Annotated in this window: 57 protein-coding genes and 1 riboswitch; of the genes, 23 read left to right on the forward strand and 34 right to left on the reverse strand. The window is 60.5% G+C overall.

The features are described from left to right. Window positions 1-541 (reverse strand): TetR family transcriptional regulator C-terminal domain-containing protein (locus ACPYOJ_RS18000; protein WP_481417463.1); only part of this gene is annotated, 541 nt, incomplete at its 3' end. 292 nt (window positions 542-833) lie between these two features. Between ACPYOJ_RS18000 and ACPYOJ_RS18005 the strand changes: the two genes are divergently transcribed. The 3 genes from ACPYOJ_RS18005 to hydA are packed head-to-tail and all read left to right on the forward strand — an operon-like array spanning window position 834 to window position 4,023. Then, window positions 834-2,087, forward strand: coding sequence for a Zn-dependent hydrolase (locus tag ACPYOJ_RS18005; protein WP_481417464.1), 1,254 nt, complete (start codon window positions 834-836; stop codon window positions 2,085-2,087). Next, a complete protein-coding gene (locus tag ACPYOJ_RS18010) occupies window positions 2,084-2,548 on the forward strand; it encodes a hypothetical protein (protein ID WP_481417465.1) in 465 nt (154 codons plus the stop codon). Before ACPYOJ_RS18005 ends, ACPYOJ_RS18010 begins: the two co-directional genes overlap by 4 nt. Window positions 2,549-2,568: 20 nt before the next feature. Beyond that, the gene (gene hydA / locus ACPYOJ_RS18015) at window positions 2,569-4,023 is read left to right on the forward strand and encodes a dihydropyrimidinase (protein WP_481417466.1); all 1,455 of its coding nucleotides are present in this window, start codon (window positions 2,569-2,571) and stop codon (window positions 4,021-4,023) included. A 9-nt stretch (window positions 4,024-4,032) separates the two neighbouring features. Here the strand turns inward: hydA and ACPYOJ_RS18020 are convergent, their stop codons facing one another. Next, window positions 4,033-4,449 carry a cupin domain-containing protein gene (locus ACPYOJ_RS18020; RefSeq protein WP_481417467.1) on the reverse strand — a complete coding sequence of 139 codons (417 nt, stop codon included), beginning with the start codon at window positions 4,447-4,449 and terminating at the stop codon, window positions 4,033-4,035. Window positions 4,450-4,547: 98 nt separating this feature from the next. Here ACPYOJ_RS18020 and ACPYOJ_RS18025 point away from each other — a divergent pair, with 98 nt between their 5' ends. From ACPYOJ_RS18025 to ACPYOJ_RS18050, 6 genes are all read left to right on the forward strand, one after another. Then, entirely contained in the window at window positions 4,548-5,333 is a 786-nt protein-coding gene (locus tag ACPYOJ_RS18025) for an ABC transporter ATP-binding protein (RefSeq protein WP_481417468.1), read from the forward strand. Window positions 5,334-5,513: 180 nt separating this feature from the next. Next, window positions 5,514-6,398, forward strand: a complete 885-nt coding sequence (locus ACPYOJ_RS18030) for an ABC transporter permease (RefSeq protein WP_481417469.1) — start codon at window positions 5,514-5,516, stop codon at window positions 6,396-6,398. Next, window positions 6,395-7,522: an ABC transporter permease gene (locus ACPYOJ_RS18035; RefSeq protein WP_481417470.1), complete on the forward strand. Its 1,128-nt coding sequence runs from the start codon at window positions 6,395-6,397 to the stop codon at window positions 7,520-7,522. Before ACPYOJ_RS18030 ends, ACPYOJ_RS18035 begins: the two co-directional genes overlap by 4 nt. A 56-nt stretch (window positions 7,523-7,578) precedes the next feature. Further along, window positions 7,579-8,550, forward strand: coding sequence for an ABC transporter substrate-binding protein (locus ACPYOJ_RS18040; RefSeq protein WP_481417471.1), 972 nt, complete (start codon window positions 7,579-7,581; stop codon window positions 8,548-8,550). 406 nt (window positions 8,551-8,956) lie between these two features. Continuing rightward, window positions 8,957-10,147: an efflux RND transporter periplasmic adaptor subunit gene (locus ACPYOJ_RS18045; protein WP_481417472.1), complete on the forward strand. Its 1,191-nt coding sequence runs from the start codon at window positions 8,957-8,959 to the stop codon at window positions 10,145-10,147. A gap of 11 nt (window positions 10,148-10,158) precedes the next feature. After that, a complete protein-coding gene (locus ACPYOJ_RS18050; RefSeq protein ID WP_481417473.1) occupies window positions 10,159-13,464 on the forward strand; it encodes an efflux RND transporter permease subunit in 3,306 nt (1,101 codons plus the stop codon). Between the two features lie 66 nt (window positions 13,465-13,530). Here ACPYOJ_RS18050 and crcB read toward each other — a convergent pair whose 3' ends face one another. The 20 genes from crcB to ACPYOJ_RS18150 form a co-directional block, all read right to left on the reverse strand. Then, entirely contained in the window at window positions 13,531-13,962 is a 432-nt protein-coding gene (crcB, locus tag ACPYOJ_RS18055; protein ID WP_481417474.1) for a fluoride efflux transporter CrcB, read from the reverse strand. A 74-nt stretch (window positions 13,963-14,036) separates the two neighbouring features. Beyond that, window positions 14,037-14,098: riboswitch (Fluoride riboswitch) on the reverse strand. A 67-nt stretch (window positions 14,099-14,165) separates the two neighbouring features. Beyond that, complete coding sequence (gene ureG, locus ACPYOJ_RS18060) at window positions 14,166-14,777, reverse strand: urease accessory protein UreG (protein ID WP_481417475.1); 612 nt, start codon at window positions 14,775-14,777, stop codon at window positions 14,166-14,168. A 73-nt stretch (window positions 14,778-14,850) separates the two neighbouring features. Further along, window positions 14,851-15,522: an urease accessory protein UreF gene (locus ACPYOJ_RS18065; RefSeq protein WP_481417476.1), complete on the reverse strand. Its 672-nt coding sequence runs from the start codon at window positions 15,520-15,522 to the stop codon at window positions 14,851-14,853. Window positions 15,523-15,528: 6 nt separating this feature from the next. Then, entirely contained in the window at window positions 15,529-16,008 is a 480-nt protein-coding gene (gene ureE / locus ACPYOJ_RS18070; protein WP_168832508.1) for an urease accessory protein UreE, read from the reverse strand. A gap of 79 nt (window positions 16,009-16,087) precedes the next feature. Beyond that, window positions 16,088-16,972 carry a GGDEF domain-containing protein gene (locus ACPYOJ_RS18075; RefSeq protein WP_481417477.1) on the reverse strand — a complete coding sequence of 295 codons (885 nt, stop codon included), beginning with the start codon at window positions 16,970-16,972 and terminating at the stop codon, window positions 16,088-16,090. A gap of 215 nt (window positions 16,973-17,187) precedes the next feature. Beyond that, the gene (locus ACPYOJ_RS18080; RefSeq protein ID WP_481417478.1) at window positions 17,188-17,727 is read right to left on the reverse strand and encodes a redoxin family protein; all 540 of its coding nucleotides are present in this window, start codon (window positions 17,725-17,727) and stop codon (window positions 17,188-17,190) included. Window positions 17,728-17,921: 194 nt separating this feature from the next. Further along, on the reverse strand, window positions 17,922-19,634 hold the full coding sequence (gene ureC / locus ACPYOJ_RS18085; protein WP_481417479.1) for an urease subunit alpha: 1,713 nt from the start codon (window positions 19,632-19,634) through the stop codon (window positions 17,922-17,924). 3 nt (window positions 19,635-19,637) lie between these two features. Then, entirely contained in the window at window positions 19,638-20,279 is a 642-nt protein-coding gene (locus ACPYOJ_RS18090) for a Urease operon accessory protein (RefSeq protein WP_481417480.1), read from the reverse strand. A 2-nt stretch (window positions 20,280-20,281) separates the two neighbouring features. Beyond that, window positions 20,282-20,689: a lysozyme inhibitor LprI family protein gene (locus ACPYOJ_RS18095; protein ID WP_481417481.1), complete on the reverse strand. Its 408-nt coding sequence runs from the start codon at window positions 20,687-20,689 to the stop codon at window positions 20,282-20,284. Window positions 20,690-20,712: 23 nt separating this feature from the next. After that, window positions 20,713-21,018: an urease subunit beta gene (locus tag ACPYOJ_RS18100; RefSeq protein ID WP_481417482.1), complete on the reverse strand. Its 306-nt coding sequence runs from the start codon at window positions 21,016-21,018 to the stop codon at window positions 20,713-20,715. Between the two features lie 10 nt (window positions 21,019-21,028). Beyond that, a complete protein-coding gene (locus ACPYOJ_RS18105; RefSeq protein WP_481417483.1) occupies window positions 21,029-21,283 on the reverse strand; it encodes a DUF1272 domain-containing protein in 255 nt (84 codons plus the stop codon). 9 nt (window positions 21,284-21,292) lie between these two features. Further along, window positions 21,293-21,595 carry an urease subunit gamma gene (locus ACPYOJ_RS18110; protein ID WP_168832500.1) on the reverse strand — a complete coding sequence of 101 codons (303 nt, stop codon included), beginning with the start codon at window positions 21,593-21,595 and terminating at the stop codon, window positions 21,293-21,295. A gap of 16 nt (window positions 21,596-21,611) precedes the next feature. Beyond that, window positions 21,612-22,433, reverse strand: coding sequence for an urease accessory protein UreD (locus ACPYOJ_RS18115; protein WP_481417484.1), 822 nt, complete (start codon window positions 22,431-22,433; stop codon window positions 21,612-21,614). A gap of 371 nt (window positions 22,434-22,804) precedes the next feature. Continuing rightward, a complete protein-coding gene (locus ACPYOJ_RS18120) occupies window positions 22,805-23,773 on the reverse strand; it encodes a 2-hydroxyacid dehydrogenase (protein ID WP_481417485.1) in 969 nt (322 codons plus the stop codon). Window positions 23,774-23,925: 152 nt separating this feature from the next. After that, window positions 23,926-25,053: a branched-chain amino acid ABC transporter substrate-binding protein gene (locus tag ACPYOJ_RS18125; protein WP_481417486.1), complete on the reverse strand. Its 1,128-nt coding sequence runs from the start codon at window positions 25,051-25,053 to the stop codon at window positions 23,926-23,928. A 119-nt stretch (window positions 25,054-25,172) separates the two neighbouring features. Next, window positions 25,173-25,526, reverse strand: a complete 354-nt coding sequence (locus ACPYOJ_RS18130; RefSeq protein WP_481417487.1) for a DUF6867 family protein — start codon at window positions 25,524-25,526, stop codon at window positions 25,173-25,175. Window positions 25,527-25,550: 24 nt separating this feature from the next. After that, on the reverse strand, window positions 25,551-26,279 hold the full coding sequence (locus ACPYOJ_RS18135) for an ABC transporter ATP-binding protein (RefSeq protein ID WP_481417488.1): 729 nt from the start codon (window positions 26,277-26,279) through the stop codon (window positions 25,551-25,553). Next, the gene (locus ACPYOJ_RS18140; protein ID WP_481417489.1) at window positions 26,279-27,160 is read right to left on the reverse strand and encodes an ABC transporter ATP-binding protein; all 882 of its coding nucleotides are present in this window, start codon (window positions 27,158-27,160) and stop codon (window positions 26,279-26,281) included. The genes ACPYOJ_RS18135 and ACPYOJ_RS18140 overlap by 1 nt, the downstream gene beginning before the upstream one ends. Beyond that, window positions 27,160-28,551, reverse strand: a complete 1,392-nt coding sequence (livM, locus tag ACPYOJ_RS18145; protein ID WP_481417490.1) for a high-affinity branched-chain amino acid ABC transporter permease LivM — start codon at window positions 28,549-28,551, stop codon at window positions 27,160-27,162. Before livM ends, ACPYOJ_RS18140 begins: the two co-directional genes overlap by 1 nt. Before the next feature lie 4 nt (window positions 28,552-28,555). After that, window positions 28,556-29,458 carry a branched-chain amino acid ABC transporter permease gene (locus tag ACPYOJ_RS18150; RefSeq protein ID WP_481417491.1) on the reverse strand — a complete coding sequence of 301 codons (903 nt, stop codon included), beginning with the start codon at window positions 29,456-29,458 and terminating at the stop codon, window positions 28,556-28,558. Between the two features lie 476 nt (window positions 29,459-29,934). Between ACPYOJ_RS18150 and cysQ the strand changes: the two genes are divergently transcribed. The 3 genes from cysQ (at window position 29,935) to sciP (ending at window position 32,340) form a co-directional block, all read left to right on the forward strand. Then, window positions 29,935-30,744 (forward strand): 3'(2'),5'-bisphosphate nucleotidase CysQ, encoded by an 810-nt coding sequence (gene cysQ / locus ACPYOJ_RS18155; protein WP_481417513.1) that lies wholly within the window; start codon window positions 29,935-29,937, stop codon window positions 30,742-30,744. Window positions 30,745-30,849: 105 nt separating this feature from the next. Beyond that, window positions 30,850-31,887 carry a DUF2793 domain-containing protein gene (locus tag ACPYOJ_RS18160; RefSeq protein ID WP_481417492.1) on the forward strand — a complete coding sequence of 346 codons (1,038 nt, stop codon included), beginning with the start codon at window positions 30,850-30,852 and terminating at the stop codon, window positions 31,885-31,887. Window positions 31,888-32,064: 177 nt separating this feature from the next. Then, window positions 32,065-32,340, forward strand: coding sequence for a CtrA inhibitor SciP (gene sciP / locus ACPYOJ_RS18165; protein ID WP_168832490.1), 276 nt, complete (start codon window positions 32,065-32,067; stop codon window positions 32,338-32,340). A gap of 23 nt (window positions 32,341-32,363) precedes the next feature. Here sciP and ACPYOJ_RS18170 read toward each other — a convergent pair whose 3' ends face one another. Next, entirely contained in the window at window positions 32,364-32,831 is a 468-nt protein-coding gene (locus ACPYOJ_RS18170; protein WP_481417493.1) for a paraquat-inducible protein A, read from the reverse strand. 106 nt (window positions 32,832-32,937) lie between these two features. Between ACPYOJ_RS18170 and ACPYOJ_RS18175 the strand changes: the two genes are divergently transcribed. Then, window positions 32,938-33,216: a GNAT family N-acetyltransferase gene (locus ACPYOJ_RS18175; RefSeq protein ID WP_481417494.1), complete on the forward strand. Its 279-nt coding sequence runs from the start codon at window positions 32,938-32,940 to the stop codon at window positions 33,214-33,216. A 111-nt stretch (window positions 33,217-33,327) separates the two neighbouring features. On the opposite strand, the gene ACPYOJ_RS18180 is transcribed toward ACPYOJ_RS18175, so the two are convergent. Next, the gene (locus tag ACPYOJ_RS18180) at window positions 33,328-33,678 is read right to left on the reverse strand and encodes a flagellar export protein FliJ (protein ID WP_168832487.1); all 351 of its coding nucleotides are present in this window, start codon (window positions 33,676-33,678) and stop codon (window positions 33,328-33,330) included. Window positions 33,679-34,120: 442 nt separating this feature from the next. Here ACPYOJ_RS18180 and ctrA point away from each other — a divergent pair, with 442 nt between their 5' ends. Next, window positions 34,121-34,822, forward strand: a complete 702-nt coding sequence (ctrA, locus tag ACPYOJ_RS18185) for a response regulator transcription factor CtrA (RefSeq protein ID WP_003542362.1) — start codon at window positions 34,121-34,123, stop codon at window positions 34,820-34,822. A 206-nt stretch (window positions 34,823-35,028) separates the two neighbouring features. On the opposite strand, the gene ACPYOJ_RS18190 is transcribed toward ctrA, so the two are convergent. After that, a complete protein-coding gene (locus ACPYOJ_RS18190) occupies window positions 35,029-35,391 on the reverse strand; it encodes a response regulator (RefSeq protein WP_481417495.1) in 363 nt (120 codons plus the stop codon). 119 nt (window positions 35,392-35,510) lie between these two features. Beyond that, the gene (gene chpT, locus ACPYOJ_RS18195) at window positions 35,511-36,161 is read right to left on the reverse strand and encodes a histidine phosphotransferase ChpT (RefSeq protein WP_481417496.1); all 651 of its coding nucleotides are present in this window, start codon (window positions 36,159-36,161) and stop codon (window positions 35,511-35,513) included. Window positions 36,162-36,346: 185 nt separating this feature from the next. On the opposite strand from chpT, the gene ACPYOJ_RS18200 reads away from it, so the two are divergent. Further along, window positions 36,347-36,943, forward strand: a complete 597-nt coding sequence (locus ACPYOJ_RS18200) for a DUF1134 domain-containing protein (protein ID WP_481417497.1) — start codon at window positions 36,347-36,349, stop codon at window positions 36,941-36,943. A gap of 118 nt (window positions 36,944-37,061) precedes the next feature. After that, window positions 37,062-38,222: a hypothetical protein gene (locus tag ACPYOJ_RS18205; protein WP_481417498.1), complete on the forward strand. Its 1,161-nt coding sequence runs from the start codon at window positions 37,062-37,064 to the stop codon at window positions 38,220-38,222. A gap of 1 nt (window position 38,223) precedes the next feature. Here ACPYOJ_RS18205 and ACPYOJ_RS18210 read toward each other — a convergent pair whose 3' ends face one another. Beyond that, the gene (locus ACPYOJ_RS18210; RefSeq protein WP_481417499.1) at window positions 38,224-39,045 is read right to left on the reverse strand and encodes a TrmH family RNA methyltransferase; all 822 of its coding nucleotides are present in this window, start codon (window positions 39,043-39,045) and stop codon (window positions 38,224-38,226) included. A 5-nt stretch (window positions 39,046-39,050) separates the two neighbouring features. Next, the gene (locus ACPYOJ_RS18215) at window positions 39,051-39,434 is read right to left on the reverse strand and encodes a hypothetical protein (RefSeq protein WP_481417500.1); all 384 of its coding nucleotides are present in this window, start codon (window positions 39,432-39,434) and stop codon (window positions 39,051-39,053) included. A 39-nt stretch (window positions 39,435-39,473) separates the two neighbouring features. Between ACPYOJ_RS18215 and ACPYOJ_RS18220 the strand changes: the two genes are divergently transcribed. Next, window positions 39,474-40,499 (forward strand): RluA family pseudouridine synthase, encoded by a 1,026-nt coding sequence (locus ACPYOJ_RS18220; RefSeq protein WP_481417501.1) that lies wholly within the window; start codon window positions 39,474-39,476, stop codon window positions 40,497-40,499. Between the two features lie 171 nt (window positions 40,500-40,670). After that, window positions 40,671-41,579, forward strand: coding sequence for an RNA polymerase sigma factor RpoH (rpoH, locus tag ACPYOJ_RS18225; RefSeq protein ID WP_481417502.1), 909 nt, complete (start codon window positions 40,671-40,673; stop codon window positions 41,577-41,579). A 73-nt stretch (window positions 41,580-41,652) separates the two neighbouring features. Here rpoH and ACPYOJ_RS18230 read toward each other — a convergent pair whose 3' ends face one another. Both ACPYOJ_RS18230 and ACPYOJ_RS18235 read right to left on the reverse strand, forming a co-directional pair. Further along, window positions 41,653-44,049: a hypothetical protein gene (locus ACPYOJ_RS18230; RefSeq protein WP_481417503.1), complete on the reverse strand. Its 2,397-nt coding sequence runs from the start codon at window positions 44,047-44,049 to the stop codon at window positions 41,653-41,655. Window positions 44,050-44,112: 63 nt separating this feature from the next. Further along, window positions 44,113-45,411 (reverse strand): adenylosuccinate synthase, encoded by a 1,299-nt coding sequence (locus tag ACPYOJ_RS18235; RefSeq protein WP_168832477.1) that lies wholly within the window; start codon window positions 45,409-45,411, stop codon window positions 44,113-44,115. A 194-nt stretch (window positions 45,412-45,605) separates the two neighbouring features. On the opposite strand from ACPYOJ_RS18235, the gene ACPYOJ_RS18240 reads away from it, so the two are divergent. Then, complete coding sequence (locus ACPYOJ_RS18240; protein WP_481417504.1) at window positions 45,606-46,523, forward strand: DMT family transporter; 918 nt, start codon at window positions 45,606-45,608, stop codon at window positions 46,521-46,523. An 8-nt stretch (window positions 46,524-46,531) separates the two neighbouring features. Here the strand turns inward: ACPYOJ_RS18240 and ACPYOJ_RS18245 are convergent, their stop codons facing one another. Beyond that, the gene (locus ACPYOJ_RS18245; protein ID WP_481417505.1) at window positions 46,532-47,377 is read right to left on the reverse strand and encodes a GNAT family N-acetyltransferase; all 846 of its coding nucleotides are present in this window, start codon (window positions 47,375-47,377) and stop codon (window positions 46,532-46,534) included. 407 nt (window positions 47,378-47,784) lie between these two features. Between ACPYOJ_RS18245 and ACPYOJ_RS18250 the strand changes: the two genes are divergently transcribed. Continuing rightward, window positions 47,785-48,654, forward strand: a complete 870-nt coding sequence (locus ACPYOJ_RS18250) for a DUF6030 family protein (RefSeq protein WP_481417506.1) — start codon at window positions 47,785-47,787, stop codon at window positions 48,652-48,654. Here ACPYOJ_RS18250 and ACPYOJ_RS18255 read toward each other — a convergent pair. The 3 genes from ACPYOJ_RS18255 to ung all read right to left on the reverse strand — a co-directional run bounded on the left by ACPYOJ_RS18255 (window position 48,645) and on the right by ung (window position 51,038). Continuing rightward, on the reverse strand, window positions 48,645-49,253 hold the full coding sequence (locus tag ACPYOJ_RS18255) for an alpha/beta hydrolase (RefSeq protein WP_481417507.1): 609 nt from the start codon (window positions 49,251-49,253) through the stop codon (window positions 48,645-48,647). The two genes, ACPYOJ_RS18250 and ACPYOJ_RS18255, sit on opposite strands and share 10 nt — an antisense overlap. Before the next feature lie 10 nt (window positions 49,254-49,263). Further along, the gene (locus tag ACPYOJ_RS18260; RefSeq protein WP_481417508.1) at window positions 49,264-50,196 is read right to left on the reverse strand and encodes a VOC family protein; all 933 of its coding nucleotides are present in this window, start codon (window positions 50,194-50,196) and stop codon (window positions 49,264-49,266) included. A 131-nt stretch (window positions 50,197-50,327) separates the two neighbouring features. Further along, window positions 50,328-51,038 (reverse strand): uracil-DNA glycosylase, encoded by a 711-nt coding sequence (gene ung / locus ACPYOJ_RS18265; protein WP_481417509.1) that lies wholly within the window; start codon window positions 51,036-51,038, stop codon window positions 50,328-50,330. A 159-nt stretch (window positions 51,039-51,197) separates the two neighbouring features. Here ung and ACPYOJ_RS18270 point away from each other — a divergent pair, with 159 nt between their 5' ends. The 3 genes from ACPYOJ_RS18270 to ACPYOJ_RS18280 form a co-directional block, all read left to right on the forward strand. Continuing rightward, window positions 51,198-52,625 (forward strand): phosphomannomutase, encoded by a 1,428-nt coding sequence (locus ACPYOJ_RS18270; RefSeq protein ID WP_481417510.1) that lies wholly within the window; start codon window positions 51,198-51,200, stop codon window positions 52,623-52,625. A 33-nt stretch (window positions 52,626-52,658) separates the two neighbouring features. Continuing rightward, window positions 52,659-54,086: a mannose-1-phosphate guanylyltransferase/mannose-6-phosphate isomerase gene (locus tag ACPYOJ_RS18275; RefSeq protein WP_481417511.1), complete on the forward strand. Its 1,428-nt coding sequence runs from the start codon at window positions 52,659-52,661 to the stop codon at window positions 54,084-54,086. Window positions 54,087-54,183: 97 nt separating this feature from the next. Continuing rightward, window positions 54,184-54,894 (forward strand): UDP-glucose dehydrogenase family protein (locus ACPYOJ_RS18280; protein ID WP_481417512.1); only part of this gene is annotated, 711 nt, incomplete at its 3' end.

Here is a 54,894-nt window from a genome sequence, read left to right on the forward strand (position 1 = left end):
GGACCTGGACATCGAAGTCGGCATAGTGCTGGGTCGTCGACCAGATGGAAAAGATAAGATGGTACGGATCGCACTCGGCGATCTTTCCCGCTTTTGCCCAGGCCCGGATAACCTCGGCTTTCTCGTCGACGAGTTCCTTCAGCGGCCCCTTCAATTCGTCTTCGATATGCGGGGCGCCCTGCAGCACTTCGTTGGCAAACAGCCTGCTTTCGCGGGGAAAGTCGCGGGCCATTTCCAGCTTGCGGCGGATATAGTTGCAGATTTCCGATTCCGGATCGCCATCGGCATCGAAGGCGCGCAACGGCTCCAGCCACGTATAAAGCACCCGGTCGATGAGAGCCCGGTGCATCGCCTCCTTGGTGCGGAAGTAATAAAGCAAATTCGGCTTCGACATCCCGGCCACTTCGGCGATCTGGTCGATGGTCGAGCCGCGGAAACCTCTGGCGGAAAACACATCGAGAGCCGCCTCCAGAATTTGCTCTTCCTTTTCTTCCTGAATACGTGTGCGCCGCTGGGTCTTCGCTGCTCTCGGAATTGCCATCTGGCTCTCATTTCCCCTTGGAATTCAGTTGCTTCGCCCAGACGGCTCACCCTGCCGTCATTTTGAGCAACTGCCTGCAATTTTGGCTGTATTTTTCCTGATTTTCGTCTTGAGCCCGGCGCGGGAAGCTGTAATGTTTACCAATCGGTCAAATTATCTGTCAGGTGCAAAACAAAGGCAACTGCGGATTTTCCGGCGTAACAAAACAAACAAGCGCACCGGGAATTGGCGATGGGAACAGACGGCGCATGCTCCTGGCATGACGGCGGAAAACAGGTGAGGATTTTCAGACATGGTGGCAGCGCCAGGTGAGAATATGCGCGTCAATGGGGACCGTCTCTGGGACAGTCTCATGGACATGGCGAAGATCGGCCCCGGTATTGCCGGCGGCAACAACCGCCAGACGCTGACCGACTCCGATGCCGAGGGCCGCGGCCTCTTCCGCAAATGGTGCGAAGACGCCGGCTTGACCGTCGGCGTCGACAAGATGGGGACGATGTTTGCGACGCGCCCCGGCACCGATCCCGATGCGCTGCCCGTCCATGTCGGCTCGCATCTCGATACCCAGCCGACCGGCGGCAAATTTGACGGCGTCCTCGGCGTGCTCAGTGCGCTTGAGGTCGTTCGCACGATGAACGATCTCGGCATCAGGACCAAGCATCCGATCGTCGTCACCAACTGGACCAACGAAGAAGGCGCCCGCTTCGCCCCGGCCATGCTGGCGTCCGGCGTCTTTGCCGGAGTGCATACGCTCGAATACGCCTATGGTCGCAAGGACCCGGAAGGCAAGAGCTTTGGCGACGAGCTGAAGCGCATCGGCTGGCTCGGCGACGAAGAAGTCGGCGCCCGCAAGATGCACGCCTATTTCGAATACCATATCGAGCAGGGCCCGATCCTCGAAGCGGAAGACAAGCAGATCGGCGTCGTCACGCACTGTCAGGGCCTCTGGTGGCTGGAATTCACGTTGACCGGCAGGGAGGCTCATACGGGATCGACGCCGATGAACATGCGCGTCAATGCCGGGCTTGCCATGGCGCGGATCATGGAGATGGTTCAGGCGGTTGCCATGGAGAACCAGCCAGGCGCCGTCGGCGGCGTCGGCCAGGTCTTCTTCACGCCGAACTCGCGCAACGTGCTGCCCGGTAAGGTCGTCTTCACCGTCGACATCCGCTCGCCGGACAAGGAAAAGCTCGACCGCATGCGGGCCAAGATCGAGGCCGAAGCGCCGAAGATCACCGATGCGCTGGGTGTTGGATGCTCGATCGAGGCGATCGGCCATTTCGCGCCAGTGACCTTCGACCCGAAGCTGGTCACCGCGGTGCGCAACGCGGCCGAAAGGCTCGGCTACAGCCACATGAACCTCATCTCCGGCGCCGGCCACGACGCCTGCTGGGCCGCGAAGGTCGCTCCCACGACCATGGTCATGTGCCCCTGCGTCGGCGGCCTGTCGCACAACGAGGCGGAAGACATATCGAAGGAATGGGCGAGCGCCGGTGCGGACGTGCTGTTCCATGCGGTGGTCGAGACGGCGGAGATCGTCGGGTGAGCAAAAGCTTGGCCAAGTTCGCGGTAATCGGACTAACTGGGTCAATGTCACTCATGCCAACGGCTTCGGCTGCAACGGTTGACAACATCGTCGGCTCATACGGCTCGTTGTCAAAAGGCGCTAGCGCTTGGGCCGCCCGCAGCGACTTTTGTACGTTCGAAGGTACGTATCACCTGAAATCAGATCAAAAGATTCGCAGCGAGACGATTTCAGAGAAAATAGTTAAGATCATCAGAAAAGAAGCAGGCGTTATTGTCGTTGTCAACGTCGATAAGAATATATCGGATACACGCGGCGCGGTTTTGAAAGTATCCATGTTTCTGAGCAAGGGTTTCCCGGCCTGCGAAAGCCCTTTCAATTTGATACCAGTTACTTACTTCACGGCAAAAGGGCTCAGCGTGGTCACGGGAGACGAGGGAACTCCGGTCGACTTCAAATATACGCCGCCACAGGACGAATAGCATGAACAAGGGGAACAACAATGAGCACAGTCATCAAGGGTGGCGCCATCGTCACCGCCGATCTGACCTATAAGGCGGATGTGAAGATCGACGGCGGCAAGATCGTCGAGATCGGCCCGAACCTTTCCGGCGACGAGGTGCTGGATGCCTCCGGCTGCTACGTCATGCCGGGCGGCATCGACCCGCACACCCATCTCGAAATGCCCTTCATGGGCACCTACTCCTCCGACGATTTCGAAAGCGGCACGCGCGCCGCACTTTCCGGCGGCACGACCATGGTGGTCGATTTCGCCCTTCCCTCGCCCGGCCAGTCGCTGCTCGAAGCACTGACCATGTGGGACAACAAGTCGACCCGCGCCAACTGCGACTACTCCTTCCACATGGCGATCACCTGGTGGAGCGAGCAGGTCTTCAACGAAATGAAGACCGTCGTTCAGGATAAGGGCATCAACACCTTCAAGCACTTCATGGCCTACAAGGGTGCGCTGATGGTGAACGATGACGAAATGTTCGCCTCCTTCCAGCGCTGCGCCGAGCTCGGCGCCCTGCCGCTGGTGCACGCCGAGAACGGCGATGTGGTCGCGCAATTGCAGTCGAAACTTCTGGCAGAAGGCAACAACGGCCCGGAGGCACATGCTTATTCGCGCCCGGCCGAAGTCGAAGGCGAGGCGACCAACCGCGCGATCATGATCGCCGACATGGCCGGCTGCCCGGTCTATATCGTCCACACCTCCTGCGAACAGGCGCACGAAGCCATCCGCCGCGCCCGCCAGAAGGGCATCCGGGCCTATGGCGAACCGTTGATCCAGCACCTGACGCTCGATGAGACGGAATATTTCAACAAGGATTGGGATCACGCCGCCCGCCGCGTCATGTCGCCGCCGTTCCGCAACAAGCAACATCAGGACAGCCTCTGGGCCGGCCTTGCTTCCGGCTCGCTGCAGGTCGTCGCGACCGACCATTGCGCCTTCACGACCGACCAGAAACGCACCGGCGTCGGCGATTTCACCAAGATCCCGAATGGCACCGGCGGCCTTGAAGACCGCATGCCGATGCTCTGGACCTACGGCGTCAACACCGGCCGACTGACGATGAACGAATTCGTCGCGGTGACTTCCACGAATAGCGCCAAGATCCTCAATATCTATCCAAAAAAGGGCGCGATCCTCGTCGGCGCCGATGCCGATATCGTCGTTTGGGATCCGAACCGCTCAAAGACGATCTCGGCGAAGAAGCAACAATCGGCCATCGACTACAACGTCTTCGAAGGCAAGCAAGTGACCGGCCTGCCGCGCTACACGCTGACTCGCGGCGTCGTGGCCATTGAGGAGGACGCAATCAAGACGCAGGAAGGCCACGGCGAATTCGTGAGGCGCGAGCCGGTTACCGCCGTCAGCAAGGCACTCTCGACCTGGAAGGAAATCACTGCGCCGCGCAAGGTCGAACGGTCAGGCATTCCGGCAAGCGGGGTGTGATCCTTGGCTTCATCGCTCCTGCACCAGCCCATCCAACTCCGGCAGCAGGACGACGCTTTCCTGTTCGTTGGGGTCCGTCCGTGCGATAATCGCGGTGCAAGGCGTGCTGCTGAGGTTCGCCGGCAGGTGGGGAACACCGGCCGGAATGTAGAAAAGCTCGCCGGCATGGACGACGACATGGTGCTCCAATTGGTCGCCGTGCCAGGTGTGCGCCTCGCCGGAGAGCATGTAGATTGCCGTTTCATGCGCCTCGTGCAGATGCGCCTTGGCGCGAACGCCCGGCGGGATCGTCAGAAGATGCATGCAGATGCCCTTCGCACCGACCGTTTCCGCGGCAATGCCTTCGAAGTAGCTCAGCCCCTGCTTGCCGTCATAGGCATGGCTCGGGCGAATGATGTGGCAGGTAGGCTTTGACTTCGCATCCATCGTCATTCTCCATGAATTTTGCCGCGGCAACAGAAAACGGTGACAATCATAGCACGCAAACCGCTGCAGGCGGGAATAACAGGATTGGTCAAGCATCGATGCAAGCAGCGTCCGTCGTATCCGCCAAGGATCTCTGTCTCACCTACCACACGAATGACGGGCCGGTGCATGCGCTGAGCAATGTCGATCTGGATGTCCGCAAGGGCGACTTCGTCTCCTTCATTGGTCCCTCCGGCTGCGGCAAGACGACATTCCTGCGCGTCATCGCCGATCTCGAGCGGAAAACCTCGGGCGAGATCACCGTCAATGGCATGACGCCGGAAGAAGCGCGCAAGGCGCGCGCCTACGGCTACGTTTTCCAGGCGCCCGCACTTTATCCCTGGCGCACGATCGACAAGAACATAGCGCTCCCCCTGGAAATCATGGGATATGCGGCTGACGACCAGAAGCGGCGCATCGCCGAGGCGCTGGAACTCGTCAACCTCTCGGGTTTTGAGAAGAAGTTTCCCTGGCAGCTTTCCGGCGGCATGCAGCAGCGTGCCTCGATCGCCCGCGCGCTGGCCTTCGATGCTGACCTGCTCTTGATGGACGAACCCTTCGGCGCACTCGACGAAATCGTCCGCGACCACCTGAACGAGGAACTGCTGAAGCTCTGGGCGCGCACCAACAAGACGATCTGCTTCGTCACCCATTCGATCCCTGAAGCCGTCTATCTCTCGACGAAGATCATCGTCATGTCGCCACGCCCCGGCCGCGTCACCGACATCATCGACTCGACGCTCCCGGCCGAGCGCCCGCTCGGCATCCGCGAGACGCCGGAATTCCTGGCCATCGCCCACCGTGTGCGCGAGGGCCTGAGAGCGGGGCATAGCTATGAGGAGTAGGTTGGTTGCTGTTCCCTTCTCCCCGGCGGGGAGAAGGTGGCCCGAAGGGTCGGATGAGGGGGCCGGTGCAGTAAGCTCGTCCGTCGGCTATCGCTCCGGACGCTCGCTCCTTTCGTCGCTCACCCCCTCATCTGTCCTTCGGACATCTTCTCCCCGCGGGGGAGAAGCGGGAGGTCACTCATGAAACCCGACACCCTCAAGGACAAACTCATCCCCGTCCTCACCATCCTCGTGGCACTGATCGCCGTCTGGTATGTCGCGGCTGTTCTCCTCAATTCGTCCTTCCAGCGGGACATGGATACCCGCAACAACATCACCCCCACCACGATGGAGTTCATCGGCAAGACGCTGTCACAGCCGAAACCGGTCCTGCCGGCGCCGCACCAGGTGGCGAGCAACTTTTTCGAGAACACCTTCCTGCGCAAACTCTCGAGCAATCGCAGCCTTGTTTATCACGCCGGCGTCACCCTCTCCTCGACGGTCCTCGGCTTCGCCTTCGGCACGCTGCTTGGCATCCTGATCGCCGTCGGCATCGTGCATATCAAGGCGCTCGACCGGAGCCTGATGCCGTGGATCATCGCCTCGCAGACGGTGCCGATCCTGGCGATCGCGCCGATGGTTATCGTCGTGCTCGGGGCGATCAACATTACCGGCCTGATCCCGAAGGCACTGATCTCGACCTATCTCTCCTTCTTCCCCGTCGCCGTCGGCATGGTGAAGGGCCTGCGCTCGCCGGAAATCATGCACCTCGACCTGATGCGCACCTATAACGCCACGCCGGCACAGACATTCTGGAAGCTGCGTGTCCCGGCCTCCATTCCCTTTCTCTTCACCTCGATGAAGGTGGCGATTGCCGCAAGTCTCGTCGGCGCCATCGTTGGCGAACTTCCGACGGGCGCCGTTGCCGGTATCGGTTCGAAGCTGCTGGCGGGTTCCTATTACAGTCAGACGATCGATATCTGGGCGGCACTTGTCGCAGGCTCGGTGCTGGCGGCCATGCTCGTTGCGATCGTCGGCCTGGTAGCGAAGATCGTCGATCGCGCCATGGGCGGGAGGCCGGCATGAAATTTCCGGGCATCTCCTGGCAAGCTTCGATTTCGCTCCTTCTATGTATTGCGGCCGTGATATCGCTGCCGCTTCTCAGTGAGGGCGCCCCCTACCCCTTCACCGACGGAACGGTGACGTTGATCATTGCCGTGGTCGCCGGATCCGCGCTCATTTCCATCGCGCCGCTGCCGCCGGCCTATTCCGCAACGGTGCTGCTGATCGGCACGCACGCGGCCGCCTGGATGCTGCTTTCCGGCATTGGCGGCAACGAGGGCATGGCGACCAAATCCTTCTTCTTCCTGATCGCCGCCTGCTGGCTGCTCGCCTGGCGCTGCGTTGCAGTGCTCTCCGCGTTGAAACCCATGTCGAAGCTCGGAAGCTCGTTCCTGCGGCTGCTGATCCCGGCGATCTTTGGCGCCTGGATCCTGATCCTGTGGGAAGCGGCGACCCGCGGCTTCGGCATTCCTTTCGTGCTCCTTCCGCCGCCGAGTGCGATCGGCGCCAGGCTCGCCGGTTCGCTGCCGATCCTGTTCGACGACGTGCGGCAGACGATCTTCAAGGCGGTGCTGATCGGCTATGTCATCGGTTGCGCCGCCGGGTTTGCTGTCGCCATCCTTGCCGATCGGGTGGCGTTCCTGCGCCGCGGCCTGCTGCCGATCGGCAATATGGTTTCGGCGCTGCCGATCATCGGGGTCGCTCCGATCATGGTCATGTGGTTCGGCTTCGACTGGCCGTCAAAGGCTGCCGTCGTCATCATCATGACCTTCTTCCCCATGCTGGTGAACACCGTTGCCGGACTGGCGGCGTCCGGCAACATGGAGCGCGACCTGATGCGCACCTACGCGTCGAACTACTGGCAGACGCTGTTGAAGCTCCGGCTTCCCGCCGCCATGCCTTTCATTTTCAATGCGCTGAAGATCAACTCGACGCTGGCGCTGATTGGTGCCATCGTTGCCGAATTCTTCGGAACACCGATCGTCGGAATGGGCTTTCGCATCTCCACCGAAATCGGCCGCATGAACGTCGATATGGTCTGGGCCGAGATCGCCGTCGCGGCGCTGGCAGGCTCGCTCTTCTATGGGGTCGTCGCCCTCGCCGAAAGGGCGGTGACGTTCTGGCATCCGTCTATCCGTGGTGGCTAGGCGTCGCTTTGTTCCCGCAAATGGGATTGGGGCATAACTTCAGAGGGAAAAAGAAAATGAAAAAACTGATTATTGCGATGATGGCGAGCGCAATGTCGCTCGCGGCAGCCCAGGCAATGGCTGCCGACAAGGTAACGCTGCAGCTAAAATGGGTCACGCAGAGCCAGTTCGCCGGCTATTACGTCGCCAAGGAAAAGGGCTACTACGAAGAGGCGGGCCTCGACGTCACCATCAAGCCGGGCGGCCCGGATATCGCGCCTGAGCAGGTCATCGCCGGCGGCGGCGCCGACGTGATCGTCGACTGGATGGGTGGCGCGCTCGTTGCCCGCGAAAAGGGCGTTCCGCTGGTCAACATCGCGCAGCCTTTTCAGAAGTCGGGCATGGAGATGATCTGCCGCAAGGACGGCCCGATCAAGACCGAAGCCGATTTCAAGGGTCATACGCTTGGCGTTTGGTTCTTCGGCAACGAGTATCCGTTTTTCGCCTGGATGAACAAGCTTGGCCTCAAGACTGAAGGCGGTCCGGATGGCGTTACCGTTCTGAAGCAGAGTTTCGACGTTCAGCCGCTCCTGCAGAAGCAGGCAGACTGCATTTCGGTCATGACCTACAATGAATACTGGCAGGCGATCGATGCCGGCTTCAAGCCGGAAGACCTGCTCGTCTTCAACTATACCGCGATGGGCAACGATCTTCTCGAGGACGGCCTCTATGCGATGGAAAGCAAGCTCAAGGATCCCGCCTTCAAGGAAAAGATGGTCAAGTTCGTCAAGGCGTCGATGAAGGGCTGGAAATACGCGGTCGACAACCCGGATGAGGCAGCCGAGATCGTCGTGGATAACGGCGGGCAGGACGAGAACCATCAGAAGCGCATGATGGGCGAAGTCGCCAAATTGATCGGCGACGGCACGGGCACGCTCGACACCACGCTTTACGATCGCACCGCTAAGGCTCTTCTCGACCAGAAGATCATCAACAAGGAGCCGTCAGGCGCCTGGACGCACGACGTTACGGACGCTGCCGCAAAATAAGTGGCCGTCCAACCAAACACGAAACGCGCGGAGAAGTCCGCGCGTTTTCGCTTTTTTTTGGCGGCGATTGAAAAAATTTCGCAAGCGATGTCGCATCGGCGGAGGCTGTGACGTCATAATACTATTCGGCAATCAATCATCGGAATGAATACATAACCACTCGCCGATTGATTTGGACGCAAATGGTAATTAATGCTCTCTGGTGGGGAATTATTTTCTGCCAGTCTTGCGCGTCAAGCAAATCGATACCACGTACGAGCCGGGTTTGCCGTACGTGAGGCTGCGAGAGCGACGGCAACCGAAGCGGGAGTACCTCTGAGAACACAGAGTTGAAATGGCCTTTTCGCGAGCTGAGGGACAACGCGCGATTTCGGCCGACTATGTTTTATGATTGGACGACGACCCAATGGCACGCATGCGAACCAAAATACGCGCCTTCGCCCTTCTTATCGCCGCCTTCGCGGCAGCTCCTGCTTTTGCCCAGGAAACCGCAACCACGAAGCCGCGCCAGAACCTGCCCGCGATCGTCGTGACCACGGCCAAGACGCGCACGCTCGTCGATCGCGTCGTCGCGACCGGCACTGTGAAGCCTGTCGAGGAAGTGTATCTCCAGCCTCAGGTTGACGGACTTTCGATCCGTGCGCTGAACGCCGACGTGGGCGACAAGGTTGAAGCCGGCAGCACACTTGCGACGCTGAACGACGATGCGCTGCTCTTGCAGAAGAGCCAGATGCTGGCAACGAAGGCGAAGGGCGAAGCGACGCTCGCGCAGCTGCGGGCACAACTGATCGAAACAAAGGCGAATGCCGAGCAAGCCCGCCAGCAGCAGGCCCGTGCGCAGGAAATGGGCAAGAAGGGTACCGTGTCCACCGCCCAGGTTGAGCAGGCGGTTGCAGCAGCCGTTTCCGCAAACGCCCGCGTCAGCTCGGCCGAGCAGGCAATCATGGTTGCCGTGGCAGACCTGAAGGTCGTTGACAGCCAGATCGCCGATACCGATCTCAAGCTTGCCCGCACCGACGTGAAAACGGCTGTCGCGGGGACGGTTTCGGCAAAGAATGCCAGGGTTGGCGCGATTGCGCTGGCCTCGGACGACCCGCTCTTCACCATCATCCGTGACAACGATATCGAACTGGTTGCCGAAGTCGGCGAGAGCGATATCATCAAGATCCAGGCGGGCCAGAAAGCGACCATCTCGCTTGCGGGCAGCCGCGACAAGCTCTCCGGTTCCGTCCGCCTCGTTTCCCCGACGGTCGACCCGACTACGCGCCTTGGCCTCGTCCACATTCTGATCGATGATGACAGCAAGGCGCGCGCGGGTATGTATGGCAGCGCGGATATCGTTGTGAAGTCGACGCAGAACGTGGCTCTGCCGCTTTCGGCGGTCCTGACCAGCAGCGAAGGTTCGTCCGCCCGCAAAGTCGAAGAAGGGGTCGTAAAATTCGCCGAAGTGGAAACCGGCATTCAGGACGGCGCTTACGTTGAGATCCTCAAAGGCCTCAAGGAGGGCGATGAAGTCGTTGCCAAGGCTGGCGCCTACGTTCGGGACGGCGACCGCATTACACCCGTGCGCGAACAGCCTGCTGCTGCTTCCAACTGAGAGAAGGCCCGATGAACTTTTCAGCCTGGTCCATCCGAAATCCCGTAGCACCGCTGCTGCTTTTCGCCCTGCTGCTTTTTGTTGGTATCCAATCCTTCAACAGGCTGCCGATCACGCGTTTCCCGAATATCGACGTTCCGCTTGTATCGATCATCGTCACGCAGAGCGGCGCTTCGCCTGCCGAACTCGAGATGCAGGTGACGAAGGAAATCGAAGACGCGGTCGCCAGCATCAACGGCATCGACGAAATCCAGTCCACAGTGACGGATGGCCAGTCGCAAACGGTCGTCATGTTCCGCATGGAGGTGCCGACCGAGCAGGCGGTCCAGGATACCAAGGACGCGATCGATCGCATTCGCAGTGATCTCCCGGCCAATGTGGAAGAACCGATTGTCGCCAAGATCGACGTCGAAGGGCAGGCAATCCAGACTTTTGCCGTTTCATCGCCGGACATGACGCTCGAGGAGCTTTCCTGGTTCGTTGACGACACGATCAAGCGCTCCTTGCAGGGCCAGGCCGGCATCGGCCGTGTGGACCGTTATGGCGGCGCCGATCGCGAGGTGCGCATCGAACTCAATCCGGACAAGTTGAACGCTTACGGCATCACTGCCGCCAGCGTGAACGAACAGCTGCGCAGCACGAACGTCGACCTCGGTTCCGGCCGGGGCCAGGTGGCGGGCAGCGAGCAGGCGATCCGCGTTCTCGGCGATGCGCGTGATGTCGCCGAACTGGCCAATACGACGATCGCCCTGCCGAACGGCCGTTTCGTGAAGGTCTCCGAACTAGGCGCCATCAAGGATACCTATCAGGAGCCGAAGTCCTTCTCGAATTTCGACGATACGCCCGTCGTCACCTTCGGCGTCTTCCGCGCCAAGGGCGCCAGCGAAGTCAGTGTTGCCGAAACGGTGGCAAAGAGCCTCGACAAGGTGCGCGCAGAAAACCCGAATGTCGGCATCGAACTGATCAGCGATTCCGTCTACTTCACCTACGGCAACTACGAGGCCGCGCTCGACACGCTGATCGAGGGCTCGCTGCTGGCAATCGTCGTCGTTTTCCTGTTCCTTCGGAACTGGCGCGCAACGCTGATCTCGGCGATCGCGCTGCCGCTTTCGGCGATCCCGACCTTCTGGATCATGGACCTGATGGGCTTCTCGCTGAACCTCGTCAGCTTTCTCGCCCTCACACTCGCGACCGGTATTCTCGTCGACGACGCGATCGTCGAAATCGAAAACATTGCCCGCCATATCAAGATGGGCAAAACGCCGTATCGCGCGGCCATCGAGGCCGCGGACGAAATCGGCCTCGCCGTTATCGCCACGACCTTCACGATCATTGCCGTGTTCGTGCCGGTGTCGTTCATGCCCGGCATCCCTGGCCAGTACTTCATTCAGTTCGGCCTGACGGTTGCCTTCTCGGTCTTCTTCTCGCTGATGGTGGCACGTCTCATCACGCCGATGATGGCCGCATACCTGATGCGCGCCCAAGACGGCAAGGACGACCATCACGACAATGACGGGCTGTTCTTCCGCGGCTATACGCGTCTGGTGCGCGCCACGACCCGCCGCTGGTGGACCCGCTATGCGACGCTGATTGCGGCGATCGCCTTCCTGGTCGGCTCTGTCATGTTGTTGGCCCAGGTGCCCGGCAGCTTCCTGCCGCCAGAAGACGCATCACGTATCGTGCTCTCCGTCGAGCTGCCGCCGAATGCGACGCTCGACGACACCGCAGCGACGACGAACACGATCTACAAGGACGTGAAGGATATCGACGGCGTCGAAAGCGTCTTCGTGCTCGGTGGTGCATCGCCAAAGGGCGACCTTGAGCTTCGCCGCGCAACGGTAACGCTGACGCTGCACAAGCTCGATCAGCGGCTGTCGAAGAAGCTCGTGAACGACTTCTTCGGCGCGATGCCGATCATCGGGCCTTATCTGCCGAAGGTCGAGGTTCACGGCCGCATGCGTCCGCAGTGGGATATTGAAAAGGAAGTCTTCGCGAAGGTGAAGGACATTCCGGACGTCCGAATCCTGAAGCTCAACGACCGCGGCGAACGCGACCTTTCGTTCAACTTCCTCTCCAAGAGCGAAAAGGACCTGAACGAAGCGGTCGGACTTCTGGAATCCAAACTGCGTGCCGAACCGCTGCTGGCAAACGTCAGCGCGGACGGCGCCCTGCCCCGTCCGGAACTGCAGGTTCGCCCGCGCAAGGATCAGGCGGCCCGCCTCGGCATTACGCCGCAGCAGATTTCCGAAACAATCCGCGTGGCGACCATCGGTGACATCGACGCGGCGCTGGCGAAGATCAATCTCGACGATCGCCAGATCCCGATCCGCGTGCAGGCCGCACTCGATATGCGGCGTGACCTCGCGGCCATCCGCGCGCTGAAAATCAAGACGGCGAGCGGCGCGACCGTTCCGCTCGCGACCGTGGCTGATATCGACTATTCGGAAGGCGTGAGTTCCATCAAGCGCAACAACCGCTACCGCGTCGTTTCGATCGGCTCCGACCTGCCGCAGGGCGTGGCGCTCGATACCGCATCGGCTCGCTTCCTGCAGATCGTCAAGGACACCAAGATCCCGTCGACGGTGCAACTTGTCGAAAGCGGCGACGCGAAGGTCCAGAAGGAAATGCAGCAGAGCTTCGGCAACGCGATGCTGATGGGCCTCATGCTGGTTCTGGCGGTGCTGATCCTGCTCTTCAAGGATGTGATCCAGCCGTTCACCATTCTGTTCTCCCTGCCGCTTGCAATCGGCGGCGTGGCAGTCGGTTTGCTCATCACCAACAATCCGCTGTCGATGCCCGTCATGATCGGTATCCTGATGCTGATGGGCATTGTGACGAAGAACGCGATCCTGCTCGTCGACTTCGCCATCGAGATGCGCCATCGCGGCATGGAGCGTGTGGAGGCGATGGTCGAAGCGGGCCGCAAGCGCGCCCAGCCAATCATCATGACCTCGATCGCCATGTCCGCCGGCATGCTGCCGTCGGCACTCGGCGTCGGCGAAGGCGGTTCATTCCGCGCGCCGATGGCAATCGCAGTGATCGGCGGCATCATCGTCTCGACCGTGCTGTCGCTGGTCGTCGTCCCCTCCTTCTTCCTGATCATGGACGATCTCTCGCGCCTGCTCCGCTGGCTCTTCGGCCGCCTGGTCGGCAAGAAGGATCAGGAGGAGCTGGCGATGTCCCGCGAGGAGCTGACCGACGCCGTCGGCTCTCTCAACGAGCGGGTGGAGGCGATCGAGAATCCGGAAGGCAAGCGCAAGGTCGCCAACGCCAACGCGAAGAACGTGCTGCGCCTGCCGCCGTTCGCGGCAGAGTGATTTCTCAAATAGCGAGACAGAAAAGCCGGGCGCCAAGCCCGGCTTTTCTATTGGAGCCTTTCACCATCACGCTTCTTCCGCAATCGGCAACTGTGCCACCTGCGGCGCACGGCCGTTGAAATAGGAGGCGAGCAGATGGCCGGCCGAGACTGCCGCGATGCAGAGCACCACCGAAGCCGCGATATTGACGGCCGCCCGCGTCACGGCTCCGGAGCGCAGCAGATCCAGCGTCTGCAGGCTGAAGGAAGAGAAGGTCGTATAGCCGCCGCAGAGCCCGATCATCACGAAGAGCCGGAGGTTTTCCGAGGCGGGAAAGCGCCCGTGGGCGAGCGTCAGCGTTCCGAACAGGCCGATGATGAGGGACCCGCTGATATTGATGATGATCGTGCCCCAAGGAAGATCGCCGCTGATGGGCGCCGCGAGAACGGACACAAGATAACGCGCCAGAGTGCCCAAGGCGCCTCCAGCCATGATCAGTAAGCAAGTGTAAAATGACATGCACGCCTCTCTGTTCGGGCGGACATGAAAGCCCGCCTGCGGCGGGCAGTAGATACACTCCCACCGTCGAATGAATCGCGGTAGGAGTCATCAGCCATCACGGCGGTTTCGGGGGAACTCCATCCCCATCGCGCGCAAGATAGCTTCGGCGCGCCTGCAATGCAACCGGCCTCAACGCCCCGCGTCAATTTGGACGCGCCGGATTAGAGGCCGCCCTGCTCCCTGAGGAAATTGACGATGGCATCGACGCCGTCGCCGCGTTTCATATCGGAGAAGACGAAAGGACGCCTCTCGCGCATGCGCGTTGCATCGCGGTCCATGACGTCGAGGTCAGCACCGACATAAGGTGCTAGGTCCTTTTTGTTGATAACCAACAGGTCCGATTTGGTGATGCCCGGGCCGCCCTTGCGGGGGATCTCCTCGCCCTGGCAGACGGAGATCACGTAGATGGTGATGTCGGCCAGATCAGGCGAGAACGTCGCTGCCAGGTTGTCGCCGCCGGATTCGATGAAGACGACATCGAGATCGGGAATGCGCTCGGTGAGACCGGCGATTGCCTGGAGGTTGATCGTGGCGTCTTCGCGGATTGCCGTATGCGGGCAGCCACCGGTCTCGACGCCGACGATGCGCTCCGATGGCAAGGCCTGCATGCGCATCAGCGCTTCGGCATCCTCGGTCGTGTAGATGTCATTGGTGACCACCGCGACGGAATAATCGTCGCGCATCGCCTTGCAAAGCTTCTCCGTCAGTGCCGTCTTTCCCGACCCGACAGGTCCGCCGATGCCGACGCGAAGCGGTCCGTTTCTCGATTTCATTTCCACACTCCATTTCGGCCGAAGATAGCCGTGATCCCGGCGCTGCCACCGGCAAATGACGCAGACGCTCTGATCAGGAGCGGAAGAGCCGTGTCGTCTGCGTTTCGTGCCGCAGCGAGGCGATCTCGGCCTGAACGGCTGCCGAACCCAGATTGTCGAGGGTCGAGCCGGCTGCACGATGCGCTATGGCGGCAATCGTCTCCTCCAACCGCGCCAGGATGGCCACGCCGTCCTTCTGGCCGGCAACACCGAGCCTGATGCCCGCCGACACCGCTTGCGAGACATAGGCATGCAGAAAGGCAGCGAGCGCCTTTTGCAGCTCTATGCCATGCGCCCCGGCAACCGCACCGACGGCAACCGGATAGGCGGCGGCCCGCGGCAGGCGATCAAACAGGGGATGGGGCCAGGCGCGCGCCGCCGTCAGAAACGCCTCGCCGAGCAGCATCGTCTCCTGGTGGCGCTCCCGTGATCCTGCCAGGGCCTCCGCCAGGGCGGCAAGCTCTGCAAGCTCTCGCGCATTCGCCTGCATCCGCCAGCTTGCCGCAAAGAGCACCGCATCGTTCCATGTGCTCCCATTAGAAAGCAGCGTCTCGATCCACCCGCCCAGCGATGCCGAATCCGTGATGAGCCTGTCATGGACGGCGCGCTCGAGCCCGCCGGAATAGGCGAACGAGCCGACCGGAAAGGCCGGCGAGAGCCATGTCATGAGACGGAGCAGAGCCTGGAGGTCGCCGCCCTCGGTCATTGCGGCTCAATCATGCGCGTGATGGCCGTGGTCGTGCCCGTGCGAATGGTTGCCATGAGAATGGTAGGCGCCGCGCGCGGGCTGGAACGGCTCCGTGACTTCGTTGACGGTCGCGCCGAGCCCCTCGAGCATCGGCCGGATCACGTGGTCGCGCAGGATGAGCATGCGCTCTTCCTCGATCTGCACCCCGAGATGCCGGTTGCCGAGGTGCCAGGCAAGCTCGATGAGATGCATCCGGTCGCGGCCTCGGATCTCGAAAAGCTTCTCGTCGGCAGCCTGGATTTCGATGAGTTCCCCATCCTCGAGAACCAACATATCACCGCTTGCAAACAGCACCGGCTCCTTCAGGTCGAGCATGACCATGTCGCCGTTTTCGAGATGCAGGAGTTTGCGGCGCAGATGCCTCAGATCGTGCGGCAGAACGACTTTGCCGATGGGGTTGGAAGACGGGGTTCCGGCTCGAAGATATGAGGTAACGCGCTGCATGACATGTCCGTTTCTGTGAGGTCACGACCATGCAAAATAGCGCCTGCCGGCGCAAGCGCCAATGCGCTTTGCAAGCGAGTTATCTGCCGGAGCCTTGAAATGCTCTGGAGGCGCGGGGCGCGTCGTCGTATTCCGGATCAGCCCCCTGAACGCCGAGGCCACTTTCGATGAGATGGCGATGCAGGGCGTAGTTCAGCCCGTGTCTCTCGTGAACGACGCGGTTTCGGCCGAGCGCCTTTGCCAGATAGAGCGCCTTGTCGGCCGCCGTGTAAATAGAGTCCTTGCTGCGTCCGGGCAGAAGATCGGCGATGCCAGCCGAAATCGTGATCGCGATATCGCAGCCATCGGCAGCGAGGGGGCGCCGGGCGATCTGAGCCTTCACCGACTCGATCCGCTCCAGCCGCTCTTCAACGTCACCGCCGGCAACGATCACACCGAACTCTTCGCCGCCGAGACGCGCGACGACCGAAGGAGCGCCAAAGGCCGACGCAAGAATTGTGGATAGGGCAACGATGACGGCATCGCCGCAGGCATGGCCGAAACGGTCGTTGATCGCCTTGAAGCGATCGACATCGAAGATCACCAGCGAGGCGCCGTCATCGATCCCGTCCAGCGCTTCGGTGAAGGCACGACGGTTTAATAGGCCGGAGAGCACATCGGTGCGGCTCAGCTTTTCGAACTCCGCCCGCGATACTGTCAAATGGTGCATCGCGTGGCCGACAATCAGCGAAAGCACGCCGCAGACCACGCCACAGACGAGCCACGAGAGAATGACGCCGAATTGAATGGCATGCACCAAAGGGAGAGGCAGGAAGCCGATGTAGTCGAGCGTCGGCAGCATCGCGGCAATCACAAGCGCCGACAGAATGACGGCGAGAAAGCTCATCTTAAGCGCGAACACATAGACCGTGCGCCTATGCTGGAAATTGCGGAGATCGGCCTGGAGCGAAATCCATCTTTTCATTTTGATCGACCTCTCCGATCTCCCGCGATAGCGTTTGATTAAAGGGCGATTTGCTTCCAACCACCTAAGGCGATCGTTAAAATGCCTGCCATCCCAAGCTTGTGAACACCAATTTCACGGCGACGGATGCACGCTAAAGCTGCATAGTCATCTCTAAAAGCAAGGGCCCGGCCAAATGCCGAGCCCCGCTGTTTTTAGCGATGATTTTTGGCCTGTCAGGCGGCCTGCTTGACAGACTTCAGGGCTTCCAGAATGTTCTGGGGCGAAGAGACGCCGTAGGGATCCGTATCGGAATTATCGGAATAACCCTCTTCCTCGAACCAGTGCTCAACGACGCCATCATTGACGATCGCCGCATAGCGCCAGGAGCGCATGCCGAAGCCGAGATTGTCCTTCGCGACAAGCATGCCCATCTTGCGCGTGAACTCGCCGGAACCGTCCGGGATAAGCTTGACGTTTTCGAGGTCCTGCGACTTGCCCCAGGCATTCATCACGAAGGCATCGTTGACGGAGATGCAGTAGATCTCGTCGACGCCTTCGGCACCGAACTCGCCGGCAAGCTTTTCGAAGTCGGGCAGCTGATAGGTCGAGCAGGTCGGCGTAAACGCGCCGGGCAACGAGAAGAGGATGACGCGCTTGCCTGCGAAGTAGTCGTCGGTCGTCTTGTCCTCCCAGCGGAACGGATTGGGACCGCCAACGGCCTCGTCGCGGACGCGGGTGCGGAAAACAACGGTGGGAACCTTCTTGCCGATCATCGAAATCTCCTTCGTGGGAGGGTCTGCGGCAAACCTTGGGAAAATCCGCGACCCCGAAAATGGAGAGTCCTCACTAGCGAAGAATTCGCGGCAATGCAGCATGAAAGAAACAAAAATACCGCGGCGCATAACAGCCATTCCGCAGGTGCATGGCGCCTGCGGCAACTGCATAAAGATGAGGTCAATCGGTCCGATTAGAAGAGGAAATAACGCTGCGCCATTGGCAGCACTGTCGCCGGTTCGCAGGTCAACAATTCACCATCAGCGCGAACCTCGTAGGTTTCCGGATCGACCTCGATATCAGGCGTCAGGCTGTTGTGGATCATCGACGCCTTGGAGATGCCGCCGCGGGTGTTCTTGACCGCGATCAGGTCCTTGGCGACGCCGAGCCGTCCCTTGAGACCCGCATCGAGCGACGCCTGCGAGACGAAAGTCACGGAGGAATTCGTCAGGCTCTTGCCGTAGGATGCGAACATCGGACGGTAGTGCACAGGCTGCGGCGTCGGGATCGAGGCGTTCGGATCGCCCATGGGAGCGGCAGCAATCGAGCCGCCGAGCAGCACCATGTCGGGCTTCACGCCGAAAAAGGCCGGATTCCAGATGACGAGATCGGCGCGCTTGCCGACTTCGACCGAACCGATCTCGTGCGACAGGCCGTGGGCAATCGCCGGATTGATCGTGTACTTGGCGATGTAGCGGCGGACACGGAAATTATCGTTGTCACCCTTCTCCTCCCTCAACCGGCCGCGCTGGCGCTTCATCTTGTCGGCGGTCTGCCAGGTGCGGATCGCCACCTCGCCGACGCGCCCCATGGCCTGGCTGTCGGATGAGATGATCGAGAAGGCGCCGAGGTCATGCAGGATGTCTTCGGCGGCGATCGTCTCCTTGCGGATGCGGCTTTCGGCAAAGGCGATATCCTCCGGGATCGACGGCGACAGGTGGTGGCAGACCATCAGCATGTCGAGATGCTCCGCGATCGTGTTGACCGTATAGGGCCGCGTCGGATTGGTCGAAGACGGAATGACATTCGATTGGCCGCAGATCTTGATAATGTCAGGCGCATGGCCGCCGCCGGCGCCTTCGGTGTGAAACGCATGGATCGTGCGGCCCTTGATGGCGCCGATCGTATCCTCGACGAAGCCGCTTTCGTTCAGCGTATCCGTGTGGATCATCACCTGCACATCATACTGGTCGGCGACGGAGAGGCAGCAATCGATGGCGCCCGGCGTCGTGCCCCAATCTTCGTGCAGCTTCAGCGAGGTGGCGCCCGCAAGCACCATTTCCTCCAGTGCCCCCGGCAGGGAGGCGTTGCCCTTGCCTGCGAAGGCAAGGTTCATCGGGAAGGCATCGGCCGCCTCGATCATCCGAGCGATATGCCAGGGTCCAGGCGTGCAGGTCGTCGCCAGCGTGCCGTGGGCAGGGCCTGTCCCGCCGCCCAGCATACAGGTCAGCCCTGACATCAGCGCTTCCTCGATCTGTTGCGGGCAGATGAAGTGGATGTGGCTATCCATGCCGCCCGCCGTCACGATCTTGCCCTCGCCGGCGATCGCTTCCGTGCCCGGTCCGACGATGATGTTGACGCCCGGCTGCGTGTCCGGATTGCCGGCCTTGCCGATCGCCACGATCCGCCCGTCCTTGAGGCCGATGTCGGCCTTGACGATACCGGTATGGTCGACGATGACGGCATTGGTGATGACGGTGTCGACCGCACCGCTGGCGCGCGTCACCTGGCTCTGCCCCATCCCGTCGCGGATCACCTTGCCGCCGCCGAACTTCACCTCTTCGCCATAGGTGGTGAAATCTTTCTCGACCTCGATGAAGAGTTCCGTATCGGCAAGCCGCACCTTGTCGCCGACGGTCGGACCGAACATGCTGGCATAAGCGGCGCGGGAAATCTTATGGGGCATCGGTCAGGCTCCTTGGGAGGAAGAAAGGGATGCGTTCGCCCTTGGAAGCCGCGTGATGCGGCCAGCGGCGACATAGCTGTCAACGAGCTGCCTTTCGGCGGCGAAGGGATGCCATTCCCAGCCGGTATGGTTGAAGCCGGAGAGCAAGATATCCGCATCGGGAAACTGCCGGAACGTCTCGGCGATGACGATCATGCCGCTGCTCGGAACGACGTAGGGTGCGGGATTGAAAGCGGCGAGCTCAGCTTCTACGGCTTCATGAATCGATTTCTGAACGACCACATGCCGTTTGCCAGCATCCTCGCAGAAGACATTGAACTGACTCGTATAATCATCGCAGAAATCATCGAGGTCAGGATGTGAAACGGCCAGCGGCGCCTTGAAAGCGGCAAACTTTTCGGGGTCGCGGACGCTCCAAATTTCGGAGGCTTCGATGACGGCGCGATGGTTCCGCCAGGCATCCGAACCAATCATCGCCTTCCCCGGTCTGCCGGTATTGCAGACGGCGACCACATCGGTCCGGCCCGGGCTTGCAGCATAGGAGCGGCACTCGTTGAACCGGATGACGAAGTCCGCAGCGGCGATTGCCGCGGCCCCTTCCCTGCCGATTTCACCATTGCCGACGATCACGATCTTCCGGGTCACCTTCAGTTCCCCATCGCGTCGGAGAGCTCTTTGAGCTGCTTGGTCCGTTCGTCCGTGAGATCGGCAAGGCAGCCGGCAACCAGCATCGGCTCCATCGTACCGCCCCGCGCCTGAAAGCCGTAGGCTTGGCAATGAGCGTCTCGATAGGAGATCCAGGCGCGCTGGGCCGTCAGCAGCGCCTTCTCGGCGCCGCGATCATTCTCATCCAGATCCTTGTCCGTCGCAGCCAGTGCCGCGCGCGTCTTTTTCCACTGCTCGGTCAGTGCCGTATCTGCAGTCTCGTAGCGAGACTGCTCACAAAAGGTCATATCGGCCTGTGTCTGCGGATTCTTGCAATCCGCCTCCTGAGCTTGCGCGGTACTGGCCATCAGCGCTGCTGCCGCGGCGACCAGGTACAGAGTCGATCGCATTCAATTGTCTCCCGTCTTTTTTCTTAGAGCTTGCCCATCACGAGTTGGCGGAAGCCGTAGACTTCGCGCTTGCCGGAAAGCGGTATCAGCGTCACGGAACGCGTCTGGCCCGGCTCGAACCGAACGGCGGTGCCTGCCGGTATATCGAGGCGCATGCCCTGGGCTTTGTCACGATCGAAGGAAAGTCCCGCGTTGGTTTCCGCAAAATGGTAATGGCTGCCAACCTGCACGGGGCGGTCACCGGTGTTCGAAACCTCAAGCGTCACGGTCGGCTGACCGGCATTCAGTTCGATGTCGCCGCTCGCGGCAATGATTTCGCCTGGGATCATGTCGTTCTCCTCACGCCGCCCTTTGCGGCGCGCAACCTTCTGCTTTGAGCACGCGCTTTATCGATGCCGGATATTTGGCAAGCATAGCGGTCGGACGCACGGGACGGCGGGTGAATTCGCCACCGCAGTTCGGGCACCGCCCCTGCAGCACACCATCCACGCAGTCCGCGCAGAAGGTGCACTCGAACGTGCAGATCATCGCCTCTCGGCTTTCAGGCGGCAGCTCCGTGTCGCAGCATTCGCAGTTCGGACGAAGTTCCAGCATCGCTTTTCCTCAGCGGATCGGTTCGTGAACAGTGACGAGCTTGGTTCCATCGGGGAACGTCGCTTCCACCTGAACGTCATGGATCATCTCGGCGATGCCCACCATCACCTGATCGCGGCTGATGACGTGGGCTCCCGCCTCCATCAATTCGGCGACCGGGCGGCCGTCACGCGCGCCTTCAACGACGTAGTCGCTGATCAGGGCGATCGCTTCAGGGTAATTGAGCTTCACGCCGCGCTCCAAACGCCGCCGTGCCACCATCGCTGCCATGGAAATCAACAGCTTGTCTTTTTCTCTTGGAGTGAGGTTCATCATTCATCCGTTCAGATTAGAGGTTCCAGACTTTCGGCACAGGCGCTCCGTTGCGCAAGGCGGAAATGACCGGGATCAGGATTTTTCTGAGGGCGAAGCCATCGGCTGCTGCAGCGCGCACCACGAGCTTTCCATTCCATGCGCTCGCACCCGCCATGTGGCCCTCGACGAGCGGCCGGACCTTCACGAGATAGCTATCGGCAAGCGGTCCGGCATAAAGCAGCGTCGCAAAGGCAACCTGCCCGCTCAGGACGGGCTGGCGAGCCGTGAGCGCGTTGACGGCACCGTCAAGCCGCAGCTCCTCGGCATGGATCAGCCTGCTCGCACGGCGGATACGCCAGCGATCACAGAAAAGCCCGGTCTCCATGACCTCGCCCATCGCCTTGCGGCCGAGCAGGATTGCTTCTACGGCGAGAAATTCCGCGGTCTCGTCAAGATCGACATCGAGGCGGCGAGACAGCGACGCACGGTCGAAGAGAATGGTCTCCTGCGGCAGCCAGTCGATGCGCGAATTCGCGCCCGCCGTGATCGTGGTCATTACTTCCGCCGTGCCAGCCGATGCCTTGTAGATCTTCTCGCATGCCTGCGTGGTTACGTCGATACGCGTGCCGGGTCCTGCGACGACGCTCCAGTTCATCCGGTCGCCGCCGGTCAACCCACCGGCCGTATTGATGATGACCGCCTCCATGGACGCATCGAAGGTCTCCGGCAGGCGGATCTTGGCGGCACCCTCCTGGTAGAGTTCGCGGATACGCGCACGCCCGTCCAGCAGCTTTGCGGCCAGATGCCCGCGCCCTTCGGCCCTTTGCGGTCTGGTGGTCGCCGCCACGGTCGTCATTCCGTCTCCCTGCGCCTTCGCCGTTTGCCCGGCTGTTCTCATTCAATCCGGCAAATATTTTAAGTGAGCAATCTTTGTGCCATCCGCCGAACCGGCCGCAGCCGCGGCAGACGGGTTTGGCAGCGTATGGAATACGCCTTAAAAAGCAGCATCTGCCACTCGGATGGTCAGGTAACGGCAGCCGATATGCTGCATGAGACGTGAACAGTACCCCGCCCCCTCATCCGCCCGCCGGCACCTTCTCTCCGAGGGGAGAAGGGCAAGTCTCTTCGTGGCACTCCTTCCTCTTACCCAGCGGGGAGAGGATACAAAATCAGCATCTTAGCTTTAGCTAAGTGCTAGATTTTGTTGGTGAGGAGGATGTTGTTCTTTCAAGCCACCCTGTCCGGCGGCTTCCTGCCCTCGAAGAAGGCGGTGATGTTGTCCACCACCTTCATGCCCATCGCGGTCCGGGTTTCCTCCGTCGCACTGCCGAGATGCGGCAGGAGGACGACGTTTTCCATTGCCTTCAGTCTCTCGGGCACCTGCGGCTCAGCTTCATAAACATCGAGGCCTGCGCCGCGGATCGTGCCGCTATCCAAAGCGCCGATCAACGCCGCTTCGTCGACCACGTCGCCGCGCGCCGTATTGATCAGAAACGCACCCGGCTTCATTGCCGCAAAGCGTTCCGCGTTCATCAGATGCCGGTTCTCGGCTCCGCCCGGGCAATGCAGCGATATGAAATCGGAGGCGACCAGCACCTCCTCCACCGTCGCAAGCTGACGTGCGCCGTAACGCGCCGCCTCGGCTTCATCGACCTTCGACCGGTTATAGAAGACGACATCCATGCCGAAGCCGAAATGGCAGCGCTGGGCAAAGGCCTTGCCGATGCGGCCGAAACCGATAATGCCGACCGTCTTGCCGGTCACCTTCGTTCCGATCATGTGCGTCGGGCACCAACCGCTCCAGGCGCCGGCACGCACCTGGCGCTCGCCCTCGCCGCCGCGGCGGGCGACTGCTAGCAGCAGCAGCATGGCGATATCCGCGGTGCAGTCAGTCAGCACCCCTGGCGTATTGGTGACCGCGATGCCTTTGGCCTTGGCTGCGGCGATGTCGATGTGGTTGTAGCCGACACCGAAATTGCCGAGGATTTTCGTGCGGACATCGCCCGCGAAGACAGCGGCTGGCAGCTTGTCCGAGACGGTGGGCAGGATCGCGTCATACTCCGAGAACGCCTGGCGAAACTGATCGGTATTCAGCGGGATGTCGGCTTGGTTGAACGTCACGTCGAAGCGCTCCGCAAGCGCCGCCTCGGCAGCAAAGGGCCAGCGGCGGGTGACGAGGATGCGCGGTCGGGACATCGGGAACTTCCGTTTCTGAATTCTGGTGGGGCCAACAGTTAGCTGAGCGTGGCCGGAATGCAAACGGCTATGCGCCGAAGGCGGCTTCAAAAACAAAGAAGCCCGGTCGAGACCGGGCTTCCTGTAAGCGGTGTGAACCGTTCAAGCAAAGCTTACTTGGCAGCTTCCTGCTGGAAGTAGCTGTACTTGCCGTCCGGACCCTTCTTCCATTCGTACATGACGTAGCCCGGGAGCTTCGGGTCGCCCTTTTCGTCGAAGGACATGTCGCCGAGAACCGTCGGGAACGGGCCCTTTTCCTTCATCGCTGCGGCAACGGCTTCGGGGTCTACCGAGCCGGCTGCCTTGGCAGCACCAGCGATCGCCTGCACTGCAGCGTAGGAGTAGAGGGTATAAGCTTCCGGGTTGAAACCGGCAGCCTTAAACTTCTCTACGAGTTCCTTGTTGGCCGGGTTGGTGGTCGGATCCGGGCCGAAGGTGTTCAGCGTACCGGCAACCGCGTCGCCAGCGATGGAAGCGAGTTCGTTCGAGACGATACCGTCACCCGAAACGAGCGTCGCCTTCAGGCCCTGGTCGGCAGCCTGGCGGATGATGAGACCCGCTTCGGTGTGCAGACCACCCCAGTAGATGATCGAGACGCCGGCTTCCTTCATCTTGGCGATGAGCGCGGAGAAGTCCTTGTCGCCGACGTTGATGCCTTCGTACATGGCTTCCGTGACGCCAGCGGCGTTCAGAGCCTTCTTGGTTTCGTCGGCAAGGCCCTGACCGTAAGGGGTCTTGTCGTGAACGACAGCAATCTTGGCATCCTTGAAGTGATCGGCAAGATACTTGCCGGCAATCGCGCCCTGCTGGTCGTCACGTCCGCAGGTGCGGAAGGTGTTCCAAAGGCCGCGCTCGGTGAACACCGGGTTCGTTGCAGCCGGGGTGATTTCGAGGATGCCGTTTTCAGCGTACACCTCAGACGCCGGGATCGAAACGCCCGAGTTGAAGTGGCCGACGACGAACTTCACGCCGTCAGCGACGAACTTGTTGGCGACCGAGATGCCCTGCTTCGGGTCCGAAACGTCGTCACCGAGTTCGAGCTTGATTTGCTCGCCGTTGATGCCGCCTGCCGCGTTGATGTCGGCAACTGCCTGCTCGGCACCCTTCTGAAGCTGAGCGCCGAAAGCAGCATTCGGGCCGGTCAGCGGACCGCCGACGCCGATGAGAACGTCGGCCCACGCGTTGCCGCTGAAGGCGACCAACGCCGTCAGAGCCACTGCCGACAGAAGAGACTTCTTCATATTTTACTCCCAATTATTTGGGCGGGTTCTGGTCCAAGACCCGGCGCATTGCCCACCATCACTGCGCCAGGAAAGCTGTTCCACTCTGAAGGCAATTCATGCCTAGTTTCAACGGGCTGTCAATGTTTGTTCTTCCACGAGAACGCGGATGTCTTTTCGTACAGCCAGTAATAGTTGTTAACCATCTGATTGGTGCGGCGATAGCGGAAACCTGCCGTCGAGAAGACAAGCAGCAGCACGAAATCGATGACATAATAGAAGGTGCTGAGCATCGGCCCGTCAAAGAGGGCGTGATGCAGGAACTGCATCACCCAGGCGAGGAGGAAAGTATAGACGATGACCTGCGGATAGTTGCTCCAGCTTTCAGCCGCAGCCCTGCCCGCACGCCACGCCGTCCAGAAGCCAATCAGCATCACAAGTCCGCGGATGGCCATCCGCACGCCAGAATCTGCCTCAAAGAAAAGTCCCTGCATATCAAACTCTCCTTTTCTACCGGCTCAATGTCTTCCGCCTTCGAGATAGGCGGCACGGACTTCAGGATTGGCGAGCAGCTCTTTGCCCGAACCACTCATCGTCACCTTGCCGTTCACCATCACGTAAGCGCGATGCGAGAGTTTCAGCGCAGCGAATGCGTTCTGCTCCACGAGGAAAACGGTCAAGCCTTCCTGCTCGTTGAGCTTCTTGATCGCGTCGAAGATGCCCTTGACGATCAGCGGCGCAAGACCGAGCGACGGTTCGTCGAGAAGCAGGAGCTTCGGGCGTGCCATCAGCGCACGGCCGATCGACAGCATCTGCTGTTCGCCGCCCGAAAGCGTGCCGCCGCGCTGCGCGTGACGTTCCTTGAGACGCGGGAACAGCGTGAAGATCTTCTCGACGTCCTCGTTGAAATGCTTGAGGTTATCGAGGCCCGCGCCCATCTGGAGGTTTTCCGTGACGGTCATCCGCGGGAAAATGCGGCGGCCTTCCGGCGACTGTGCTATGCGAAGCCGGGCGATTTCGTGCGTCGGCATGCGGGTAATGTCGCGACCTTCGAAGATGACGGCGCCCTTGCGAGCCTGCGGGCTACCGCAGATCGTCATCATCAGCGTCGATTTCCCGGCGCCGTTGGCGCCGATCAGGCTGACGATCTCACCCTTATGGACGTCGACATCGACGCCTGCGAGCGCGCGGATATTGCCGTAGTAGGTTTCGACGCCCTGAACCTTGAGAAGCTGTTCACCGGCCATCAATTTACGCCCCCTTCGAGGTTCTCGACGGTTGCGATGACCTCCTCCACTTCTTTGTCCTCAACACCGAGATAGGCCGCGATAACCCTCGGGTCGTTCTTCACGTGCTCCGGCGTGCCGTCGGAGATCTTCTGGCCGTATTCCAGCACGACGACATGGTCAGAGATTTCCATGACCACCGACATGTCGTGCTCGATGAGCAGGATCGATGTGCCGGTTTCTGCGCGGATTCCCCGCAACAGTGCGTTAAGGGCGGCAGATTCGCGCGGGTTAAGGCCTGCGGCCGGCTCGTCCAGGCAGAGCAGTTCGGGTTCGGTGCACATGGCGCGGGCAATTTCCAGACGCCGCTGCGCACCATAAGGGAGATCGCCCGCCGGGTCGTCGGCACGACTGATCAGATCAGCCTTTTCCAGCCAGAATCGTGCGCGCTCGATGGCTGCGGCGGCCTCTTTCTTGTAGGGGCCGATGCCGAGCAGGCCGAGAACCGTGTAACCCGATGCCTTCATCAGCTTGTTGTGCTGGGCGACGAGCAGGTTTTCCAGAACCGTCAGGCCCGAAAACAGCCGGATGTTCTGGAAGGTACGTGCGACCTTGGCTTCCTTGGTAATGCGGAAATCCGGCAGGCGCTCCAGCAGATACTCTTTCCCGTGCTGCTGCTTCAGCGTGATCATGCCCATCGTGGGCTTATAGAAGCCGGTAATGCAGTTGAAGACGGTGGTCTTGCCGGCACCGTTCGGACCGATCAGCGCGGTGATGTCGCCTCGCTTGGCTTCGAAGGATAGGTCGTTGATAGCCATCAAGCCGCCGAACTTCATCGACAGGTGCTCGACCTTGAGCAAGGTATCCGTGGACATGGTAGTCGTCATCTCTACGGGGCTCATCAGCCGTGCCCCTCCTTGATAAAGGTTCCGGATACTGCCCTCCGCTCCTTGAGGAAAGCAGTCGGTTCACGCGAGCCGACGAAGCCGCGAGGCTTGAACAGCATGACGGCGACCATGGCGAGGCCGAAGAGAAGCATGCGGTAGAGTTCCGGCGTGAAATCCGGGCCGAACACGACCTTCAGGAAGTCCATTTCGCGCAGCAGTTCGGTACCACCGACCATGACGATGGCAGCGATCGCGATGCCGGTTAGCGAGCCCATGCCGCCCAGGACGACGATGGCGAGAACCACCGCTGATTCCAGGAACACGAAGGATTCCGGCGAAACGAAGCCCTGGCGCGCTGCGAAGAACGAACCGGCGAAGCCGCCGAACATCGCGCCCGTCGCAAAGGCAGAGAGCTTTGTCGTGACCGTATTGATCCCGAGCGAGCGGCAGGCGATCTCGTCCTCGCGCAGAGCTTCCCAGGCGCGGCCGATCGGCATGCGGCGAAGCCGGATCGTGACATAGGCGGTCACCATGCAGAGAGCGAGGATCAGATAGAAGAGGAAAATCTTGTAGTAAGCCGACGACATCGGAAGGCCGAAAAGCTTGGCAAAACCGCCGGACGTCGCATCGAAGGGAATGCCGAACAGGGTCACCTTCGGGATGCCGGAAATACCGAAGGTACCTCTGGTCAGATCCGTCCAGTTGATGAGCACAAGACGGATGATTTCGCCGAAAGCGAGCGTAACGATGGCGAGGTAGTCGCCGCGCAGGCGCAACACCGGGAAACCGAGGATGACGCCCCAGAGTGCGGCCAGCATACCCGACAGGGGCAGCAGGACCCAGAAAGACAGGCCGAAATGGCTGGAAAGCAGCGCATAGGAATACGCGCCGACCGCGTAGAAGGCGACGTAACCGAGGTCAAGCAGGCCGGCGAGGCCAACGACGATGTTCAAGCCCCAGGCGAGCATGACATAGATGAGAATCTGGATGCCGAAGTTGTCGACCCATTTCAGCGAACCCTGCGCGCCGAGAAGCGCATAGATGGCCATGGGATACAACAGCAGCGCGACTAGAGCGATTTTCAGGAAATGCTGACGTAGGAAGCCCTTCTCCGTCGAGATTTCCAGCTCGCCGTGCTTTGCCTTCGCGAGCTTCCGCCGGTCGATATTCGGCCTGACGAAGACAACGACGACGAAGCGGCCGATTGCGGCGATCGCCACGAAGCTGGCCAGCAGGCCCCAGCGCTGGACGATGACCAGCTCGTTGTTGATGTTCTGATCGGTCTTGAGCCCGACATAGAGAACGAACAGGCCGAAAGACAGGAGGGCCGCGAAGAAGGCTTCCGTCAGGCCCTTCCGGACAAGCCCCGGTGCGGGCTTGCCAGCAGAATTTTCGATGTTTGCCATGATGTTATACCTTCTCGACTTCCGGCCGTCCGAGAATGCCGGTCGGCTTGAAGATCAGGACGAAAGCGAGGATCGCAAAGGTTGCGACATCCTTGTAGGCGATCGTGAAATAGGCGGACCACAGCGACTCGATGAGGCCGATCATCAGCCCGCCGAGAACGGCACCCGGCAGCGAGCCGATGCCACCGAGAACGGCTGCGGTAAAGGCTTTGACACCCGGCGCGAAGCCATCGCTGAAGGATGCAACGCCATAGTACATCAGATACATGGTGCCGGCGACGGCGGCCAGTGCGGCGCCCATGACGAAGGTGATGGAGATCGTCTGGTCGACGTTGACGCCGAGAAGCGCGGCCATCTTCCGGTCCTGCTCCGTCGCACGCTGGGCGCGTCCGAGCGCCGTGCGGTTGACGATATACCAGAAGGCAGCAAGCAACACCCCCGTGATGACGATGATGATGATCTGCTTCAGCGAAATCGAGAGACCACCGATGGCGTAAACCTTGCTTACGAGCGGCGGAATCGGCTTGTTGCGCGGACCCTGCGTCACCTGAATGAAGTTGGACAGCGTGATCGACATGCCGATCGCGGTAATCAGCGGCGCCAGCCGGAAAGAGCCTCGCAGCGGCCGGTATGCAACGCGCTCGATGGTCCAATTCCACAGGCTCGTCATCAGCATCGCAACCACAAGCATGGCCAGCAGCAGAACGGCTACGGGAAGGCCTGCGAAGATGGATGTCAGAACGAGAAAAACGATGAGGGCAGCGAAACCGCCGAGCATGAAGATATCGCCATGGGCGAAATTGATCATGCCGATAATGCCATAAACCATCGTGTAGCCAATTGCGACGAGGCCATAGATGGACCCGAGCGTCAGCCCATTAAAGAGCTGCTGGACGAAGTACTCCATATATCATTTCCCCTGGATGCGAGCCGCGCGCTGCATCTCTTTTTGGTGTGCAGTTCCGCTTTTGCCGGAACCTTATAAGCGGCAATCCATACCGCTTTCCGCGAAAATGTGAAGACAAAAAGGCTTTACTGGGTCAGATTCTTGTTCAACTGGACGCAGATGGCGCGTTTCGGATCAAAATCCACACAAAACAGGCATTCTTCGATGAAATTTTAGCCGGAACCGGAATGTGGATTAACCAAACAGCCTCAAAGAACCAGCAACATGCCCCCAACGCCGAGCTATTACTTATTCCACGAACCGGATTTCTGAGCAATTTTTACACCGAATCTGCTAGCGACGCGCGAAAAAATATCTCGATGCATACCATCCGTTTCTGACGAATTTCCGCTGCCGCGCAAAAACTGGCTCGCATCCCCTATTTATCTCTATACTGCCGAAAGAGCTTTCAGATGTTTGCGTTCCTTGAGGGAAAGATGCTGGAGATATTCGAAAAGGCGGCACTCGAAGCGGGCGGAGTGATCATCACGATCTTCGAAGAGGGCTGCGCCGTCGCTATGAAGGCAGACTCCAGCCCGGTGACTCGCGCAGATGAGGAGGCAGAGCGCATTATCCTGGCGCATCTTGCCCGCAGCTATCCCGATATTCCCGTGATCGCCGAAGAATCGGTAGCGGCCGGTCAAGTGCCGGATGTCGAGGGAAAGGCCTTTTTCCTTGTGGACCCGCTCGACGGCACACGTGAATTCGTCGACAGGCGGCGCGAATTCACCGTCAACATCGCCTATGTGGAGAATGGCATCCCGGTTGCCGGTATCGTCTATGCACCGGCACTCGGCGTCGCTTTCGCGGGCGAAGCAGGACATGCCGAAAAACTCATCGTTGGCGTCGATTTTACGGTGACTGAGCGCGTCCCGATTGCGGTTCGGGAGCCGCCCCTCAACCGTCTTGCCCTCGCAAGCCGGAGTCATAACAGTCCTGCGACCGACAAATTTCTTTTCGAACAAGCGATTTCGGAATGCACGAATATCGGCTCCTCACTGAAATTCTGCCTCCTCGCTGAGGGAAAGGCAGACGTTTATCCGCGCTTCGGTCGCACAATGGAGTGGGATACGGCGGCCGGCGATGCCGTGCTGCGGGCGGCGGGCGGCACGACGGTCACCGTGGACGGATCGCCTCTCACCTATGGAAAGACCGGCGCCAACGCGGATTTCGACTTCGCCAATCCCGACTTTATCGCCTGGGGCGGCAAGGTGAACCCCGCGCGGATGCGCATGACTTCCGAATAAAATCCTTAGAAATCAACAGAGGAAGGGCGTTTTCGTCAGCGCACCCTAGGGATGGCCTTACGATGCGGCAATAACCGCGCCGTTGCGCCAACCGGAGGCCACACCTTGTCAGACGAAACAATTAATCTCGCCCTCCCCTACATTCTCCCCTCACAATCTCAGAAGCACGTGACGCATAACGAGGCGCTGCAGCGTCTCGACGCCATTGTGCAGCTGACAGTGAAAGAAGAAGCGGCAGTACCTCCCGAAACCCCGTCGGAAGGTGACTGCTATCTGATTGCGCCCAGTGCCGGCGGTCTTTGGACCGGCAAGGAAGGCAGGCTCGCTTTCCGCCAGGACGGCGCCTGGCTCTACATCAGTCCGCGCGAAGGCTGGCGCGCCTTCTTCCTCGACACAGGCCGGTTCCGCGTCCTGCAGGCCGGCCTCTGGAGCGACCTCTCTTTGCCCGTCCCAGGCAGCTTGCCGCTTCTCGGCCTCAACGCCACGGCCGATGCCACGAACCGGCTTGCCGTCGCGGCACATGCCAGCCTCTTCAGCCATGAAGGCCAAGGGCATCAGGTCAAGGTCAACAAAGCCGCCGCGGGCGATACCGCCTCCCTGCTCTTCCAGTCGGGCTGGTCAGGCCGCGCAGAAATGGGACTCGCCGGTAACGATGAATTCGCAATCAAAGTGAGTGGCGACGGCACAAGCTGGCAGACCGCCCTGGCAATTGCGGCGGGCGGCATCGTGAAAACGCCGGCGCGCCCTATCGTCCGGGCCTCGCTTGCCGCAGCGACGTCAACACCGGCAAACAACAGCAGGACGGGTTTCGATACCCTGCATGTGCAGCAAGGCGGATTCGCGCTCGGCGCTGCTGTTCCCTCCGGCTCCGGCAACAGGCTGATCATTCCGGCAACAGGGCTTTACCTGCTGTTCCTGACAACAAGCACGGTGACATCCTCGGCCTACGGGGCACGGCTCGAGGCGAACGGCGCCAATACGCTTGCCGCCGTGGCGGGCGTAGCCTCGACGGCAGCAACCCGCGAGACGGCCTTCGGTCTCGCTGAGCTTGCAAGCGGCGACTGGCTCTCGATCATTCACTCCGGGACCGCTCAATACGAGTTCGGCGCCGGAAAGACTGAGGTCAGCGCCATTCTGATCTGAACGGAATCCAGCATCGTTTTCCTGGAAAACGCAGGCGACGGACAGCAGGATTGCGGCCGCGCCTGCGTCGCGAGGCGGCAGGTAAAGTTGTTATCAAAGTGTTACTAAGCGCTTAGTCAATTTTTAAATGTGACGGGCTAGAGTGCCCGCGTGGTCTTGAGTTGTGTAGAGAGTCCAATGACCGAAGTGATACGTCCCCGAGTAAAATATGTCATCGGCCCCGATGGCAGCCCGCTGACGATAGCGGATCTTCCGCCGCCCAACACGCGGCGCTGGGTTATCCGTCGTAAGGCTGAGGTTGTCGCGGCGGTTCGCGGTGGCCTGTTGAGCTTGGAAGAAGCCTGCGAGCGTTACACGCTAACCGTCGAAGAATTCCTGTCCTGGCAGTCGTCGATCAACAGCCACGGCCTTGCCGGCCTGCGCACGACGCGTATCCAGCAATACCGTCACTGAACCATCTGCCCCAGGCAAAAACATCATTTCGGGCCGGACGCATTTCCCTGAAGGGAGTGAAGAAGGCCCGAAATTATTGTTGAGGCAGCGTAGCACCAGAGGCCGGGCTGGGTGAAAGCATCCGCAAAACCCGTCGTCTTCGCCGCCGCAATCACGATCGCCACCAGAAGCACGTCCATCATCGACCACTTGGACAGATACGGCACGGCGTGACGATAAAACCAGCTGCCGGTTCCGCCGTCGGCAGCCACCGCCTCGGCGGCAATCCCGATCATCTTCAGGACCGGCAGTACGATCGAAACCAGCCCGACGATAAGTGCAAGCGGGATGTCCCCTCCGCTCCAGAGCGAGGAAACGATCTGAACCAGCGACGGCGTCTCATCGAAGAAATAGAGTTTCTCGAATCGGATCAGCGGCAAAACCAGCCCGAGCGCCAGAAAGAACGGGGCCGCAACAAGCAGAACTGGCCGGATCGCCGCCAATCTTTTCATCGAGCATCCCTCGGTTGAACAGTGTGTTGCCGCTTGCACCGGCTTGGCACGGCTGCGCCGGCATGTCACGGTCCGCGTCAACAACATCAGTTTCCGGAGAAATACAATGAACATTCGCAACGAAGAAAATGCGTCCGGCGGCCGGTATGTGGCCGAGGTTGACGGGCACGAGGCCGAAATGGCCTATTCCCGCACGTCACCGAAACTCATCATCATCGATCACACTGGCGTGCCGGATGCCCTGCGCGGCAAGGGCGTCGGCCAGGCACTGGCACTTCACGCCGTCGAGGAAGCGCGAAAGGGCGGATGGAAGATCTTTCCGCTATGCCCGTTCTTCAAGGCGCAAGCGCAGCGACATGATGAATGGCGCGACGTGGTGAACTGACCGCAAGAGCTCAGCACCAAAAGCCATGTATGACGGACTTCGATGTCCATCATACATGGCTTCTTCAGGCGATTCCCCGGGATGCCGCAGCCGGCATCCTCAGCTCGTCGTTCAGGCGCGGGCCCGAACGGCGCCATCGCGCTCTTCGAGCGCACTTGCGCGGGCGTATTCCGCCTGCATCTCCTCCAGCGCCTGCTCGAGCGTTTCCTCCTGCATCTTCAATTCCTTGATGGAAACCTGAAGATTGTCGGCACGCTGACGTGCCGCCTTAGCGAAGGTCGGGTAGGCGAAGTGATTCGGGTCGGAAATGCCGGACTTCTTCTCTTCGACGAGGATCTGGCTCTCCAGATCCTTCGTCATCCGTTCGAATTCCGACATCATCATCTGCAACTGCTGCAGCTGACGTCGTTTTTCGTTCACCTGAAACTCCTTCAGGCGAACTAGGCTCTCACGCGACTTCATACGCATTACTCCAGTGATGCGAGATCCCGGCTTTACTAAATTGCCCGCCGCGCACCGCTTTGAGACGGTCTGCCTGAAAAATTTTCAGCGGTATTAACAAAAACCTACCGCTGGTAACCTTTCGTTTACGGGCATCGTTAATGATAGTGCCGATGATTTAAGGGTCGGTAAATATCACTACGCGATTTCCGAAACCTTTTCATTGGTGAGTCGAATGAATCGCTTACCCGCCCTTCTTAATGTAGCAGTTGAGGATCAGGCTTTGCGAATTGTCATTGGAAAACAGCGGAATGGATCGATTGCTTAATAAATTCATTGCCTCTTGCCAGAGTGAATCAGAATTTGTTAACCATTTCGTGGCAGCTTCCAAATCACGCAGTGAAAGCATTCGGTATCGCGTAGGGGGCCAGCCCACCTTTCGGCGGCGGCAAAGGGGATAATAATGCGGGTACTACTTATTGAAGACGATAGCGCGACAGCGCAGAGCATAGAATTAATGCTCAAGTCCGAAAGCTTCAACGTCTACACCACCGATCTCGGTGAAGAGGGCGTCGATCTCGGCAAACTCTATGACTACGACATCATCCTTCTCGACCTTAATCTTCCGGACATGTCCGGATACGAAGTGCTCCGCACTCTCCGCCTGTCCAAGGTCAAGACGCCGATCCTCATCCTGTCCGGTATGGCAGGCATCGAAGACAAGGTGCGCGGCCTCGGCTTCGGCGCCGACGATTACATGACCAAGCCGTTTCATAAGGACGAACTGGTCGCCCGTATCCATGCGATCGTCCGCCGCTCCAAGGGTCATGCCCAGTCCGTCATCATGACGGGCGAGCTGATCGTCAACCTCGACGCCAAGACTGTCGAAGTCGGCGGCCAGCGCGTTCACCTGACGGGCAAGGAATACCAGATGCTGGAGCTGCTTTCGCTCCGCAAGGGTACGACGCTCACCAAGGAAATGTTCCTGAACCACCTCTACGGCGGCATGGACGAGCCGGAACTCAAGATCATCGACGTGTTCATCTGCAAGCTGCGCAAGAAGCTCGCAAATGCTGCCGGTGGCGCCAACTACATCGAAACCGTCTGGGGCCGCGGCTACGTGCTGCGCGAGCCGGATGGAGCTGAATACGCCGAGACCGCCTAAGACGCCGAACGTCCCCTTTCGACTGAGAGATCCCGCCCTCCCCGGCGGGATTTTTCGTTTGCGGTGGATGAGCTTGTTGACGAGATCGCCCATCCCAGACGCGTCATCCTCGGCCTTGTGCCGAGGATCTACGACACAGTAGTGGGTGGCAGATGCTCGGGACAAGCCCGAGCATGACGGAGGAAGACAGCTTCATTGTCAAGAAATCAGGCGGCGATTGCCCGGTTGCCGAAGACTGCCGTCAGGATCTTGCGGTCGAACGGCTTCAGCAGGAAGTCGGTTGCCCCTGCCCGCTTGCCGGCCATCAGCTTTTTCAGATCGGCCTCGATTACGCAGTAATAAATCTTGACCTCTTTGCCACCTTCCATCGCGCGGATTGCGGAAATCAGTTCGAGCGCACCGTCCATGCCGGAGTCGACGATCAAGTATTCGGGAAGTTCGGTCTGGCAGCGGGAGAGCGCTTCGCTTGCATTTGACGCCTCACTGACCAGAAAATCGAGCTCGGAAAGGATACGTTTACCCACCTTGCGCACGACATCCGAACTATCAGTGATCATGAACCGCTGCATGACTGCTCCTTCGCTCCACTTCTATACCGGTGGCGCTTCCTTAGTCTTCGAGGATAGGTCGATTAGGCTAAGGAAGTGTTACCCAAATCGGGACAGACGGCAGCGATGCGGGCATAAAACTAGGCGGCCACGGCCTCCGCAGTGAAGATGATTTCTTCGCCCGTCTGGCTGTGGCCGAGCTCCATCCGGCACTCTTCGGCGAGCAAGACGGCATAGTAGGGCTGGATCGAATGGGCATCGATCGCCTCTTCGATTTGACCAGAGGTGATCTCCACGAATTTGCCCGGCATGCGCATCAGCTTGCCCTTCGCGATGATCTTGAACTTCGCATCGAACTCGGGATTTTCGAGCGTCACTTCCAGCGAACCGCCGCGCGGGATCGACGAATAGGCGACGAGAAAAAGGTTCAGCAGCAGCTTCACGCGGTTTTTCGCAACGATGGCGCGCGGGCCGTTCCAGGTAACCTCGGTCTTCTTTTCCGCGGCAGCGAAGTCCTTGGCCGCGCGCTCTGCCTCACCGGTATCGATCGAAGCGCCGACCGAGCCGGAAGCGCCAAATGCGAGGCGTGCGAATTTGAGGCGAACGGAAGCATTGAGCGCGCTCGTGCGGATCAGGTCCATGGCGTCGGAATCAGCCCCGCCTTCATCCAGCAGTTCCAGACCGTTGTTGATCGCGCCGACCGGCGAGATGACGTCGTGGCAAACTCGGCTGCAAAGTAGCGCGGCCAGGTCGGGGCCGGTCAATGTAAGATTAGGATTTCTGGACATCATCGTCTCCTGAGGGCGGTGGATCCATCCGCCTATATCTTGCTTGATCAAAATTGCACGAAGTTTGCGCCGTACTCGCCGCCATAATGACACCATATTTGGTAAACCGATTGTTAAGACGATCGGCGCAAAATGTGTCTATTGCCGGAAACGGCTCATCGAACCGACCATGACGAACGGATCACACCATGCGCCTTCAATCCCCCAGAAGATTTATCGGCTTCTGCCGGCTTCTCGTCGCGCTGACCATATCCGCATTTATGCTCTCCTCGCAGGAGGCCGCAGCCCAGCAGGCCAGCGGCAACCAGTACACCGTCCAGGAGATCATCGACGCCGGCCACTCGTTCTTCGGCTCGACCAGCGGCGGCCTTGCCAAGGTCATTGAGGCGGCCTTTCAGAAATACGGACTGCCGAACGGCTACATCCTCGGACAGGAAGGATCCGGCGCCTTCATCGCCGGCCTTACCTATGGCGAGGGCCAGCTCAACACCAAGAATGCCGGCGAACATCCTCTTTACTGGCAAGGCCCCTCCCTTGGTCTTGATTATGGCGGCCAGGGCACGCGCGTGATGATGCTGGTCTATGACCTGCCTTCCGTGGACAGCATCTATGCCCGCTTCGGCGGCGTCAGCGGTCAGGCTTTCGTGGTTGCCGGCTTCGGCATGACGCTCCTCAAGAACAACAATGTTCTGGTGGTTCCGATCCGCACCGGCATCGGCGCGCGTCTCGGCGTCAATGTCGGCTATCTGAAGATCACCCCGGGCCCGACCTGGAACCCCTTCTGAACCTGCAGTCCGGTGGCGGTTTCTCTCCCGCCGTCACCCATCCGCCACTTGCCCTGCGCTTGGTGCGCGCTTAATCATTGGCGCTGACGCAAATCAATTCTGAGGCAATGGCGGCGCCGTGATCGAGTATGCACTTCTGTTCGGACTGGGCTTCCTGACGGCGGCGTTCCTCGTCTTCCTGATCTCGCCTGCCATCCATCGCCGCATCGTCTGGTATACGGAAAACCGGATGAAGGCGACCATGCCGCTCAGCCCGCAGGAGGTTCGCGCGCAGAAGGACATGGTGAGGGCACTCTATGCGGCCGAGAATGCCAGGACGGCCCAGGATTTGACAAGGGAGCGCGAAAAATCTCTTTCCTTGAAGCTTCGCCATGACGCTCTCGCCCTCGATGCCGGTCGCCTCTCCTCCGAAGTCGGCGCTTTGAAGGCGCAGATCGAAGATCTGAACCTCGAGGCCGCTGATTTCCGATCTCATCTTCGCAAGGACGAGACTTACATCAGCCAGCTGAAGACGAGCCTGCACATGGCCGAGCAGGCGAGCTCTGCAAAGGAAACCGAACTCGATCTCCTACGCAGCCGTCTGAACAAGCTTGCCGAACAGTCTGACAACCTCAAGATCGACATGGCTGCGCAGCAAACGGAGATGGAAAGCCTGAAATCGCGGGCCAACATGCTGCGCGACGAACGCGATACGCTGCGCAAGGACGTCGACCTTCTGCAGAAGCGCGCCAAGGATGCCGAGCAGAAGTTGACGCAGCAGGAACACAAGGTGCTCCGCCTGGAAGACAAGGGTGCCCGTGACGCGACCGCTGCTGCCGACAAGGAAACGCTGCTTGGGCGGCGCCAGCAGGAAGTCGCCAAGCTCAAGGAGCAGTTGAAGGCAACCAAAGCCGGTTTGCGCCAGGCGAACCGTGCGCTTCGTGCCGCCGGGCTGGCGGAGGCAATTGTCGAAACCACCGCGGAGGAAACGATGCAGGAAAGCGCTCCAGCGCCCGAACTTGATCCAGCAGCCGTTGCCGCCCGCCTCGCCGAGGAAGTTCGTGCCCGCAGCGCAGCCATTTCCGATCGCATCGCCAAGGCAAAGACGACGACAGCCGACGACAGCGCAATGCGCGAAGAGATCGCCTCGATCGCTGCCGGCATGGTCGCGCTGACCGTTATCAACGAAGGTCCGTCCTCGCCGATCCGTGACCTTTTGCCGGAAGGCGCCGGCAAGGAACAAGGCGAACGCGTGAGCCTCGCCGAGCGCGCTGCGACGATCCTTTCGGAGCCGGGCTAAGTCAGACCCGGCCCACAGCCGACGAGATTGCGAACAATGCGATCCCGGTCGCCGTTGCAACGTTGAGGCTGTCCAGGCCGGCGGACTGCGGAATGCGCGCGCTCCTGAAGCGCGCCAGGACTGTTTCCGGCAATCCTTCTCCTTCCGTTCCGACGACGAGCGCGATGCGATCTGACGACGGTATCGCGCGAATATCCGTCTCGCCGCGTGGCGATAAAGTCCAGATATCGAAGCCCCGTGCCGCAAGCGCGGCGAGAATGTCCAGAGCGCTGCCGTCGCGCTGATAGGGAACACTCAACACCGAGCCGACGGAAACGCGCATCGCCTTGCGGTAAAGCGGGTCGCAGGATGTCTCGTCGAGAAAAACGGCATCCGCACCGAAGGCCGCCGCATTGCGAAACATCGAACCCGCATTGTCGTGGTTGGAAATACCGCAACCCACCAACACAAGCGCGCGATCGGGCAGGCAGTCGAGCAGGCTCTCGCTGCGCTCGATCCTTTTTCCGATCGCCAAGACGCCGCGATGAAGATGGAACCCAACAATGCCGTCGAGGACGTCGGCCTCGGCGACGTAGATTGGAACCTCCGCCGGAAACCGCGCAATGATGTCGGAAACGCCTTCGACGCGGTTGCGCAGCAGCAGCACCTTCTCGGTCTTGAAGCCGCGCCCTGCCAAATGGGCTTCAGCCAGCATCCGCAGCACGACGGTGCCTTCGGCAAAGAAGCGGTTCTGCCTGCCGGTCAGGTCGCGCTCGCGGATCGCTCGGAATTCGGCAATGCGCGGGTCATCCGCGCTCTCGATCGTGACGGGAGGCGCAGCCATCGGCGCTAATTGCCGCCGACGGTGATGTCAGCGACCAAGCGGCCCGCCTTGATGTCGTAGACCAGCGCTTTGCGCTTTCCGTCGGCAGACTGGCCGAAGAACAGAATCCGGTCTCCTGACAAAGATGTGGATTGCACGGCGAAACCGGGCGGCAGCGAAACCGTGGAGCTGACCGGCGCATCCGAAGGAACGCCGGAGCCGGAGGCAGCGGCCGTTTCGGCTGGTTCCGCCTTCATCGTCTTGTAGACAACGGCGCCGAAGACCGCCATAAGGCTCACGAACATGATGACGCCCGAAACGATCTGCAACCGCACCATCTTGCGCCGGACACTTTCCATTGCCGGGTCAAGGGACTGTTCTTCCTGATCGTCTGTCTCGATTTTGGTCATTGTGGCGTCCTGCAAAAAATACTTCGGAGAAGAAGCGTCTTGAGCGACCCCTTTAAACAAGCATCCGGGATTAGGAAAGTCCTGACCGCTGATGAGAATGCCGAAGGCCGGCTCGATGCCTGGTTGACTGCACAGCTCGGCGAGGAATTCTCGCGCAGCCGCGTCAAGGTGCTCATCAAGGACGGCCAGTTGCTTGTGAACGGAGCGCCTGCCCTCGATCCGCAGAAGAAGGTGCGGCCCGGCGACCATTACGAGATCCTGCTGCCCGAGCCGGAGGACCCCACGCCGAAAGGCGAGAACATTCCGCTCGAGATCCTTTATGAGGACGACGACGTCATCGTCATCTCGAAGCCGGCCGGCCTTGTCGTCCATCCGGCCGCCGGAAACTGGACGGGCACGCTCGTCAACGCGCTGATCTACCACTGCGGTGACAGCCTGTCGGGCATCGGCGGCGTCCGGCGACCGGGCATCGTTCACCGGCTCGACAAGGACACCACGGGTGTCATGGTCGTCGCCAAGAACGATATTGCTCACCGCAACCTGTCGCAGCAATTTGCCGACCACGGCCGCACCATGCCGCTCGAACGTGCCTACAAGGCCATCGTCTGGGGCCGCCCTCGTTCGCTCAGCGGAACGATCGACGCGCCACTCGGCCGCTCGACTGGCGACCGCACGCGCCGCACGGTCAAGCGTCCCGACAGCCAGGATGCCGACGAGGCCGTTACCCATTACGAGGTGCTGGAGCGCTTCCACGAAAACCCGGATGCGACGGCGCTCGCCGCGCTCGTCGAATGTCATCTGGAGACCGGCCGCACTCATCAGATCCGCGTCCACATGGCCCACATCGGTCATCCCCTTCTCGGCGATGGGGTCTATGGCGCGCATCTCAGAACCAAGGCCAACCTTCTGCCGGAAGCGGCACGCAAGGTCGTCAACAGCTTCGGGCGGCAGGCGCTCCATGCCTATATGCTGCAGTTCGAGCACCCCCGCTCAGGTGAGCTTTTGCACTTCGAGGCGCCCCTCCCCGAAGATATGGTGGAACTGGTCGAAGCCCTGCGCCGTTAGGCACGTAACGCCATCGTGAACCGGGCAAGCTGGCTTGAACCGCCGTTCCGCCATACTTATCTGTACATAGACTAAGTGCGGGCCCGGCTTTGGGCCGCATGTCTCGGTTCGCCTGTTCAACGCGGGGGCGCGTTCCATTGGGAACCGGAATCTACATAGGAGGGTGCAATCATGGCCCGTAATACCTTGCCGTCCATTACCGCCGGCGAAGCCGGCCTCAATCGTTATCTCGACGAAATCCGCAAATTCCCGATGCTGGAGCCGCAGCAGGAATACATGCTGGGGAAGCGTTATGCGGAGCATGGCGACCGCGAAGCCGCGCACAAGCTCGTCACCAGCCATCTGCGCCTCGTCGCCAAGATAGCCATGGGTTACCGCGGTTATGGCTTGCCGATCGGAGAGGTTGTTTCCGAAGGCAACGTCGGCCTCATGCAGGCCGTCAAGAAGTTCGATCCGGAACGCGGATTCCGTCTCGCCACCTATGCCATGTGGTGGATCAAGGCTTCGATCCAGGAATACATCCTGCGTTCGTGGTCGCTGGTGAAGATGGGGACCACTGCGAACCAGAAGCGCCTGTTCTTCAACCTGCGCCGTCTCAAGGGCCGTATCCAGGCCATCGATGAAGGCGATCTGAAGCCGGAGCATGTTGCCGAGATCGCAACGAAACTGAACGTGTCCGAGGAGGAAGTCGTTTCGATGAACCGCCGCCTTTCCGGCGACGCTTCGCTGAACGCGCCTATCAAGGCCTCGGAAGGCGATAGCGGTCAGTGGCAGGACTGGCTCGTGGACGACCACGATAGCCAGGAGGCCGTGCTGATCGAGCAGGATGAACTGGAGACGCGCCGCCGGATGCTGTCGAAGGCGATGAGCGTGCTGAACGACCGCGAACGGCGTATCTTCGAGGCCCGCCGCCTTGCTGACGAGCCGGTTACGCTGGAAGATCTCTCGTCCGAGTTCGATATCAGCCGCGAACGCGTCCGCCAGATCGAGGTGCGCGCCTTTGAAAAGGTGCAGGATGCCGTCCGAAAGGAAGCGCTGGAGAGGGCACAAGCCGTCCGCGTCGTCGAATCCACGGCATAAATCAGCAAACTCATACATGAAAAAGGCGGGTCCATGCGGCCCGCCTTTTTTGTGTCCGAGCTCTGGATCAGGGTTACTGGCTCGTGCTCACGTCGCCGAGTGCAGTCCACTCCTGGATCGCCTTGTTGAACGCTTCCGTGCCGGTCGCACCCTTCTGGATGGTGATCAGCGCGCGACGGCCATTGCGATAGGTGATCGGGATATCGATCCAGTCGCGCGTTTGAAGCAGCTGGAGATTAGCCTTTCGCGCGTCCGGATAATCATTCAGCGCGACCATGTGGAAATCGTCGGTGATCTTGGCAGGCACGGCAATCAGCGCGTCGCCGCGATCCTGCTCCGTGCGCTTCATTGAAATGCGCTGCACGCTTTCGATGCTGCCGCCCTCGAAATTCGGCGGAAGCGAGAAAACGACTTCGACGAGATGGCTCGCCGGAAGCGACGGATCGGAGTTGCGCTTGAAGGTCACGAGAACCGAAAGATTGCGCTCCGGTACCGTCACGTTGGCTTGCACAGTCGATTCCTGTTTGCCTGCCTGATCGGTTTCATGCTGGACGCTCCAGATGACGGATCCCTGGATCGCCGTCGGCGAGCTTTCGCCGATCCGCTCTTCGTAGAGGAACATCTTCTCCGTCGCACCGGCGGGCGTCTGCTGAGCGGCCGGAGCGGTTTGGACCTGCTGAGGGGCAGCGGCCGGAGCGTCTGTCGCCTGTCCTTGGGCGGGTGTACCGGCCTGCGCGGCTGGCGCCGGCGCAGCGGATGCGACGTTCTGTTCGGAGACGGACTTGCCTTCGGCGGTCGGCGTGCCGGGAGCGGCGGCCGGGCCGTTATCGACTTCCGTGCCGTCAGCCATAAGACGCTGTGTGAACTTGTTGTTCGTAGCGGAGCCGTCATCACGGGCGGCAGCCTGCTGGTCCTTCTCGGCCGGCTTTGCCGCTTCGGTATTTGCCGCGGGCGCCGCTGGCGTCGGGCTTCCGGAAGAGGCAGCCGGCTCGCCGTCGGCCGTCTTAGACGGCGCGGAACTGACCAAACCGTTGAACATCGCGACCAGCTGGTCACGGTTCATCCAAGCGGCATAGGCGCCCCCGCCCAGCACCGCCAGCACCACGAGCATGGTAATGGCCGCGCCGACGCCAAAGCGCCGACGCTTCGGCTCCATGCGGAAATTCTTGTTCTGCAGTTTGGCCGCAAGCAGATGGTCGACACCGTCGGACGGCACGGAATCGTCGTCTTCCGCCACGACGCCGCGGTGGTCGTAGCCTCGAAGTGCCTTGGCCTCCTGCCACTCTGCACCCGGAACGTCGGCGACGGGAGCTCCAGTTTTGCCGTTGATATCCTCAAAGAGGTCCGCATCGTTAAACTGTGCCGCAACGGGCTTCTTCTTGTCCTGACCTGCCTCGATCGGCGGCAGGTCGTCGAAGGCCGCAGCCTCCCATGAGAAGCCTTCGTTCGCGGGCGGCATCTTCGGCAGCACCGGTGGAAGCGCCGCAATGGCTTCCTCGAAAGCGCGCGCCGCGTCGCTGGTCGACTCGGCCGGCGGCACGATCCCCGAAAAGTTCCTCACCTCCTCGGCAGCCCACGCGGCCTCCGCTTCCTTCGCGGGCTCGGACGGGATCTGAGCAGCAGGTTCGGCCCATACGGGATCGAAATGCGCGGCAGTTTCCGCTTGAAGCGGCTCTTCGCGGCTGTGCTCTACGAATTCCTCCGGCTTCTCGAAAGCGGCGACAGGCTCGACGAGGCGATTCGAGGGATTGTATTCGTTGATCGGCGGGAGTGGCTTGGGCTCGGCCGCCGGTTCGGATTCAACCGCGGGCTCGGCTTCGAAGGCAGGTTCCGGCTCGAAAGCAGGCGCCTCCACATGAGGCTCATGTGCCGCAACATGGTATTCCTCGACCGGCGCTTCGTCGTGATGCGACGCCGCCCACTCCTCAACAGGGGCCACTTCCTCAACGGGGGCGGTTTCCTCAACGGGGGCGGCGGCTTCTTCGGCGGGGCGCTCCCATTGTGCCTCTTGAGGCGGCGCGGGCTCATCCGCCGCAACGACGGGCTCCTCGTAATGGGCCGCCTCTTCCCGAGGCTCCTCTTCATGCTGATATTCGACAGGTTCGGCGGCTTGCTCACGAGACTCGGCAACCGGTTCATCCACCGGCTCGGGCGCAGGAGCAGGTTCGGCGAATGCCTCGACTGGAGGTTCCTCATGGACAGGCGCTTCGGCAGCAGCCGCAGCAGCCGCAGCAGTCGCAGCCTGGTCTTCCGGCAATGCCTCGGAATGCTCTGCTTCCACCTCGCGAATAGCCGCATCGAGCTTATCCAGCTGGCGTTGCAGCATCGCTTCCGGCGGACGCGGCTTCATGTTTTCGAGCTGCCGCTGCACGGCACCGCGCGCGCGCTCGTAAACCTTCACCCGCATCTCGGGTGTATTTTCGGCCAGGCCGTCCACCGCCCGCCGGATAACTGCAATAAAATCAGCCATTAGTACTTTCTCGAGGGGCCAGGTCGCCCAGAGCCTGGCCAGATGTCTTAGTGACCCGCGACATTAGTCCTCAAAAGGATCAGTCACAAGTATCGTGTCGTCTCGCTCAGGACTTGTAGACAAGAGAGCGACAGGCGCCCCGATCAGCTCTTCGACCTGGCGGACATACTTGATCGCCTGGGCCGGCAGATCGGCCCAGCTGCGCGCGCCAACCGTCGATTCTTTCCAGCCTTCAAGCGTAATATAGACCGGCTCCACGCGCGCCTGCGCGCCCTGGCTGGCCGGAAGATGATCGATCTGCTCGCCGTCCAGCTTGTAGCCGACGCAGATCTTCAGTTCGTCGAGGCCGTCGAGAACATCAAGCTTCGTCAGCGCAATCCCGGTAATGCCGTTGGTTGCGACCGACTGGCGGACCAATGCCGCGTCGAACCAGCCGCAGCGACGCTTGCGGCCCGTTACCGTCCCGAATTCATGGCCCTTTTCACCGAGGAACTGGCCGATGTCGTCATGCAACTCGGTCGGGAACGGACCCTCGCCAACACGCGTCGTATAGGCCTTGGTGATGCCGAGGATGTAACCGAGCGACCCCGGACCCATGCCCGAACCGGCCGCAGCCTGACCGGCTACGGTGTTCGAGGACGTCACGAACGGATAGGTGCCATGATCGATGTCGAGCAGGCTGCCCTGCGCGCCTTCGAAGAGAATGCGGGCGCCCTTGCGGCGTTCCCTGTCGAGCAGGAGCCAAACGGTATCGCGGTATGGAAGCACGCGGTCGGCGATCGACGTCAGCTCGGTCATGATCGCGTCATGGCTGACCTCGGCGACGCCAAGGCCGCGGCGCAGCGCATTGTGATGCGTCAGGATGCGGTCGACCTTGCCCGGCAGCGCCTCAAGATCGGCGAGATCCATGACGCGGATCGCGCGGCGGCCGACCTTGTCTTCGTAGGCCGGACCGATACCGCGGCGCGTCGTGCCGATCTTCGTGCCGCTATTGGAGGCAGCATCTTCCCGGTAGGCATCGAGCTCGCGATGCAGCGAGAGAATAAGGGTCGCGTTGTCGGCGATGCGCAGGTTCTCGGGAGAAATCTTGACGCCCTGCTTTTCCAGCTTCTCGATCTCGGCGATCAACGCATGCGGGTCGACCACCACGCCGTTGCCGATCACTGCCATCTTGCCCGGGCGCACGACGCCGGAAGGCAGCAACGAGAGCTTGTAGCTGGTGCCGTCGATGACCAGCGTATGGCCTGCGTTGTGCCCGCCCTGATAGCGCACAACGATATCCGCACGTTCCGAAAGCCAATCGACAATCTTGCCCTTGCCTTCGTCACCCCACTGCGAACCGACCACGACTACATTCGTCATTAAACTCTTCCTGTTACCAGCGGATCAACCGCTCTGCTCAAACCCGCGCATCTATAAAGCTTTGTCTTTTGGAAAGCGACCCTGTTATCACGGGGAATTGGGCTTTTTGCGTGACAAATCAGCCCGCCACGGGCTAATTGCCGGTGCATCGGCAGCATTCAGAGCTCTTTTTTGGAAGACGGGAAGAATCATCCTTGCGGATCACGGCCTACCTTTGTCTCATCGTCGCAGCGCTATGCTGGGGCGGAAACGCCGTCGCCGGAAAACTGGCGCTCGGCCATGTCAGTCCGATGATGCTGACTTTCCTGCGCTGGACGCTTGCGACCACGCTGATTGCGGCAGTGTCGTTTCCGCAGTTCAGGAAGGACTGGCCGCTCGTCCGCAAGAACCTGCCTCTGCTGTTTTTCTACGGCATGATCGGTTACACGATCTTCAACGCCGTGCTTTACTCTGCGTTGCAGTACACGACCGCCATCAATGTCGCGATCGAGCAGGCCGGCATCCCGATGCTGATCTTTCTGCTCAACCTCATCTTCTTCCGCACAATTGTTTCGACCGCGCAGATGGTCGGGTTCGGCATGACGCTCGCCGGCGTCATCTTGACCGCCACCCATGGCGATATGGCCACACTGTTGAAGCTGGGCCTCAATCGCGGCGACGCCCTGATGCTGCTGGCGGTCGCCGCCTATGCAATCTACACGATCTTTCTGCGCTGGAAGCCGCCGGTTGATTGGCGAACGCTGATGGCCTTCCCCGCGTTTGCGGCAGCATTGTCGTCCCTGCCGTTCCTGCTTTGGGAGGGTGCCGCCGGCAATATCCAGATGCCTGACGGCAAAGGCTGGATCATCACCATCTATACGGCGATCTTCGCTTCACTGCTCGCGCAGATCCTCTACATCAAGGGCGTCGAATGGATCGGCGCCAACCGCGCCGGTCTCTTCATCAATCTCGTTCCGGTTTTCGGCACCCTGCTGTCCGTGCTGCTGCTCGGCGAAGCGTTGCAGCTCTTTCATATCGCCGCATTGGTTCTGACGCTCGGCGGCATTGCCATCGCCGAAAGGGGCCGCCCGGAGCTCGCCGCTCCGACCGCGCCCGCATCCCCGATGGATTGACCTGCGAACTACCCGAGTTCCAGCGTCGTCACGCCGAAGACATTCTTCAGCGGGATCGCAGGCGCGCCGCCGCGATACATGCGTGCCGTCTCGAAGACCGGCTCAAGACCTATGCTTTCGGCCAGTGCGACCGCCTCCCGGTTGGGTACCGGGACATCGATGAAAACCGGTGCATCGCCGGCTTCCGGCAACAAGCCGGCAAGCAGCGCGGCTGCGGAGTCGGCATCCGCCGCAAAAAGCGGCCCGATCTTGTAACCCTCGTAGCAGCGCCGGATCGTCGCGTAACCGCGAATCTTGCCGCTCTTGCGGACGACCAATGTCATGCGGCCGCGCCGCCTCCTGCACCAGGCGGCAACGAATTCATTGCGCGGTTCCGGGAAAATCGAGGCATCGTAACGGAAGAGCCCGTCCAGCTTGTCGGAGACCGGATGCGCCGCGAGTGACGAGCGTGGCAGGATCGTGGCGACACCGCCGTAGCGCACCGTCATGTGCGCCGTCTCGAAGCCTGCCCTGCGGTAATTCGCCTGCTGAGCGGCAACACCGTCGAGACCGATCGTACGGTCCGCTGCTGACTCGATCCCCACATTCCAAAGGGCCTTGCCGTAGCCTCTGCCGCGGAAATCCGGATGGACGATAAAGAGACCGAGAAACGCAAAACGCTCGCCGTATTTCACCACGGAAATGGAGCCAACCGGTACTTCGCCGAGCGCGCCGACGAAAAAGCCGGAGGGGTCGGCCTCCTGGAAAGCGAGTGAATCGTCGAGCCCGGGATTCCAGCCTTCTTGCCTTGCCCATTCGAGCACAAGCTCCAACTCACCCGGCCGTATCGCACGAACCGCAAATTCCGAACTCATGCAACCTTCCCATGCAAACCCTGCCGTAAGTTTGCAGGGAGGAATATCCAGAAACACTAAAGTCTAGAGACCACCGCATCGCTGCCAGGCGCAAAGAAACATGCTCATGGCTGAAACGATCTGCATCGATCGTCAAAAGGCACGACACGAAATTCCTCGCGCCGCGAATATCATGAAACAACGCCGTTACAATCTCAAGAAAATTGCTTAAGAAATTGGAACCGAAAGCAGGGGAGTAAACGGGAAAACAATAAGGCCCGCAGGCTTTCGGCGATATCATCCACTCACATCGGCCTTCGAGCCGAATAAGCGCATTTTCACTATTTCGTTGAGTATTTCGCTTCTCTTGTTGACTAGATACTGTTTGCCAGACGTAGTGATGCGGGCGACCGCCTTCTGACGAGTGAATGGATTTGGCCAGCGAGCCCTCGCGCCAGCACCTGAAAACGCCGGCGCTGCATCGTAAGCGGCGGGCAGTGCTTTGGCTGATGGTCGCCGCTTCGCTTTCGGTCATCGGCGGCACAGTTCTCCTCTCCAATGACATGCGCAATCTACGTACGCTGGCTGCGCGTTTCGGATATGAGCTGCCGGACGAGAGCGTGGTGGTCCACAAGGAAGCAGAAACGGCCAAGCCCCCGATTCAACCGAATCCGGCCCCGGTTCGCGTCGACTTTTCGAAGCATCTGCTCGAGGCGCCCCGGATCGAGCTTGCGGGCGGCTTCCTGAGGACTTGGCGGACGACAGGCCCCACAATGTGCGAAGCCCTGCGCAAGGCGGGCATCGAGACCACGCCATGGCGCCCCTCGGCTTTTGGCAGCAGTGCCTATGAGTGTTCCTTCCAGGAGGTCTACAAACAGGATGAGGAACGGCCGCTGAGTTCGGTCTTTTTGATTGTTCGCGGAGACCGCAAGGGCGCGATCTTCAACATGCGCGCCAAGATCGTCGGCCCGGCTACCGACGGCGCCGGGCGGCTTGACCCGTCGGTGATGCGCATTTTCGATACGATGCTCGCGCAACCGCACTGGCTGGATTTCAGCGACACATTGGCCGCAATCCGCGAAATGAAGGATGTGAAAGAGGATGGCTTCGGTGCAAGCGTCAGCTTCACCCGCGAGTTCACGAGCGAAAACAGCTTCAACTTCATCGTGACGATCAGGGCCGCGCCTGGCCCGCAATTGCGGACCAGGGCTTATTTTTCACGCGAGCGCTGGATGACGGCGCCGGACGTTGAGGCATCCGAAAACCTCCCGCAGATTTTCGGTAGGCTTCAGAGATAGGGCGCGAAAAAGCGCCTGACGGCGTCGATCTCATTCGGCCGGATATCATGGCCGCCCGGGTGCCACTCTGTCTTCGTCTGAGCACCCTGCCCTTCGAAATAGGCTGCTAGCGCCTTGGTCAGCGGGACCGGGCAGATCGGATCGCGTTCGCCCGCTGTGATCAGCACCTTGCGCCCATTGAGTTCCGGGTTCGCTTTCGGCTGGAACGGGACGAGCGGGTGCATGAGCACCGACGCATCGAACAGCCCTTTCTCGATCAATACATTCGCAAGAATGTTAGCTCCGTTGGAGAAGCCAAGACCCAGGATGTGTGACGCTCCGTGATCGACGGTCATGTCCTTGACGAAGGCCGCCATCTTCTGCGTGGCTCTGGCGAGATCATCCATATCGTAGACGCCCTCGCCCGTGCGCTTGAAAAAGCGCGCCGCCCCATGCTCCGAAACATCCCCACGGGGGGAAACGATCGTCGCGTCGGGCAATAGCCGCCGCCCGAAATCGAAGAACTGGTTTTCATCTCCCCCGGTGCCATGCAGCACGAAGAGAATGGGCTTTCCTGGTGCACCGGCATGCAGCCGGTGCACGTAGCTGTGGTCGTTCATCGTTCCATCCTTAAGCTTCGAGCGGCTGCAGATGCTGCTCGAGCAGCTCCCGCAGATGCGCGTGCTGCTGTGGCAGCTTCAGCGCTTCGCCGAGATGAGCCGTGTCTTCGTCCCGGTTGAAGCCGGGTTCGTTGGTGGCAACCTCGAACAGAACGCCGCCCGGCGTGCGGAAATAGATCGCCCAGAAATAGTCGCGGTCGATGACCGGGGTCACCTGGTAACCCGTATCCATGAGGGCCTTGCGGACCTCGAGCTGCTTCTCCCGGTTTTCGACGGCAAAGGCAACGTGGTGCACGGAACCGGCACCCGGCAGGGCGCGAGAGATATTCGGCATCGTTTCGAGATCGACGAGATGTGCGCCATTGCCGCCCGGCATAATCAAACGCTTCACGCCGTCCTTCTCGTCCTGAACTTCATAGCCCATGAATTTCAGGAGCTCGGCCGTCGCACCCTCGTCACGAAGCCGCATGGCCACGGAGTGGAAACCGCGAATCCCATGGTCTTCGCTGATGCCGCCATGCGTCCAGGGCTGGCGGTTGTCGTCCTTGACTTCAACAAGTGCGAGACCGTCGCCGTCGGGACCGGCGAAGTTCAACCGCTTTTCTCCAAAGCTCTCGTCGGCCTTGAGGCCGCTGACGCCGAGCTTGGCGAGACGGTCGCTCCAGAAACCGAGCGAACCTTCGGGAACGGAAAAGACGGTCGTGCCGACTTCGCCGGTGCCCGGACGGCCCTGCGCCATCTTCGGGAACGGGAAGTAAGTCATGACCGTGCCGGGGGCACCGGTCTCGTCGCCATAGTAGAGATGGTAAACTTCAGGCGCGTCGAAGTTCACGGTTTTCTTGACGCGGCGCAGACCGAGTGCGTTCGTGAAGAACTGATTGTTGGTGCGGGCGTCCTCCGCCATGGAAGTGACGTGGTGCAGACCCTTGATCTGGTTGAGCATATCGAAACCCTTTTTCTTGCCCGCAACGGCGGGCGTTGGATGGGTTATAGATGAGCCCTTGGAGCGTTTTGGAATAGCCGTGGAGATCAAAACGCATTGTCTCCGTTCATTGAACAACGATCAGCAGCTGTTCAATAAGTCTGGCTATCCTGCGGATTAGCCGGTAGCTCCCACGCCACCGGCGTGCGGCCATGGGACTGCAGAAAGGCATTCGCTTTCGAAAAATGCCGGCAGCCGAAAAATCCGTTATGGGCCGAAAGCGGTGACGGATGCGGCGCCTTCAGGACGAGATGGCGGTAGGAGTCGACGAAGGCCGCCTTTCGCTGCGCGTAGGAACCCCAGAGCATGAAGACGACCGAGTCGCATTGCTCGTTGACCTTGCGGATCACCGCATCGGTGAATTGCTCCCAGCCCTTGCCCTGATGCGACGCTGCCTGCGCCTCCTCGACGGTCAAAACGCTGTTCAGCAGCAGGACCCCCTGCTGGGCCCAATGCTCCAGGAAGCCATGCCGCGCCGGTTTGATGCCGAGGTCGGCTTCCATCTCTTTGTAGATGTTTACCAGCGACGGCGGAATACGCACGCCGGGCCGAACGCTGAAGCAAAGCCCGTGCGCCTGCCCGAGACCGTGATACGGGTCCTGCCCGAGAATGACGACCTTCACCCGGGTAAGGGGCGTCAGGTCGAGCGCCCGAAAATACTCCGAACCTTTGGGAAAGATGCGCTTGCCAATCTGCTTCTGGGCCAGCAGGAAATCCTTGAGCTGCGCCATGTACGGGCTGGAAAATTCAGCCGCGAGCGCCGTCTTCCAGCTTTCTTCAAGCGCAATGGTCTGTTCGCTCATCGATCATCCCTGTTCAACCGCATGGCCGACGGATTGCCCTAAGCCCTAAAGGGAATACGCGGAATATTTTAGTCACCTATCGCGGCTAAAATTTACGAAGTATCGTTAGACCGGTGACAATGGCGCGGTAAAGCAAGCGTCAGCAAGGATTTAACACGAATGAAGTTTGGCACAAGCGGCCTGCGCGGCCTCTCCACCGATTTGAAAGGCAGGGCATCGGCCGTCTACGCCACGGCATTCGGGCAATATCTTCTCGAGAGCGGGCGTGCGGGGCACGGCGATCTCGTTCTGATCGGCCGCGACTTTCGTGACTCCAGCCCCGAAATCGCTGCGACTTGCGCTGCGGCACTCTCCGCGCTCGGCTTCAGAGTCGCTGACTGCGGCACCGTTCCGACGCCGGCATTGGCGCTCTATGGGCTCCGGCACAAGGCGGCCAGCCTGATGATTACCGGTTCGCACATTCCGGCCGACCGCAACGGCATCAAATTCTACCGGCCCGACGGCGAAATCGACAAGGCAGACGAAGCGGCGATATCCGATCTCGCAGCCAAGCTCGACGCCTCGATACCCAAAGCGGCCGCCACAGCCGGCACAAAAGTCGAAGACAAGACGGCTGACTGCACGGAAGCCTTCGTTGCGCGCAATGCCGGTATCCTTTCTGCAAATGCTCTTTCCGGCCTGAAGATCGGCGTCTATCAGCACAGTACGGTCGCTCGCGACCTTCTGGTTCAGCTGCTGTCGCATTACGGGGCCGACGTCGTTGCCCTCGGACGATCGGAAACATTCATACCTGTCGATACCGAAGCGGTCTCGGCGGAAACCATCGCGCTCCTGCAGGATTGGGCAAAGTCGTTGAAGCTCGACGCTGTCGTTTCCGCCGATGGTGACGGCGACCGGCCTCTGGTCACCGACGAAACCGGCATGCCGCTGCGGGGCGATCTCCTCGGGCTGATTGCTGCGAACTTCCTGAACGCGGGCACCGTCGTCACGCCCGTCACCTCCAACTCCGGCATCGAAGCCGCCGGCGCCTTTGCCGTCGTGCGGACACGCGTCGGCTCGCCCTTCGTCATATCAGGCATGCAGGCAGCCAGCTCCGCGGGCAAAGACCGCATCATGGGTTTCGAGGCCAACGGCGGCTTGCTGACCGGCTCGGATTTCACCGTCAACGGCAAGACCGTGGACACACTGCCGACGCGCGAGTGTTTCCTGCCGATGCTCGCCGTGCTTTCGCTGGCAGCAGCGCAAAAGAAGCCGCTCTCGGCAATCGCCGGTTCCTATAACCTTCCGGTTGCTGCCGCCGACCGGCTGGAGAACTTCCCCGTCGAAACCAGCGCAAAGCTGATGGCTTACCTGCGCGCATCGCCGGAAAATCTGGCCGAATTCCTGGCACCGATCGGAAAACCTTCCGCGACGAGCGATATCGACGGATTGCGGGTCACGCTGGCCGACAAGCGCATCATTCACTTCCGCCCCTCTGGCAACGCGCCGGAAATGCGCTGCTATGTCGAGGCGGAAAACGAACACGCCGCAACGGAACTGCTTGAAGCCGGACTGAACCGGATCAGGCAATGGGCCGGACAGAATTGATTGAAGACAAAAGACTTTGAGGAAACGCACCCGATGACGCAAAAGATCGTTCCCGTGATCATGGCAGGAGGCAAGGGCACGCGCCTCTGGCCACTGTCGCGCGCAACTGCGCCGAAGCAATTCATTCAGTTCATCGGCGACAAGACCCTGTTCCAGGAAACACTTGTCCGCGTCTCCGACCCCGCACTTTACGAAGCGCCGGTCGTGCTGACCAATGAAGAATTCCGCTTTCTCGTGGCCGAACAGGCCCGCGAGCTCGATCACCCGCTGAAGGCCATCCTGCTCGAGCCCGTCGCCCGCAACACCGCGCCCGCCGTCGCCGCCGCTGCCGCTCTCGTTGCCGAGGCTTTCGGCAAGGACGTGATCATGCATGTGCTCGGCTCGGACTATGAGATCGTCGCCGACCAAAGCTATTTCGACAGCGTCCGCGCAGCGCGGGAAACGGCCGCTACCGGCAAGCTCGTCACCTTCGGCATCAAGCCCACCGAGCCGGCGACCGGCTACGGCTACATCGAGGGCGGCAAGAACCTTCCGACCGGCGCGCAGACGGTGAAGCGCTTCATTGAAAAGCCGCCTCTGGACAAGGCGAAGGAGATGCTGGCAGCCGGCGATTTCTACTGGAATTCGGGCATGTTCATGTTCCAGGTTTCGGTGCTTCTTGGCGAAATGCGCGCCCATGCGCCGGATGTCGTGAAAGCGGCCGATGCTGCGGTCGCGAAGTCCACACGCGACCTCGACTTCATCCGCCTCGATTCCCCGTCCTTCGCGAAGGCGCCGAACATCTCGATCGACTATGCGATCATGGAAAAGACGGAAAACGCCGCCGTCGTGCCCTCGCCATTCAAGTGGTCTGACCTCGGCAGCTGGGACTCCGTGTGGAAAACCGGCACGCGCGATCCGAATGGCAACGTCGCGACTGCCAATACGACACTTGTCAATAGCCGCAACTCGCTGGTGATGAGCCACGGCGTTCATCTCGCCGTCCAAGGCATGGACGACGTTGCCGTGATTGCCAGCGAGGATGCCGTCTATGTCGGTAAGCTGCAGGACAGCCAGAGTGTTGGCGATCTCGTCAAGACGCTCGCCGCCCTGCCCGCCACATCGAAACTGACGGAGACGCATCCGACCTCATATCGGCCCTGGGGCGGTTACACGTCGATCCTCAACGGCGACCGCTTTCAGGTGAAGCGCATCTTCGTCACGCCCGGCAAGAAGCTCTCGCTGCAGAAACATCATCACCGCTCGGAACACTGGATCGTCGTCAAGGGCACGGCCGAGGTGACGATCGGCGAGAACGTCCAGATGCTGCGCGAAAACGAGTCGGTCTATATCCCGCTCGGCGAGGTCCACCGGCTCGCGAATCCCGGCAAGATCATACTGGAACTGATCGAAGTGCAAACGGGTTCCTACCTCGGTGAGGATGACATCATCCGCATCGTCGACGAGTTCGGCCGTAGCTGAAACGTGCCGCTGTCTTGAATTTGTAAGTGTGCGCCTGTAACACGATCGCGTTTTGCCGCCGTAGGCCGCGATCGTTTTACATGATGAAGGTTATCCCATGCGCATAGTTATGATTGGTTCGGGTTACGTCGGTCTCGTTTCCGGCGCCTGCCTTGCGGATTTCGGACACCACATCACCTGCGTCGATAAATCAGAGGCAAAGATCGACGCGCTCATGGCCGGCGAAGTGCCGATCTTCGAGCCGGGCCTTGACGCCATCATCGAACACAACCGCAGCGCCGGCCGCCTGGATTTCTCCAAGGAGCTGACAGGGCCGGTCGCCGATGCCGATGTCGTCTTCATCGCGGTCGGCACGCCGTCGCGCCGCGGCGACGGCCACGCCGATCTGAGCTACGTTTATGCCGCCGCGCGCGAGATCGCCGCAGCCGTTACCGGCTTTACCGTCGTGGTCACGAAATCCACCGTTCCCGTCGGCACCGGCGACGAGATCGAGCGCATCTTCCGCGAGGAATTCCCCGGCAAGGACATCGCCGTCGTCTCGAATCCGGAATTCCTGCGCGAAGGCGCGGCGATTACCGATTTCAAGCGTCCGGACCGCATCGTCATCGGCACGGAAGACCCGCGCGCGACGGAAGTCATGCGCGAAGTCTACCGGCCGCTCTATCTCAATGAAGCACCGCTTTATTTCTGCGAGCGCCGTACGTCGGAGCTGATCAAATACGCCGCTAACGCCTTCCTCGCCATGAAGATCACCTTCATCAACGAGATCGCCGACCTTTGCGAACAGATCGGTGCGGACGTGCAGAAG

This window comes from Rhizobium sp. SVR5-9E (assembly GCF_056755095.1).

Coding starts and splice junctions, on each gene's coding strand:
- ACPYOJ_RS18005 (WP_481417464.1), top strand. CDS start 834: ATGGTGGCAGCGCCAGGTGAGAATATGCGCGTCAATGGGGACCGTCTC.
- hydA (WP_481417466.1), top strand. CDS start 2,569: ATGAGCACAGTCATCAAGGGTGGCGCCATCGTCACCGCCGATCTGACC.
- ACPYOJ_RS18020 (WP_481417467.1), bottom strand. CDS start 4,449: ATGGATGCGAAGTCAAAGCCTACCTGCCACATCATTCGCCCGAGCCAT.
- ACPYOJ_RS18025 (WP_481417468.1), top strand. CDS start 4,548: ATGCAAGCAGCGTCCGTCGTATCCGCCAAGGATCTCTGTCTCACCTAC.
- ACPYOJ_RS18030 (WP_481417469.1), top strand. CDS start 5,514: ATGAAACCCGACACCCTCAAGGACAAACTCATCCCCGTCCTCACCATC.
- ACPYOJ_RS18035 (WP_481417470.1), top strand. CDS start 6,395: ATGAAATTTCCGGGCATCTCCTGGCAAGCTTCGATTTCGCTCCTTCTA.
- ACPYOJ_RS18040 (WP_481417471.1), top strand. CDS start 7,579: ATGAAAAAACTGATTATTGCGATGATGGCGAGCGCAATGTCGCTCGCG.
- ACPYOJ_RS18045 (WP_481417472.1), top strand. CDS start 8,957: ATGGCACGCATGCGAACCAAAATACGCGCCTTCGCCCTTCTTATCGCC.
- ACPYOJ_RS18050 (WP_481417473.1), top strand. CDS start 10,159: ATGAACTTTTCAGCCTGGTCCATCCGAAATCCCGTAGCACCGCTGCTG.
- crcB (WP_481417474.1), bottom strand. CDS start 13,962: ATGTCATTTTACACTTGCTTACTGATCATGGCTGGAGGCGCCTTGGGC.
- ureG (WP_481417475.1), bottom strand. CDS start 14,777: ATGAAATCGAGAAACGGACCGCTTCGCGTCGGCATCGGCGGACCTGTC.
- ACPYOJ_RS18065 (WP_481417476.1), bottom strand. CDS start 15,522: ATGACCGAGGGCGGCGACCTCCAGGCTCTGCTCCGTCTCATGACATGG.
- ureE (WP_168832508.1), bottom strand. CDS start 16,008: ATGCAGCGCGTTACCTCATATCTTCGAGCCGGAACCCCGTCTTCCAAC.
- ACPYOJ_RS18075 (WP_481417477.1), bottom strand. CDS start 16,972: ATGAAAAGATGGATTTCGCTCCAGGCCGATCTCCGCAATTTCCAGCAT.
- ACPYOJ_RS18080 (WP_481417478.1), bottom strand. CDS start 17,727: ATGATCGGCAAGAAGGTTCCCACCGTTGTTTTCCGCACCCGCGTCCGC.
- ureC (WP_481417479.1), bottom strand. CDS start 19,634: ATGCCCCATAAGATTTCCCGCGCCGCTTATGCCAGCATGTTCGGTCCG.
- ACPYOJ_RS18095 (WP_481417481.1), bottom strand. CDS start 20,689: ATGCGATCGACTCTGTACCTGGTCGCCGCGGCAGCAGCGCTGATGGCC.
- ACPYOJ_RS18100 (WP_481417482.1), bottom strand. CDS start 21,018: ATGATCCCAGGCGAAATCATTGCCGCGAGCGGCGACATCGAACTGAAT.
- ACPYOJ_RS18105 (WP_481417483.1), bottom strand. CDS start 21,283: ATGCTGGAACTTCGTCCGAACTGCGAATGCTGCGACACGGAGCTGCCG.
- ACPYOJ_RS18110 (WP_168832500.1), bottom strand. CDS start 21,595: ATGAACCTCACTCCAAGAGAAAAAGACAAGCTGTTGATTTCCATGGCA.
- ACPYOJ_RS18115 (WP_481417484.1), bottom strand. CDS start 22,433: ATGACGACCGTGGCGGCGACCACCAGACCGCAAAGGGCCGAAGGGCGC.
- ACPYOJ_RS18120 (WP_481417485.1), bottom strand. CDS start 23,773: ATGTCCCGACCGCGCATCCTCGTCACCCGCCGCTGGCCCTTTGCTGCC.
- ACPYOJ_RS18125 (WP_481417486.1), bottom strand. CDS start 25,053: ATGAAGAAGTCTCTTCTGTCGGCAGTGGCTCTGACGGCGTTGGTCGCC.
- ACPYOJ_RS18130 (WP_481417487.1), bottom strand. CDS start 25,526: ATGCAGGGACTTTTCTTTGAGGCAGATTCTGGCGTGCGGATGGCCATC.
- ACPYOJ_RS18135 (WP_481417488.1), bottom strand. CDS start 26,279: ATGGCCGGTGAACAGCTTCTCAAGGTTCAGGGCGTCGAAACCTACTAC.
- ACPYOJ_RS18140 (WP_481417489.1), bottom strand. CDS start 27,160: ATGAGCCCCGTAGAGATGACGACTACCATGTCCACGGATACCTTGCTC.
- livM (WP_481417490.1), bottom strand. CDS start 28,551: ATGGCAAACATCGAAAATTCTGCTGGCAAGCCCGCACCGGGGCTTGTC.
- ACPYOJ_RS18150 (WP_481417491.1), bottom strand. CDS start 29,458: ATGGAGTACTTCGTCCAGCAGCTCTTTAATGGGCTGACGCTCGGGTCC.
- cysQ (WP_481417513.1), top strand. CDS start 29,935: ATGCTGGAGATATTCGAAAAGGCGGCACTCGAAGCGGGCGGAGTGATC.
- sciP (WP_168832490.1), top strand. CDS start 32,065: ATGACCGAAGTGATACGTCCCCGAGTAAAATATGTCATCGGCCCCGAT.
- ACPYOJ_RS18170 (WP_481417493.1), bottom strand. CDS start 32,831: ATGAAAAGATTGGCGGCGATCCGGCCAGTTCTGCTTGTTGCGGCCCCG.
- ACPYOJ_RS18175 (WP_481417494.1), top strand. CDS start 32,938: ATGAACATTCGCAACGAAGAAAATGCGTCCGGCGGCCGGTATGTGGCC.
- ACPYOJ_RS18180 (WP_168832487.1), bottom strand. CDS start 33,678: ATGAAGTCGCGTGAGAGCCTAGTTCGCCTGAAGGAGTTTCAGGTGAAC.
- ctrA (WP_003542362.1), top strand. CDS start 34,121: ATGCGGGTACTACTTATTGAAGACGATAGCGCGACAGCGCAGAGCATA.
- ACPYOJ_RS18190 (WP_481417495.1), bottom strand. CDS start 35,391: ATGCAGCGGTTCATGATCACTGATAGTTCGGATGTCGTGCGCAAGGTG.
- chpT (WP_481417496.1), bottom strand. CDS start 36,161: ATGATGTCCAGAAATCCTAATCTTACATTGACCGGCCCCGACCTGGCC.
- ACPYOJ_RS18200 (WP_481417497.1), top strand. CDS start 36,347: ATGCGCCTTCAATCCCCCAGAAGATTTATCGGCTTCTGCCGGCTTCTC.
- ACPYOJ_RS18210 (WP_481417499.1), bottom strand. CDS start 39,045: ATGGCTGCGCCTCCCGTCACGATCGAGAGCGCGGATGACCCGCGCATT.
- ACPYOJ_RS18215 (WP_481417500.1), bottom strand. CDS start 39,434: ATGACCAAAATCGAGACAGACGATCAGGAAGAACAGTCCCTTGACCCG.
- rpoH (WP_481417502.1), top strand. CDS start 40,671: ATGGCCCGTAATACCTTGCCGTCCATTACCGCCGGCGAAGCCGGCCTC.
- ACPYOJ_RS18230 (WP_481417503.1), bottom strand. CDS start 44,049: ATGGCTGATTTTATTGCAGTTATCCGGCGGGCGGTGGACGGCCTGGCC.
- ACPYOJ_RS18235 (WP_168832477.1), bottom strand. CDS start 45,411: ATGACGAATGTAGTCGTGGTCGGTTCGCAGTGGGGTGACGAAGGCAAG.
- ACPYOJ_RS18245 (WP_481417505.1), bottom strand. CDS start 47,377: ATGAGTTCGGAATTTGCGGTTCGTGCGATACGGCCGGGTGAGTTGGAG.
- ACPYOJ_RS18250 (WP_481417506.1), top strand. CDS start 47,785: ATGGATTTGGCCAGCGAGCCCTCGCGCCAGCACCTGAAAACGCCGGCG.
- ACPYOJ_RS18255 (WP_481417507.1), bottom strand. CDS start 49,253: ATGAACGACCACAGCTACGTGCACCGGCTGCATGCCGGTGCACCAGGA.
- ACPYOJ_RS18260 (WP_481417508.1), bottom strand. CDS start 50,196: ATGCTCAACCAGATCAAGGGTCTGCACCACGTCACTTCCATGGCGGAG.
- ung (WP_481417509.1), bottom strand. CDS start 51,038: ATGAGCGAACAGACCATTGCGCTTGAAGAAAGCTGGAAGACGGCGCTC.
- ACPYOJ_RS18270 (WP_481417510.1), top strand. CDS start 51,198: ATGAAGTTTGGCACAAGCGGCCTGCGCGGCCTCTCCACCGATTTGAAA.
- ACPYOJ_RS18275 (WP_481417511.1), top strand. CDS start 52,659: ATGACGCAAAAGATCGTTCCCGTGATCATGGCAGGAGGCAAGGGCACG.